This window comes from Rehaibacterium terrae (assembly GCF_014202935.1).
In the GTDB taxonomy this organism is placed as follows: domain Bacteria; phylum Pseudomonadota; class Gammaproteobacteria; order Xanthomonadales; family Xanthomonadaceae; genus Rehaibacterium; species Rehaibacterium terrae.
In genome coordinates, this window is sequence record NZ_JACHHX010000022.1 from 1 (window position 1) to 42,697 (window position 42,697).

At 69.5% G+C, this 42,697-nt stretch carries 43 protein-coding genes, 6 tRNA genes and 1 pseudogene; 37 read left to right on the forward strand and 13 right to left on the reverse strand.

Annotation, left to right across the window (positions count from 1 at the left end):
* Positions 1-444: 444 nt before the first annotated feature.
* From HNQ58_RS12155 to pip, 11 genes are all read left to right on the forward strand, one after another.
* A tRNA-Val gene (locus tag HNQ58_RS12155) sits at positions 445-519 on the forward strand.
* 332 nt (positions 520-851) lie between these two features.
* Positions 852-2,759 (forward strand): threonine--tRNA ligase, encoded by a 1,908-nt coding sequence (gene thrS, locus HNQ58_RS12160; protein WP_183949203.1) that lies wholly within the window; start codon positions 852-854, stop codon positions 2,757-2,759.
* Between the two features lie 36 nt (positions 2,760-2,795).
* Positions 2,796-3,314, forward strand: coding sequence for a translation initiation factor IF-3 (gene infC / locus HNQ58_RS12165; protein WP_183949242.1), 519 nt, complete (start codon positions 2,796-2,798; stop codon positions 3,312-3,314).
* 228 nt (positions 3,315-3,542) lie between these two features.
* Complete coding sequence (rpmI, locus tag HNQ58_RS12170) at positions 3,543-3,740, forward strand: 50S ribosomal protein L35 (protein WP_183949204.1); 198 nt, start codon at positions 3,543-3,545, stop codon at positions 3,738-3,740.
* 13 nt (positions 3,741-3,753) lie between these two features.
* The gene (rplT, locus tag HNQ58_RS12175; RefSeq protein WP_183949205.1) at positions 3,754-4,113 is read left to right on the forward strand and encodes a 50S ribosomal protein L20; all 360 of its coding nucleotides are present in this window, start codon (positions 3,754-3,756) and stop codon (positions 4,111-4,113) included.
* Positions 4,114-4,313: 200 nt separating this feature from the next.
* Complete coding sequence (pheS, locus tag HNQ58_RS12180; protein WP_183949206.1) at positions 4,314-5,309, forward strand: phenylalanine--tRNA ligase subunit alpha; 996 nt, start codon at positions 4,314-4,316, stop codon at positions 5,307-5,309.
* A gap of 128 nt (positions 5,310-5,437) precedes the next feature.
* Positions 5,438-7,813, forward strand: a complete 2,376-nt coding sequence (pheT, locus tag HNQ58_RS12185) for a phenylalanine--tRNA ligase subunit beta (protein ID WP_183949207.1) — start codon at positions 5,438-5,440, stop codon at positions 7,811-7,813.
* A gap of 1 nt (position 7,814) precedes the next feature.
* Positions 7,815-8,114: an integration host factor subunit alpha gene (locus tag HNQ58_RS12190; protein ID WP_183949208.1), complete on the forward strand. Its 300-nt coding sequence runs from the start codon at positions 7,815-7,817 to the stop codon at positions 8,112-8,114.
* On the forward strand, positions 8,095-8,451 hold the full coding sequence (locus tag HNQ58_RS12195; RefSeq protein WP_183949209.1) for a MerR family transcriptional regulator: 357 nt from the start codon (positions 8,095-8,097) through the stop codon (positions 8,449-8,451). Before HNQ58_RS12190 ends, HNQ58_RS12195 begins: the two co-directional genes overlap by 20 nt.
* Before the next feature lie 74 nt (positions 8,452-8,525).
* Positions 8,526-8,602, forward strand: a tRNA-Pro gene (locus HNQ58_RS12200).
* 150 nt (positions 8,603-8,752) lie between these two features.
* Complete coding sequence (gene pip, locus HNQ58_RS12205) at positions 8,753-9,694, forward strand: prolyl aminopeptidase (RefSeq protein ID WP_183949210.1); 942 nt, start codon at positions 8,753-8,755, stop codon at positions 9,692-9,694.
* Between the two features lie 85 nt (positions 9,695-9,779).
* On the opposite strand, the gene HNQ58_RS12210 is transcribed toward pip, so the two are convergent.
* The 3 genes from HNQ58_RS12210 to HNQ58_RS12220 all read right to left on the reverse strand — a co-directional run bounded on the left by HNQ58_RS12210 (position 9,780) and on the right by HNQ58_RS12220 (position 11,938).
* Positions 9,780-10,331 (reverse strand): NUDIX hydrolase, encoded by a 552-nt coding sequence (locus tag HNQ58_RS12210; protein WP_183949211.1) that lies wholly within the window; start codon positions 10,329-10,331, stop codon positions 9,780-9,782.
* A gap of 147 nt (positions 10,332-10,478) precedes the next feature.
* Positions 10,479-11,372: a 5'-3' exonuclease gene (locus tag HNQ58_RS12215; RefSeq protein WP_183949212.1), complete on the reverse strand. Its 894-nt coding sequence runs from the start codon at positions 11,370-11,372 to the stop codon at positions 10,479-10,481.
* Positions 11,369-11,938, reverse strand: a complete 570-nt coding sequence (locus tag HNQ58_RS12220) for a nitroreductase family protein (protein WP_183949213.1) — start codon at positions 11,936-11,938, stop codon at positions 11,369-11,371. Before HNQ58_RS12220 ends, HNQ58_RS12215 begins: the two co-directional genes overlap by 4 nt.
* A gap of 142 nt (positions 11,939-12,080) precedes the next feature.
* Here HNQ58_RS12220 and HNQ58_RS12225 point away from each other — a divergent pair, with 142 nt between their 5' ends.
* From HNQ58_RS12225 to HNQ58_RS12240, 4 genes are all read left to right on the forward strand, one after another.
* Positions 12,081-14,369, forward strand: coding sequence for a DUF1631 domain-containing protein (locus HNQ58_RS12225; protein ID WP_183949214.1), 2,289 nt, complete (start codon positions 12,081-12,083; stop codon positions 14,367-14,369).
* A gap of 285 nt (positions 14,370-14,654) precedes the next feature.
* The gene (locus HNQ58_RS12230; protein ID WP_183949215.1) at positions 14,655-15,785 is read left to right on the forward strand and encodes an NAD(P) transhydrogenase subunit alpha; all 1,131 of its coding nucleotides are present in this window, start codon (positions 14,655-14,657) and stop codon (positions 15,783-15,785) included.
* On the forward strand, positions 15,785-16,081 hold the full coding sequence (locus HNQ58_RS12235) for an NAD(P) transhydrogenase subunit alpha part 2 (protein ID WP_409617842.1): 297 nt from the start codon (positions 15,785-15,787) through the stop codon (positions 16,079-16,081). Before HNQ58_RS12230 ends, HNQ58_RS12235 begins: the two co-directional genes overlap by 1 nt.
* On the forward strand, positions 16,078-17,532 hold the full coding sequence (locus HNQ58_RS12240) for an NAD(P)(+) transhydrogenase (Re/Si-specific) subunit beta (RefSeq protein WP_183949216.1): 1,455 nt from the start codon (positions 16,078-16,080) through the stop codon (positions 17,530-17,532). The genes HNQ58_RS12235 and HNQ58_RS12240 overlap by 4 nt, the downstream gene beginning before the upstream one ends.
* A gap of 191 nt (positions 17,533-17,723) precedes the next feature.
* Here the strand turns inward: HNQ58_RS12240 and HNQ58_RS12245 are convergent, their stop codons facing one another.
* On the reverse strand, positions 17,724-18,131 hold the full coding sequence (locus tag HNQ58_RS12245) for a hypothetical protein (RefSeq protein WP_183949217.1): 408 nt from the start codon (positions 18,129-18,131) through the stop codon (positions 17,724-17,726).
* 63 nt (positions 18,132-18,194) lie between these two features.
* On the opposite strand from HNQ58_RS12245, the gene sufT reads away from it, so the two are divergent.
* The 4 genes and pseudogenes from sufT to HNQ58_RS12265 all read left to right on the forward strand — a co-directional run bounded on the left by sufT (position 18,195) and on the right by HNQ58_RS12265 (position 23,050).
* Positions 18,195-18,749, forward strand: a complete 555-nt coding sequence (gene sufT, locus HNQ58_RS12250; RefSeq protein WP_183949218.1) for a putative Fe-S cluster assembly protein SufT — start codon at positions 18,195-18,197, stop codon at positions 18,747-18,749.
* A gap of 26 nt (positions 18,750-18,775) precedes the next feature.
* On the forward strand, positions 18,776-19,180 hold the full coding sequence (locus HNQ58_RS12255) for a hypothetical protein (protein WP_183949219.1): 405 nt from the start codon (positions 18,776-18,778) through the stop codon (positions 19,178-19,180).
* A 396-nt stretch (positions 19,181-19,576) separates the two neighbouring features.
* A pseudogene (locus tag HNQ58_RS12260) lies at positions 19,577-21,274 on the forward strand (S8 family peptidase); the annotation flags it as partial.
* Between the two features lie 507 nt (positions 21,275-21,781).
* Entirely contained in the window at positions 21,782-23,050 is a 1,269-nt protein-coding gene (locus tag HNQ58_RS12265; protein ID WP_183949221.1) for a S8 family serine peptidase, read from the forward strand.
* Positions 23,051-23,156: 106 nt separating this feature from the next.
* Here HNQ58_RS12265 and HNQ58_RS12270 read toward each other — a convergent pair whose 3' ends face one another.
* Entirely contained in the window at positions 23,157-23,576 is a 420-nt protein-coding gene (locus HNQ58_RS12270; protein WP_183949222.1) for a hypothetical protein, read from the reverse strand.
* Positions 23,577-23,729: 153 nt separating this feature from the next.
* Between HNQ58_RS12270 and HNQ58_RS12275 the strand changes: the two genes are divergently transcribed.
* Both HNQ58_RS12275 and HNQ58_RS12280 read left to right on the forward strand, forming a co-directional pair.
* The gene (locus tag HNQ58_RS12275) at positions 23,730-24,206 is read left to right on the forward strand and encodes a hypothetical protein (protein WP_183949223.1); all 477 of its coding nucleotides are present in this window, start codon (positions 23,730-23,732) and stop codon (positions 24,204-24,206) included.
* A gap of 389 nt (positions 24,207-24,595) precedes the next feature.
* Positions 24,596-25,414, forward strand: a complete 819-nt coding sequence (locus HNQ58_RS12280; protein WP_183949224.1) for an enoyl-CoA hydratase-related protein — start codon at positions 24,596-24,598, stop codon at positions 25,412-25,414.
* 353 nt (positions 25,415-25,767) lie between these two features.
* On the opposite strand, the gene HNQ58_RS12285 is transcribed toward HNQ58_RS12280, so the two are convergent.
* The 4 genes from HNQ58_RS12285 to wrbA all read right to left on the reverse strand — a co-directional run bounded on the left by HNQ58_RS12285 (position 25,768) and on the right by wrbA (position 27,896).
* Complete coding sequence (locus HNQ58_RS12285; protein WP_183949225.1) at positions 25,768-25,962, reverse strand: YgaP family membrane protein; 195 nt, start codon at positions 25,960-25,962, stop codon at positions 25,768-25,770.
* Between the two features lie 366 nt (positions 25,963-26,328).
* Positions 26,329-26,817: an asparaginase domain-containing protein gene (locus HNQ58_RS12290; RefSeq protein WP_183949226.1), complete on the reverse strand. Its 489-nt coding sequence runs from the start codon at positions 26,815-26,817 to the stop codon at positions 26,329-26,331.
* A gap of 141 nt (positions 26,818-26,958) precedes the next feature.
* Positions 26,959-27,300, reverse strand: coding sequence for a DUF2069 domain-containing protein (locus HNQ58_RS12295; protein WP_183949227.1), 342 nt, complete (start codon positions 27,298-27,300; stop codon positions 26,959-26,961).
* Positions 27,297-27,896 (reverse strand): NAD(P)H:quinone oxidoreductase, encoded by a 600-nt coding sequence (gene wrbA / locus HNQ58_RS12300; protein ID WP_183949228.1) that lies wholly within the window; start codon positions 27,894-27,896, stop codon positions 27,297-27,299. Before wrbA ends, HNQ58_RS12295 begins: the two co-directional genes overlap by 4 nt.
* Positions 27,897-28,125: 229 nt before the next feature.
* Here wrbA and HNQ58_RS12305 point away from each other — a divergent pair, with 229 nt between their 5' ends.
* The 3 genes from HNQ58_RS12305 to HNQ58_RS12315 are packed head-to-tail and all read left to right on the forward strand — an operon-like array spanning position 28,126 to position 30,210.
* A complete protein-coding gene (locus HNQ58_RS12305) occupies positions 28,126-29,397 on the forward strand; it encodes a YihY family inner membrane protein (protein ID WP_183949229.1) in 1,272 nt (423 codons plus the stop codon).
* Positions 29,398-29,423: 26 nt separating this feature from the next.
* Positions 29,424-29,930, forward strand: coding sequence for a TlpA family protein disulfide reductase (locus tag HNQ58_RS12310; protein WP_246417333.1), 507 nt, complete (start codon positions 29,424-29,426; stop codon positions 29,928-29,930).
* A 13-nt stretch (positions 29,931-29,943) separates the two neighbouring features.
* Positions 29,944-30,210 carry an acylphosphatase gene (locus HNQ58_RS12315; RefSeq protein WP_183949231.1) on the forward strand — a complete coding sequence of 89 codons (267 nt, stop codon included), beginning with the start codon at positions 29,944-29,946 and terminating at the stop codon, positions 30,208-30,210.
* Between the two features lie 470 nt (positions 30,211-30,680).
* On the opposite strand, the gene ppk2 is transcribed toward HNQ58_RS12315, so the two are convergent.
* From ppk2 to hemA, 4 genes are read right to left on the reverse strand one after another with little or no spacing between them, the layout of a single operon-like run.
* Positions 30,681-31,448, reverse strand: a complete 768-nt coding sequence (gene ppk2 / locus HNQ58_RS12320; protein ID WP_183949232.1) for a polyphosphate kinase 2 — start codon at positions 31,446-31,448, stop codon at positions 30,681-30,683.
* Between the two features lie 21 nt (positions 31,449-31,469).
* Positions 31,470-31,991 carry a molybdenum cofactor biosynthesis protein B gene (gene moaB / locus HNQ58_RS12325; protein WP_183949233.1) on the reverse strand — a complete coding sequence of 174 codons (522 nt, stop codon included), beginning with the start codon at positions 31,989-31,991 and terminating at the stop codon, positions 31,470-31,472.
* A gap of 19 nt (positions 31,992-32,010) precedes the next feature.
* Entirely contained in the window at positions 32,011-33,096 is a 1,086-nt protein-coding gene (gene prfA, locus HNQ58_RS12330; protein ID WP_183949234.1) for a peptide chain release factor 1, read from the reverse strand.
* Positions 33,068-34,360, reverse strand: coding sequence for a glutamyl-tRNA reductase (gene hemA, locus HNQ58_RS12335; RefSeq protein WP_183949235.1), 1,293 nt, complete (start codon positions 34,358-34,360; stop codon positions 33,068-33,070). Before hemA ends, prfA begins: the two co-directional genes overlap by 29 nt.
* Before the next feature lie 80 nt (positions 34,361-34,440).
* On the opposite strand from hemA, the gene HNQ58_RS12340 reads away from it, so the two are divergent.
* The 13 genes from HNQ58_RS12340 to HNQ58_RS12400 all read left to right on the forward strand — a co-directional run.
* Positions 34,441-36,114 (forward strand): tetratricopeptide repeat protein, encoded by a 1,674-nt coding sequence (locus HNQ58_RS12340; RefSeq protein ID WP_183949236.1) that lies wholly within the window; start codon positions 34,441-34,443, stop codon positions 36,112-36,114.
* Entirely contained in the window at positions 36,111-36,731 is a 621-nt protein-coding gene (lolB, locus tag HNQ58_RS12345; RefSeq protein WP_343057307.1) for a lipoprotein insertase outer membrane protein LolB, read from the forward strand. Before HNQ58_RS12340 ends, lolB begins: the two co-directional genes overlap by 4 nt.
* Positions 36,728-37,630 (forward strand): 4-(cytidine 5'-diphospho)-2-C-methyl-D-erythritol kinase, encoded by a 903-nt coding sequence (gene ispE, locus HNQ58_RS12350; protein WP_183949237.1) that lies wholly within the window; start codon positions 36,728-36,730, stop codon positions 37,628-37,630. The genes lolB and ispE overlap by 4 nt, the downstream gene beginning before the upstream one ends.
* Positions 37,609-37,684 (forward strand) — tRNA-Gln (locus HNQ58_RS12355). Before ispE ends, HNQ58_RS12355 begins: the two co-directional genes overlap by 22 nt.
* On the forward strand, positions 37,653-38,699 hold the full coding sequence (locus tag HNQ58_RS12360) for a ribose-phosphate diphosphokinase (RefSeq protein WP_183949238.1): 1,047 nt from the start codon (positions 37,653-37,655) through the stop codon (positions 38,697-38,699). The genes HNQ58_RS12355 and HNQ58_RS12360 overlap by 32 nt, the downstream gene beginning before the upstream one ends.
* Before the next feature lie 90 nt (positions 38,700-38,789).
* On the forward strand, positions 38,790-39,446 hold the full coding sequence (locus HNQ58_RS12365; RefSeq protein ID WP_183949239.1) for a 50S ribosomal protein L25/general stress protein Ctc: 657 nt from the start codon (positions 38,790-38,792) through the stop codon (positions 39,444-39,446).
* A gap of 48 nt (positions 39,447-39,494) precedes the next feature.
* Positions 39,495-40,109 carry an aminoacyl-tRNA hydrolase gene (gene pth / locus HNQ58_RS12370; protein ID WP_183949240.1) on the forward strand — a complete coding sequence of 205 codons (615 nt, stop codon included), beginning with the start codon at positions 39,495-39,497 and terminating at the stop codon, positions 40,107-40,109.
* A 134-nt stretch (positions 40,110-40,243) separates the two neighbouring features.
* A complete protein-coding gene (gene ychF / locus HNQ58_RS12375; protein WP_183949241.1) occupies positions 40,244-41,335 on the forward strand; it encodes a redox-regulated ATPase YchF in 1,092 nt (363 codons plus the stop codon).
* A gap of 9 nt (positions 41,336-41,344) precedes the next feature.
* The gene (locus HNQ58_RS12380) at positions 41,345-42,187 is read left to right on the forward strand and encodes an ion transporter (RefSeq protein ID WP_221301292.1); all 843 of its coding nucleotides are present in this window, start codon (positions 41,345-41,347) and stop codon (positions 42,185-42,187) included.
* Between the two features lie 86 nt (positions 42,188-42,273).
* Positions 42,274-42,359: transfer RNA gene (locus HNQ58_RS12385), tRNA-Tyr, on the forward strand.
* 17 nt (positions 42,360-42,376) lie between these two features.
* Positions 42,377-42,450: transfer RNA gene (locus HNQ58_RS12390), tRNA-Gly, on the forward strand.
* Between the two features lie 35 nt (positions 42,451-42,485).
* Positions 42,486-42,561: transfer RNA gene (locus tag HNQ58_RS12395), tRNA-Thr, on the forward strand.
* 42 nt (positions 42,562-42,603) lie between these two features.
* Positions 42,604-42,697, forward strand: a 94-nt coding sequence (locus HNQ58_RS12400; RefSeq protein ID WP_005434227.1) for a GTP-binding protein, incomplete at its 3' end; no start/stop codon positions are given.

Here is a 42,697-nt window from a genome sequence, read left to right on the forward strand (position 1 = left end):
GGAGGGCGCGAGCACCTGGGGTGCCCTTCTCTTTGGTCACTTTCTCTTGGGCAAGCAAGAGAAAGTGACCCGGCCGCCGGCAGGCGGACGGAACCTCCGGCGCGCAGCGCCGGCCAGATCGCGACAAACCCGCAAGCGCACGGAACAACCGGCCTGAAAAGCCGGCCAGGTCGCGACGTACCCAACCCACACGCTGCAGGAACGGCAACCGTGGCCGCGAGCGCCGAGGAGTCAGTCAGCAGGAGTGAGGGACGAGGGAGGGCATCGACTGGCCGCTGCCTCGTCGTTCTCTCACTCCTCACGCCTCTTCACTCGCTTCTCGCCGCGGCGGTCGCGGCTGGACCGCCCCCCGCAATGTCCGGGCCCTACGGAGCGTTCGCGGGCGCCGAAGTGCCTGCCGTTGTTTCCCGCCCCCGGGCTCTGCTATAGTTCGCGCCCCTCGGGGGGCGGTTAGCTCAGCGGTAGAGCACTACCTTGACATGGTAGGGGTCACAGGTTCGAACCCTGTACCGCCCACCACCCGATACCACGGGACGGCGCAGCTCACCGGCTGCGCCGTTTTCGTTGGTGGCCGGGGCCATTGACAGGCCGGGGGCCGGCGCATAGGTTTGTCGTTGTTGCGCTGCGGCATGGGGCCGCGGCGGCGAAGCGAAAGGTGGCCGGCGGGCAACCGCGGGTCGAGTGTGCGACATGAAGACTACCACGCTCCGGTAAACGTCACGGCGCAGGGCCAGTCCGTTCGCATGCAGCGAGCACTTCGAAGGGCGCCCGGCGCCCTTTTTTGTTGCCTGCGACAGTCTTTCCCCCCGATTCTGAATGCCTCTCCGCGTGCGGAGAGGGGAGCGCCGCAAATGATCGTCATCACGCTACCCGACGGCAGCCGCCGCGAATTCGACCACCCCGTCACGGTGCAGGAACTGGCCGCCTCCATCGGTCCTGGCCTGGCCAAGGCCGCGCTGGCCGGCAAGGTCGATGGGCGGCTGGTCGACACCAGCCATCGCATCGAGCACGACGCCAGCGTCGAGATCGTCACCGACAAACACCCCGATGCGCTGGAGATCGTCCGCCACTCCACCGCGCACCTGCTGGCGCAGGCCACGCAGCGGCTGTTCCCGGACACCCAGGTCACCATCGGCCCGGTGGTGGACAACGGCTTCTATTACGACTTCGCGCGCAAGACGCCGTTCTCGCCGGAGGACCTGCAGAAGATCGAGGCGGAGATGAAGAAGATCGCCGCCGAGGGGCTGCCGGTGCGGCGCTCGCTGATGGCGCGCGACGAGGCGATCCGGTTCTTCCGCGACAAGGGCGAGCACTACAAGGCCGAGATCATCGAGTCGATCCCGGCCGATGAGACGCTGTCGCTGTATTCGCAGGGCGAGTTCATCGACCTGTGCCGTGGTCCGCACGTGCCCAGCACCGACAAGCTCAAGGCGTTCAAGCTGATGAAGGTGGCCGGCGCCTACTGGCGCGGCGACAGCAACAACGAGATGTTGCAGCGCATCTACGGCACCGCCTGGCTCAACGAGAAGGACCTCAAGGCCTATCTCACGCAGTTGGAGGAAGCCGAGAAGCGCGACCACCGCAAGCTCGGCAAGCAGCTGGAGCTGTTCCATCTGCAGGAGGAGGCGCCGGGGCTGGTGTTCTGGCACCCCAAGGGCTGGTCGGTGTGGCAGGTGGTCGAGCAGTACATGCGCAAGGTGTACCGCGACTCCGGCTATCAGGAGGTGCGCTGCCCGCAGATCCTCGATGTGAGCCTGTGGAAGCGCTCCGGCCACTGGGACAATTACCAGGAGAACATGTTCTTCACCGAGTCCGAGAAGCGGACTTACGCGGTGAAGCCGATGAACTGCCCGGGCCACGTGCAGATCTTCAACCACGGCCTGCACAGCTACCGCGACCTGCCGATCCGCTACGGTGAGTTCGGCTCCTGCCATCGCAACGAGCCTTCGGGCGCGCTGCACGGCATCCTGCGCGTGCGTGGCTTCACCCAGGACGACGGCCACATCTTCTGCACCGAGGACCAGATCGAATCCGAGGTGACGGCCTTCCACCGGCAGGCGCTGGAGGTGTACCGCACCTTCGGTTTCGGCGAGCCCGAGATCAAGATCGCCCTGCGGCCGGAGTCGCGGCTCGGCGACGACGCCACCTGGGACAAGGCCGAGAACGCCCTGCGCGCCGCGCTGTCGGCCTGCGGCGTGGCCTGGGAGGAACTGCCCGGCGAGGGCGCCTTCTACGGTCCGAAGATCGAGTACCACCTCAAGGACGCCATCGGCCGCACCTGGCAGCTCGGCACCATGCAGGTGGATTTCATGATGCCCGGCCGGCTCGGCGCCGAGTACGTCGACGAGCACTCGCAGCGTCGTCACCCGGTCATGCTGCACCGCGCCATCGTGGGCTCGATGGAGCGTTTCATCGGCATCCTGATCGAGAACTTCGCCGGCGCCTTCCCGGCCTGGCTGGCCCCGGTGCAGGCGGTGGTGATGAACATCACCGATGCCCAGGCCGAGTACGCGCGCTCGGTCGGAAAAGCCCTTTCAAATCAAGGTTTCCGGGTCCATTGCGATTTGCGGAACGAAAAAATCGGCTATAAAATCCGCGAACATACCCTGCAGAAAGTGCCGTATCTGCTCGTGGTCGGCGATCGCGAAAAGGAACACGGCGCTGTTGCGGTGCGCACGCGGTCGGGCGAGGATCTGGGGACGATGTCCCTGGACGACTTCATCGCCCGCCTGCGTGGCGAGTGTGGCCCGGCCGCTTGAGGCGGCCGGTGCGTTTCCCCTTCGGAGGATCGGCGAATCAGTACCGAGAAGCAGAATCGTAAGAACGGCGAGATCCGCGTGCCGCGCGTGCGCGTGATCGGCGATGACGGCGAAATGATCGGCGTGCTCTCGCGCGACGAGGCATTGCGCATGGCGGAGGATGCGGGCCTCGACCTGGTCGAGATCCAGCCCAACGCCGATCCGCCGGTCTGCCGGATCATGGATTACGGCAAGTTCCGTTTCGAGCAGCAGAAGAAGGCTCAGGCGGCCAAGAAGAAGCAGAAGCAGGTCGAGCTGAAGGAGCTCAAGTTCCGCCCGGTCACCGACGTGGGCGACTACGAGATCAAGATGCGCAACCTGCGCCGCTTCATCGCCGAGGGCGACAAGGTCAAGGTCAACATCCGCTTCCGTGGTCGCGAGATGGCTCACCAGGAGCTGGGTCTGGCGATGGCGAAGAAGATCGAGGATGACCTGGGCGACGAGGTGATCATCGAGCAGCGCCCCCGCCTGGAGGGCCGTCAGATGATCATGATGATCGCCCCGAAGAAGAAATGAGGCGCCGCCCCGTGAATGCGGGGCGCAGGCGGGCAAACCCCTTCATTTGCAAGGGGTTGCCTGCGCTGGCATAATGCGCGGCCCCTTCCGGCTCCGGCCGGCGGGGGTTTGGACCCGCCCGCGGCCTCGCATCGGCCGGCGGGCCTACAAGCCGGATCGGGCAGGACGGAAAGCGTGGCGCATGCCACCGCCCGGGCCAGTGACATAGACACCCTAAGGAAGATCGCCATGCCCAAGATCAAGACCAATCGGGCGGCGGCCAAGCGCTTCCGGAAGACCGCTTCCGGCAAGTACAAGTGCGGCCACGCCTTCAAGAGCCACATCCTCACCAAGAAGTCCACCGAGCGTAAGCGCAAGCTGCGCGGTGCGAACCACGTGCGCGCGGAAGACGCCGGCCGTCTCGACCGCATGCTGCCGTATCTCTGAGGAGGGCTGACCCATGGCACGAGTCAAGCGTGGCGTGACGGCGCGTCGTCGTCACAAGAAGATCCTGAAGCTCGCGAAGGGCTACTACAACGCCCGCCGCAAGGTTTTCCGCGTCGCCAAGCAGGCGGTCACCAAGGCGCAGCAGTACGCCTACATCGGCCGCAAGCAGCGCAAGCGCCAGTTCCGCGCCCTGTGGATCGTCCGCATCAACGCGGCGGCCCGCATGCACGGTCTGAGCTACTCCCGCCTGATGAACGGCCTGAAGAAGGCCAACATCACGCTGGACCGCAAGGCGCTGGCGGACATCGCCGTGCACGACCTGGCCGCGTTCGGCAAGATCGCCGAGCAGGCCAAGAACGCGCTCGCGGCCTGACGCGGGTCCTTCCGCAGAAGCCCGGCCATCCCTGGCCGGACTTTCCACAAAAGCTTTGTGTCGTCGACGGCTGCGGTCGTCGACCCGCGTGGGGAAGGGCGCAAGTCCTTCCCCACGTTCGTTTCCGGACCCTGCCACACGGTCACGCCGCCCCCGCCTTCGCGAGGATGCCGTGGCCTGGAGAAAGAATCGGTCTGCCCATGAGCGATCTCGACAGCCTTACCCGCGATGCCCTGGCCGGCATCGCCGCCGCCGACAGCCTCGACGCGCTGGACGCCCTGCGCGTGCAGCTGCTCGGCAAGCAGGGAACGATCACCGGGCAGCTCAAGCAGCTCGGCAGCTTGCCGCCGGAGCGGCGCAAGGCCGCCGGCGAGGCCGTCAACCGCGCCAAGGACGCGCTGGCCGAGGCCATCGCCACGCGCCGCGCCGCGCTGGAGCAGGCCGCGCTCGATGCGCGCCTGGCGGCCGAACGCATCGACGTCACCCTGCCGGGCCGGCGCGGCCAGACCGGTACGCTGCATCCGGTGACACGCGCCGCCGAGCGCATCGCCGAGATCTTCTCGCGCCTGGGCTACGAGCTGGCCGACGGCCCGGAAATCGAGGACGACTGGCACAACTTCGAGGCGCTGAATTTCCCGCCGCACCACCCGGCGCGGGCGATGCACGACACCTTCTACTTCCCCGACGGCCGCCTGCTGCGCACCCATACCTCGCCGGTGCAGGTGCGCTACATGCGCGATCGCAAGCCGCCGTTCCGCATGATCGCCATCGGCAAGGTCTACCGCAGCGACTCGGACCAGACCCACTCGCCGATGTTCCACCAGATGGAAGGCCTGCTGATCGACCAGACCAGCACCTTCGCCGACCTCAAGGGCACGCTCAAGCAGTTCGTCGACGCCTTCTTCGAGCGCGACTTCGCGATGCGTTTCCGGCCGAGCTATTTCCCGTTCACCGAGCCTTCCGCCGAGGTGGACATCCGCTGGGACCGCGAGGACGGCTCCGAGCGTTGGCTGGAGGTGCTCGGCTGCGGCATGGTGCACCCGAACGTGCTGCGCAACTGCGGCATCGACCCGGAGCACTACAGCGGCTTCGCCTTCGGCATCGGCATCGAGCGCTTCGCGATGCTGCGCTACGGTGTCGATGACCTGCGCAGCTTCTTCGAGAACGACGTGCGCTTCCTCAGGCAGTTCGCCTGAGGGCGGGAATCGGGAATCGGGAATCGTGGAAGCCTGGCAGCCCCACGCTTTGCCCCCTCCCCTTCAAGGGGAGGGCGGGAGTGGGGGTGGTGTTGGCGGATGCGCGATGGACAGATTGGAAACGGCACATGAAATTTCCTGAAAGCTGGCTGCGCGAACACGTCACCGTCGCCGCCTCGCGCGACGAACTCGCCGCGCGGCTGACCGCGATCGGCCTGGAGGTCGAGGAGGTCACCCCGTTGGGCGAGGGCCTCGACGGCGTGGTCGTCGCCGAGATCCTCGCCTGTGAGAAACACCCGGAGGCCGACCGCCTGCAGGTGTGCCGGGTGGACGCCGGGGGCGGGACGGTGCAGATCGTCTGCGGCGCGCCGAATGCGCGTCCCGGCCTGAAGGCGCCGCTGGCCACCATCGGCGCGACGTTGCCCGGCGGCATCGCCATCAAGGCGGCCAGGCTGCGCGGGGTGGAGTCGTTCGGCATGCTGTGCTCGGCGAAGGAGCTCGGCATCGATGCCGACGCTTCCGGCCTGATGGAGCTGCCGGCCGATGCGCCGGTGGGAGCCCCGCTGGCGACGTACCTGGGCCTGCCCGACGCCACCATCGAGCTCAAGCTCACGCCCAATCGGGCCGATTGCTTCTCGGTGCGCGGCATCGCCTTCGACGTGGCGGCGGCGCTGGGCGCGCAGGTGAACCCGCTGGACATCGCGCCGGCCGCGGTCGACAGTACCGATCGCGTCGAAGTGCGGCTGGATGCCGGTGCCGACTGCCCGCGCTACTGCGGCCGGGTCATCGAGGGCATCGACCCGTACGCCGTCTCGCCGCTGTGGCTGACCGAGCGCCTGAAGCGCTCCGGCCTGCGCCCGATCAGCCTGTTGGTGGATGTCACCAATTACGTGATGCTGGAGCTGGGCCAGCCGCTGCACGCGTTCGACCGCGACACCCTGCGCGGGCCGGTCGGCGTGCGTCGCGCCCGTGCCGGCGAGACGCTCAAGCTGCTCGACGAGCGCGAGGTGACGCTGGACGAGAACTTTCTGCTGATCACCGACGACGACCGCCCGGTGGCCTTGGCCGGCGTGATGGGCGGTTGGGATACCCGCGTCACCGCCGGCACGACGCGCGTCTTCCTCGAAAGCGCGCATTTCGCCCCGGCGGCGGTGATCGGCCGTGCCCGCAAGCTCGGCATGCACACCGATGCCTCGCATCGTTTCGAGCGCGGCGTCGACCCGACGCTGCCGCGCCAGGCGCTGGAGCGCGCCACCGCGCTGATCCTGGAGATTGCCGGCGGCAGGGCCGGCCCGGTCAGCGAAGCCGTGCTGACCGGGCACCTGCCGCAGCCGGCGCCGGTGCGGCTGCGTCGCGCCCGGCTGGCGCGCATCCTCGGCGTCAGCGTGGCCGACGCCGAGGTCGAGCGCATCCTGCGCGCGCTGGGCCTGGGCGTGGAGGTCGTCGCCGATGGCTGGTCGGTGACGCCGCCGCCGCGCCGCTTCGACATCGCCATCGAGGAAGACCTGATCGAGGAGGTCGTCCGCATCCACGGCTACGACGCGATTCCGACCAGCAAACCCGCCGGCGAACTGCCGCTGGCGGTGCCGAGCGAAACCCGGCTTGACGAAGGGGTGCTGCGCCGGCACCTGGCGACGCGCGACTTCCAGGAGGCGATCTGCTTCGCCTTCCTCGACCAGCGCGTGCTGGACACCTGGTCACTGCAGGCCGGCGCGGTCGCGCTGGCCAATCCGCTCAGTGCCGAGCTGGGCGTGATGCGCACCGCGCTGCTGCCCGGCCTGGTCGAGGCGTTGCGCCACAACCGCGCGCGCCAGCAGGCGAGGGTGCGGCTGTTCGAGCTGGGGCGTGTGTTCCATGCCGGCGATGCGGCGCCGGTCGAGACCCGCCGCATCGCCGCCGTGGCCTGCGGCACGGCCGCGGCCGAGCAGTGGGGCGAGGCGCGTCGCGAAATCGACTTCTACGACCTGAAGGGCGAGGTCGAGAGCCTGCTGGCGCTCGGCGGCCGTGCGGGCGGGGTGCGTTTCGTGCCGGCGTCCGAGCCCTGGCTGCATCCGGGCCGTGCGGCCGAGGTGCTGCGCGACGGGCATCGCATCGGCTGGGTCGGCCACCTGCACCCGGCCCTGCTCAAGGCGCTGGACCTGGACGGGGAGGTGGTCGGCTTCGAGCTCGACCTCGATCCAATCCAGGCGCGGCCACTGCCGCAGGCGCGGCCGCTGTCGCGCTTTCCGTCCGTGCGCCGGGATCTCGCGGTCGTCGTCCCCGAGGCCACCCCGTGGGAGGCGCTGGAAACCAGCCTGCGTGCCGCGCTGGGCGAACAGCTGCGCGAGGTGCTGGTGTTCGACCGCTATGTCGGCCCAGGTCTCGAAGCCGGGACAAAGAGTCTCGCTATGGGCTTGATTTTGCAGGATGTCTCACGCACGCTTACCGACCATGACGCCGACCGCGCCATGGCCGCCGCGGTGGCGGCCATGGAACGCGACTGCGGCGCCAGACTGAGAGGATGACATGGCGCTGACCAAGGCCGAGATGGCCGAACGCCTGTTCGAGGAAGTGGGTCTGAACAAGCGCGAGGCCAAGGAATTCGTCGACGCGTTCTTCGATGCGCTGCGCGAGGCGCTGGAGAACGGGCAGCAGGTCAAGCTGTCCGGCTTCGGCAACTTCGACCTGCGCCGGAAGAACCAGCGTCCGGGTCGCAACCCCAAGACCGGCGAGGAGATTCCGATCTCCGCCCGCACGGTGGTCACCTTCCGTCCCGGTCAGAAACTGAAGGAGCGCGTGGAAGCCTATGCTGGATCCGGGCAGTAATCGCGAACTTCCGCCGATCCCGGCGAAGCGCTACTTCACCATCGGTGAGGTCAGCGAACTGTGCGACGTCAAGCCGCACGTCCTGCGCTATTGGGAGACGGAGTTTCCCAGCCTCAAGCCGGTCAAGCGGCGCGGCAACCGGCGCTACTACCAGCGCCACGACGTGCTGATGATCCGCCAGATCCGTGGCCTGCTGTACGAGCAGGGCTACACCATCGGCGGCGCGCGCCAGCGCCTGGAAGGCGAGGCGGGCCGTTCGGAGGCCAGCATGTCCGCCCAGATCGTGCGGCAGGTGCGGATGGAGCTGGAGGAAGTGCTCCAGCTCCTCAAGCGGTGATGGCGCGCCCCACGCGCGGGCGAATGCGCGTATAATCCGCGTCCTTCCGGCGTCGGCCGGAAGCGGCAAGTCTTCGGGGCGTAGCGCAGCCTGGTAGCGCACCAGCATGGGGTGCTGGGGGTCGTGAGTTCGAATCTCACCGTCCCGACCAATTCGTGGAATGCACGGGAGCCGAAGCGGCGACGCTTCGGCTCTCTGCGTTTCTGGCGGGCTGCGCTCGTGCGCGGACACGACAGGACGAGTCGCCGAATCGGGCTGCTAAACTGCGCCTCCTTCTTCCCGAATGCCGAATCCGACCCCCATGCGCGAGCTGTATCCCGAGATCGAGCCCTTCGACAGCGGCATGCTGGCGGTCGACGATCGCCACACGATCTACTACGAACAGTGCGGCAATCCGGCTGGCAAGCCGGTGGTGATCCTGCACGGCGGGCCGGGGGCGGGTTGCAGCGCGAAGATGCGGCGCTTCCACGATCCCAGGGCCTACCGCATCGTGCTGTTCGACCAGCGCGGCGCGGGCCGCTCGACGCCGCATGCCGATCTGGTCGACAACACCACCTGGCACCTGGTCGCCGACATCGAGAAATTGCGCCAGCACCTCGGGATCGCGCGCTGGCAGGTGTTCGGCGGCAGTTGGGGCTCCACGCTGGCCCTGGCCTATGCGCAGTCGCATCCGAAAACCGTCACCGAACTGGTGCTGCGCGGCATCTTCATGCTGCGGCGCTGGGAGCTGGAGTGGTTCTACCAGGAGGGCGCCTCACGGCTGTTCCCGGACGCCTGGGAGCATTACCTGGCGCCGATCCCGGCGGTGGAGCGGCACGACCTGATCTCGGCCTACCACCGCCGCCTGACCTCGCCCGACGAGGCCACGCGGCTGAACGCGGCGCGCGCCTGGTCGGTGTGGGAGGCGGCGACCAGTTTCCTGCGTCAGGATCCGGGCTTCATGGCTTCGCACGAGGATCCGCATTTCGCACTCGCCTTCGCGCGCATCGAGTGCCACTACTTCGTCAACGGCGGCTTTTACGAGGTCGAGGACCAGCTGTTGCGCGACGCCCATCGCCTCCGTGACATCCCCGGCACGATCGTGCACGGCCGCTACGACGTGGTCTGCCCCCTGCAGAACGCCTGGGACCTGCACAAGGCCTGGCCCAGGTCGAAGCTGGAGATCTGTCCGGCCTCGGGCCACTCCGCCTTCGAGCCGGAAATCGCCGACGCGCTGGTCCGCGCCACCGACGGTTACCGGTGAAGCAGGCGTGAGTGGAGCGGAGCGAGGAGTGAGAAAAGGGCAGCAGCCCAGACACGCATTGCCTGCGCTGCGCTCTCACTACCCACTACTCACTCCTCGCCCTTGAGCCATCGGGGTTGTGGTCGATGAACCACAGCCCGGTCCACAGCTTGGGGTCGAGCGCGTAGCCCTCGGTCATCTTGCGGCACAGCCAGGCGGCGGCCTCGGCGCGCGGCACTTCGTGGACGATGATGTCCTCGGTCTCGTCGCCGCCGCCGGCGCTCATCCGCGTCAGGCCGTGGGCGCGGACGAAGGCGACCGTTTCGTTGCTCATGCCCGACGAGGTCGGGCCGGACATCAGCACCTCGACGCGCTCGGCGGACCAGCCGGTTTCCTCCAGCAATTCGCGCTTGGCGGCGGCTTCGAGGGTGTCGTCGGCATCGACGTCGCCGACCAGTCCGGCCGGCATCTCGATGGTCGGCGCGGCGATCGGGATGCGGTATTGCTCGACGAAGACGACCTTGTCCTCGGGCGTGACCGCGATGACGATCACCGCGCAGCCGGCGTTGGTGCGCTCGGCGTATTCCCAGCGCCCGCGCCGCACCAGCCGCAGGTAGCGGCCTTCGCACATCGTTTCGGGCGGGGGCAGGCTGTCCATGGCTACGATCCTACCTGTCCGTTGTGAAAAGCAAAATCACGCACGGAGAAGAGCAGGAGAAAACAGGAGAACGCGGAGGCTTGAAATCAATCAAGAATCCTCCGTGTCCTCCTGCTTTCTCCCAATCTCCGTGCGTGCTCTTGCCGTTCAGTGATCCGCCAGCGCCGCGATCCGGCGGCGGGTCATCGGGCCGATGCGCAGGCGGTCGAGCAGCGGCTCCAGCGCGTCGCGGTCGATGCCGCGGCGCTCGGCGCGGCCGAGGTCGGCCGGCAGCGGGGCGTCGCGGGCGATGGTGGCCAGCTCGCGCGACAGCAGGGCCTGTTCGCGGTGGGCGGCGATCCTCGCCGCGGCCTGCGCCGCGCCGCGCAGGCGCAGGTAGGGCACTTCGGCCAGCCGGTGCAGCAGCGCGTCGAGGCTGCCGAAGTGGCCGAGCAGGCTGGCGGCGGTCTTGGGGCCGATGCCGGGCACGCCGGGGATGTTGTCGACGGCATCGCCGGTCAGTCCGAGGTAATCGGCGATCTGGTGGGCGTGCACGCCGTAGCGGGCCTTGACGCCGTCGTGGCTCCAGCGCTGGTTGCGGGCGTAGTCCCATTGCTCGTCGCCGGCTTCCAGCAGCTGCGAGAGGTCCTTGTCGGCGGAGACGATCAGGCCACGGTGGCCGTGGGCGCGCAGCGCGTGCAGGGCGGTGCCGATCAGGTCGTCGGCCTCGTAACGGTCATCGACCAGCACCGGCAGGCCGAGCGCGCGGGCCATCGCCTGGCAGTGCGCGAATTGCCGCTTGAGCGCCTCGGGCGCCGGTTCGCGGTTGGCCTTGTAAGCGGGGTAGAGCGTGTTGCGGAAGCTCGACTCGAGCGCTTGGTCGAAGGCGACGACGATGTGCCGCGGGCGCTCGCGCTCCAGCAGCTCCAGCAGGAAGCGCGCGAAGCCGTGCACGGCGTTGATCGGCCAGCCGTCGGCATCGGTGAATTCGTCCGGCATCGAGTGCCAGGCCCGGAACACGTACAGGCTGGCATCGACCAGATACAGCGGCTGCCCGCTCATGCCGGCGTCCAGTCGGCGAGCAGCTCGCGCGGGTCCGGGCGCACCCGCTCGGGCGCCTCCTCGCGCGGCGTGCCGATATGGATGAAGCCGAGCACGCGCTCGTGCCCGGCCAGGCCGAGCAGGCCGGTGATGACCGGGTCGTAGGCGGCCCAGCCGGTCAGCCACTGCGCGCCGAAGCCCAGGCCCTGCGCCGCCTGCAGTAGCGCGAAGCAGACCGCGCCGCCGGACAGCAACTGTTCCTGCTCGGGGACCTTGTGGCCGGGCGTCAGGCGGGCGATCACCACGACGATCAGCGGTGCGTGGGAGAAGCGCTGGCGCTCTTTCTCGATCACCGCCTCGGTGGCGGTCGGGTCGCGTTCCAGCGCGCGCCGGGCCAGGGCGTCGCCGAGTGCATGACGCGCCTGGCCGGCGATGCGCAGGAAGCGCCAGGGCGTCAGCCGGCCGTGATCCGGGACACGCACGGCGGCGCGCAGCATCGCTTCGAGCTGGTCGGGGCTGGGGCCGGGCTCGCCGAGCAGGCGGGACGGGGTGGAGCGGCGGGTCTGGAGCAGGTCTAGCAGGGTCACGGATTGACGTTCCGGGTCAGTATTTTCGGTTCTTGCGCGGAAATTGGCGCAATTGGTCACGTTTTCGTGGGTGGGATCGGCCTAGTCTGACACCCCAACTGGAGCATCGGCCGGTCGGCCAACCCGCTCGAGGGCAAAGCCCATGGACAACACCCGGCCTCATCCGTACGGCCCGGACATCGAAGCTTCCGCTGCGACCGGCGGCGGCCGCGATCTGCTGGCGCAGCTCGCCGGCCAGTCCCTGCCCCCGCTCGTCCAGGCCCTGGCCAGTGTACTGGACCGGGTGGACGATGCCCTGTTCGATTTCATGCAGAAGTCGGTGCCGGCGCAGGATCAGCCGGTTTTCATGGATGCGATGCGTGTGCTGCGCCGGGAGCGCGCCGGCATCGAGCAGCGGTTCCGCGATCATCTGGCGGGCGCCTTCGCCGCGCTCGCGCGCCGCCAGCCGCAGCTGGCGGAAAGCGCCTACGCCAGCCAGTCCGATGGCCTGAGCCTGGTCTCGGAGGACGACCTTGACGTGCAGCTCTCGGCCAAGATGCTGGCCGGCTCGCTGCAGAAGGACTTCGGCGGCGTGCTGGCGCAGATCGAGCAGCGGCTGGGCTGGCTGGCCGGCAATGTCGAGCTCGACGGCGACAGCAATCCGGTCGGCGGCGCACATCTGGCCGCCGCCGTCTACGTGGCACTGCGGCCGTGCGAGGTCGAACTGGCGCCGCGCCTGATCCTGTTCAAGATCTGCGAGCGCGAGCTGCCGGCAGGGCTGGCGCCGGCCTACGACGGCCTCAATCGGACGCTGATCGAGGCCGGTGTGCTGCCGCAGCTCAGGCCGGTCAAGGCCCGCGATGCGGCGCCGGAGCAGGCGCCGGACGAAACACCGGCGGATGAGCCGTCGGCACCCGCCGCGGCGGCGCCGGCCAGCCTCGGTCCGGCACCGGCGAACGCCACGGCGTCGCGCGTCAGCAGCGAGCAGGAGCGGGCGCTGTTCTCGGCCCTGCACGAGCTGCTCAAGAACTACCGCCAGAACCATTACGGCGCCCCGGTCGCGCCGGATCCGTCGGCGCGCCTGCTCTCGGCGCGCGAGACGCTCACCGTGCTCGGCCTGCTGCAGGGCGAACTGCCGCCCGGCCTGCGCGAGGCGATCGAGGATCCTGGCCAGTCGCTGGTGCAGCGGATCAAGGCCGAACTGATCGCCAGCGCCGGTCGGATCGGCTGTGACCCCGCCACCACCCGGCTCACGCCGGCCGATGAAGATGCGGTCGATCTGGTCGGCATGCTGTTCGACGTGATCCTGGACGAGCGCGAGCTGCGCGCGCAGGTACGCAGCCTGATCGGCCGCCTGATCGTGCCCTTCATCAAGGTGGCGCTGCTCGACCGCCGCATGTTCCTGGAAAAGACCCATCCCGCGCGCCGCCTGCTCAATGCGCTGGCCGAAGCCTGCGAAGGCAACAGCGGCGAAACGCCGCAGGAGAAGCAGCTGCTGGGCAAGGTGCAGGAAGTCGTCGACCGGCTGGTCGCCGAGTTCAACGAGGATCTGGCGATCTTCCAGACGCTGGAGGAGGAGTTCCGTGCCTTTCTCGATCAGCACCGCAAGCGCGTGGAAGCGGCCGAGCGTCGCGCCGCCGAGGCGCAGCGTGGCCGCGAGCGGCTGGAACAGGCCCGTGCCCGCGCCGCGCTCGAACTGGCCGACCGCGTAGGCGACCGCGAACTCACGCCGACCCTGGATCTGCTGCTGCGTCGCTACTGGAGTCACCACCTGGCGGTCGTGCTGCTGCGCGAGGGCGAGAGCAGCGCGGCTTTCCGCAGTGCGCTGCATTGCGCCGACGAGCTGATCGCCGCGTTCGACAACGCGGCCCAGGGCGTCAACATCCTGCCCCGGCTGTCTTCCCTGCGTGGCGGGCTGGAGCCGGTGCTGCTGTCCTCCGGCTGCGCCGGCGACGCCGCCGCCGAGTGCCTGCGCGCGCTCAGCGAAGAGCTGCGCCGGCTGGCCCGCGGCGAGGAAGCCATCCAGGAAGCCGCGCCGATCGCGATCAGCGAGCCGCCGCCGGTACCGACATCCGCGGTCCCGGCCCGGGAGGAGCCCTCGACGCTGCTCAAGCTGGTCTCGAACCGCGATGCGCTCGACTACGACCCGGCCGATGCCGAGCGCATCCGTCAGCTCGCCGTCGGCACCTGGGTCGAGTTCGTCGGCGAGAACGGCGAGCCGCAGCCGGCGAAGTACTCCTGGGTGAGCCCGATCTCGGGCCGGCTGATGTTCGTCAACCGCCGTGGCGTGCGCGTCTGCGTGGCCTCCGCCGAGGAGCTGGCGGCGATGATGAAGCAGCGGCGGCTGCTGGTGCGGCCGGTCAATACCGCCTTCGAGCGCGCCATGCACCAGGTGCTCGGCCGCCTGCACACCCCGGCGCCGCAGCCGTCGTCGATGCGCGCCACCGCCTGAGCGTCACCGCCGCGCGAGTCCGCGCCTGCTCTCCTGGCAAGGGGCGGTCCGTTCCCCGTGGCCCGTCGTGGTCGAACCGGCCCGGGGCGGCCTTCAGGCCCTCCCTGCGGGAGCGGTCACGGTCATGGCCATGGCTGCGCAGGGGGGTGGCGTGCGGGTCTTGGCCGCCGTCGCGGCCCCGCAGGCAAGGCGGGGGGTTTGCGCTCGCGGACCACGTGCTAGCATCCGGGAGCTTGCCCATGCCGGCAGGGCGATGTCCTGCCGGTGCCTGCCCGGGGAGAACGCATGACGGTCGTAGTCGTTGCGCTGCAGGAGTCCGCGCCAGGGGAACGGCGCGTCGCCATCACGCCGGAGACCGCGAAAAAGCTGCGCGGCCTCGGCGCCACCGTCCGGCTCGGACGCGGGGCCGGGGACAGGGCCTATTTTCCCGATGCTGCCTATCCCGAGGTCGAGTTCGTCGATGACGCCACGGCGCTGGCCTCGGCCGACGTGCTGCTGTGCGTGCAGCCGCCGCCGCGCGAGCGCTTGGCCGCGCTGAAGGAAGGCGCGCTGGTGATCGGCCTGCTCGCCCCGCATGGCGACGACGAGCGGGTGAAGTTGTTGCGCGATCGCAGGCTCAGTGCCTTTTCCATGGAGCTGCTGCCGCGCACCACCCGCGCCCAGGCCATGGACGTGCTCAGTTCGCAGGCCGGCATGGCCGGCTACAAGGCGGTGCTGATCGCGGCACAGCAGGCGCCGCGATTCTTTCCGATGCTCACCACCGCCGCCGGCACCATCCGCCCGTCGCGGGTGCTGGTGATCGGCGCCGGCGTGGCGGGGCTGCAGGCCATCGCCACCGCACGCCGGCTCGGCGCGCAGGTCGAGGGCTTCGACGTGAGGCCGGAGACACGCGAGCAGATCGAGTCGCTGGGCGCGAAATTCCTCGACCTCGGCGTGAGCGCCGCGGGCGAGGGCGGCTACGCCCGCGAACTCACCGCCGAGGAACGCGCCGAACAACAGCGCCGCCTCGGCGAACACCTCAAGAACGTCGACGTGATCGTCACCACCGCCGCCGTGCCGGGCCGGCCGGCGCCGAAGATCGTCACCGCCGCGATGGTGGCCGGCATGAAGCCGGGCAGCGTGATCGTCGACCTGGCCGCCGAGACCGGCGGCAACTGCGAGCTCACCCGCCCGGGCGAGACGGTCGAGCACGGTGGCGTCGCCGTCGTCGGCCCGCTCAACCTCGCCAGCCTGGGCGCGCTGCATGCCAGCGAGATGTACGCCCGCAACCTGTTCAACTTCCTCGCGCTGATGCTCGGGGACGGCGCACTGAGCGTCGATTTCGACGACGACCTGGTCGCCGGCACCTGCCTCACCCATGCCGGCGTGATCCGCCACGCGCCCACCCGCCAGCGCATCGAAGGAGGAGCGGCCTGATGGACGGTTTCCTTGCGCTCTACATCTTCCTGCTGGCCGCGATCTGCGGCCACGTGATCATCTCGCGGGTGCCGGTGATCCTGCACACGCCGCTGATGTCCGGCTCCAACTTCATCCACGGCATCGTGCTGGTCGGCGCGATGATCGCGCTGGCGCACGCCGACACCACGCTGGAGCGCGCGATCGGCTTCGTCGCCGTGCTGCTGGGCGCCGGCAACGCGGTCGGCGGCTACGTGGTCACCGAGCGCATGCTGGAGATGTTCAAGTCCAGCCGCAAGCCGGGAGGCGCCGAATGAGTCTGCCCGTGCTGCTCGACTTCCTCGCCAAGGCCAGCTATTTCGTCGCCGCCTTCCTGTTCATCATCGGCCTGATGCAGATGGGCTCGCCGGTCACCGCCCGGCGCGGCATCCGCTGGGCCGGCGTGGGCATGGTGATCGCCGTCGTCGTCACCTTCTTCGCGCCGGCCACCTGGGGCGGGCCCGGCATCGACCCGCTCAACCTCGGCCTGATGGCGGTCGCCATCGCCATCAGCGGGGTGTTCTGGCTGTGGGGCAAGCGGGTGCCGATCACCGACATGCCGCAGATGGTCGCCATCTTCAACGGCATGGGCGGCGGTTCGGCCGCGGCCATCGGCGCGGTGGCGCTGCTCAATGCGGCCACCTTCAAAGGCGCCTGTACGGCCGAGGCGATGGCCGCGCACGCGTGCCTGGACACCACCAAGCTGGTGCTGGCGGTACTCGGCTCGCTGATCGGTGCGGTGGCCTTCTCCGGCTCGGTGATCGCCTGGGCCAAGCTCGACGGCCACCTGGACCGGACCTTCCGCTTCCCCGGCCAGCAGGCCGTCAATCTGCTGGTGTTCGTGGCGGCGCTGGGCTTGGGCGGGTTCCTCCTCTACCAGCTCGACGTGCCGGTGATCATCGCCTTCTTCCTGCTGGCGCTGGTGTTCGGCGTGCTGATGACGCTGCCGATCGGCGGCGCCGACATGCCGGTGGTGATCTCGCTGTACAACGCCTTCACCGGTCTGGCCGTGGCCTTCAAGGGCTACGTGCTCGGCAACGAGGCGTTGATCATTGCCGGCACCGTGGTCGGCGCGGCCGGCCTGCTGCTGACCCAGCTCATGGCCCGCGCCATGAACCGGCCGATCCGCAACGTGCTGTTCTCCCACTTCGGCGGCGGTGGCGCCGGCGCGCAGGAAATCGCCGGCAGCCAGAAGCCGATCGAGGCCGCCGATGCGGCGGCGATGATGGCCTACGCCGAGCGGGTGGTGATCGTGCCCGGTTACGGCATGGCGGTGGCGCAGGCCCAGCACAAGATCTGGGAGTTGAGCCGCCTGCTGATCGAGCGCGGCGTGAAGGTGAAGTTCGCCATCCACCCGGTGGCGGGGCGCATGCCCGGGCACATGAACGTGCTGCTGGCCGAGGCCGGCGTGCCCTACGACCTGATCGCCGACATGGACGACATCAATCCGGAATTCCCGAACACCGACGTGTCGCTGGTGATCGGCGCCAACGACGTGGTCAACCCGGTCGCCAAGACCGACCCGTCCAGCCCGATCTACGGCATGCCGATCCTCGACGTCGCCAGCTCGAAAAACATCATCGTCATCAAGCGTGGCAAGGGCACCGGTTTCGCCGGCATCGAGAACGCTCTGTTCTACGCCGACAACACGCGGATGCTGTACGGCGACGGCGCCGAGGTGGCCAACCGGCTGGTGGCCGAGCTCAAGGCGCTGGATGGCGGGCACTGACCCGCCGGGCATTCCGGCAGGCGCGACTTCAGCGCGACCGCGAGAGCCTAAGGAGTGAGTCAAGAGGAGTGAGAAACGAGGGAGAGCATCGATTGGCCGCAGCCTCGTCGTTCTCTCACTCCTCACTCCTCTTCACTCGTTTCTCGCCACTGCGGTCGCGGCTGAAGCCGCTGCAAGGGCGGGTGGGGCTTTCAGCGCCCCCACCACGCCGCCAGCGCCAGCGCCGCGAAGATCGCGGCCAGATCGAGGCCGCCGTTGGCCAGGACGGCCAGATACCAGGCCAGGTCCGGGCCGAGCCGCAGCGCCGAGGGCAGGGGGCGCAGGCCCATGGCGAGGCCGAGCTGGGTGGCGACGATGAACCAGTTCGCCAGCACGACGGTGGCGGCGGTCGCGGCCACGGCGACGCCGGCACGCGGCCAGCCGGGGCGGGTGCCGGCCAGCCGCAGCAGCAGCACGGCATCGACGGCGGCGACCAGGGCCATCCAGCCGACCGGTTTGCCGCTGACCACGGCCACCCCGGTCCAGATGGCGGCGATGCCGAGGATGCCGGCGAGGGTGGCGACGGTGGCCAGCGGCCAGATCAGGCGGGGGGAAGGCAATGCGCGGACTCGGCGGGGTGCTTGCCCGTAAAATAGCGGGTGCTCCCTCCCTGCGGAACTGCCGTGAGCTACCACCGCACCAGCGAACCGGTGAAATTCGAACGCGACTGCGACGCCGTCCTCGTTCCCCAGGGCGAGCGCGTCACCCTGCCTGCCGGCAGCGTCGGCTACATCACCCAGGCGCTCGGTGGCAGCTTCACCGTGTTCGTCGAGGGCAACCTGTTCCGCATCGCCGGCAGCGATGCCGACGCCATCGGCAAGGAGCCGGTGGCGGCGCCGGCGTTGCCCGAGAACGCCTCCGATGCCGACGTCGAGCATCTGGTCTGGCAGCAGCTGCGCACCTGCTTCGACCCGGAGATCCCGATCAACGTCGTGGACCTCGGGCTGGTCTACGAATGCGTGCTGGGGCGGACCGACGACGGCCGCCGCAAGGTCGAGGTCAAGATGACCCTGACCGCGCCCGGTTGCGGCATGGGCGAGATCCTGGTCGATGACGTGCGCAGCAAGCTGGAGCTGATCCCCACCATCGCCGAGGCGGACGTCGAGCTGGTCTTCGATCCGCCCTGGAACCAGAGCATGATGTCCGAAGCCGCGCGCCTGGAAACCGGCATGTTCTGAAGGTCGCGCGGGAAGGAGAGGGCGACGTGAGACGCTGGCTGCTTCCCGTGACATGGCTGCTTTTCTTCACGGCATTCGCCGCCTGTCTGGTGTTCTGGGGCGGCATCGCCCGCGTCCCCGCTTTCGGCGAGCAGGTCGAACGCGCCGCCGCTCGGCACGCCTTCCTCACCGCGACCTACATGGGCGTGGGCAAGCACGTGGTGCCGCTGCTCGGCGAGGAGAGGGCGGCGCAATGGGCGCGTGGGCAGCTGGCTTCGCATTGGGACGAGATCGCGTCCGCGCCGCCGGGGCTGCTGGTCGAGCGGATCATCGTGGCCATGCCGGTCTGGTTGCGCGCCGCGCATCACGGGGCCCCGCTGCTGTTGCTGCTCGGTCTGGTGCTGCATCTGTTCCGGCCCAGGCCGGTGAAGATCATCGGCGGACGTCGCTGAGGCCCCGCGTGCCAACGCGGAATGTTGCAATGCACGACGATCCGCAAACGGCGCACGGTGCAACCATCGCCGGGTAGAGAGGGATTTGCAGCTGCTCGCGCCGCTCCGGTTTGCTGCGACGCACAAAATTTCATTTGCGAATCAGGTGCTTCCCGTCCGCCTTCCCGTTGACGCCGGGGCCGTGACCGGCTAGCGTCGCCACGCTCCGCGCAAATCCTCCGGGATCGGGAGGAGTGGTCCGGGGACGCGCCATGCGCCGGGGTCGGCCCAGATTCACATAACGACAGGGCGGACCACGGGGCAGGGGACAGGGCGCGTCGAGGGAACCCGGAGCGGCATCCGTCGCGGCGCGCGCCGCGAACGGCACGGCAAACACTTTTGGGGACACACATCGACATGCGCAAATCCACCCGCACCCTGCGGCTGCAGTCGCTTGCGGCCGCCACCCTGTTCGCGTTTTCCGCGCTCGGCTTCGCCGGCGACGACGGCGCGAGGATTCATCTGGACGCCCTCGCCGAGGGCATTGCGTACGACCGTTTCATCGTCAAGTTCCGCGACGGAACCCCCGAACACGCCGAAGCCGGCGCACGCGAGCGGGTGCTGGCCGCCGCCGCCCGCGGACAAGGGCTCCAACTCGGCCACCTGCGCCGGTTGGCGATCGGGGCCGACCTGGTCGAGGTCTCCTCGAAGCTGCCGCCGCAGGCCGCCGAGGCCCTGATGCGCGCGCTGGCGCGCAATCCGAACGTCGAATACGTCGAGCCGGACGCGGTCATGCGTCCGCTGCTCACGCCGAACGACACCCGCTATCCCGACCAGTGGCATTACTTCGAGGCCACCGGCGGGGTGAATCTGCCGGCGGCCTGGGACCGCAGCACCGGCAGCGGCGTGGTGGTCGCCGTGCTCGATACCGGCAGCACCGCCCACAGCGACCTGGACGGCAACACGGTCGCCGGTTACGACTTCATCAGCAGTTCGACGACGGCGCGCGACGGCAACGGACGCGATTCCAACCCCCGCGACGAAGGCGACTGGGTCAGCGCCAACGAGTGCGGCTACACCCACCCGGCGCAGAACTCGAGCTGGCACGGCACCCACGTCGCCGGCACCATCGGCGCGGTCACCAACAACGCCAAGGGCGTGGCCGGCGTCGCTTTCGGGGCCAAGATCCAGCACGTGCGCGTGCTCGGTCGCTGCGGCGGCTCGCTGTCCGACATCGCCGACGCGATCGTGTGGGCCTCCGGCGGCAGCGTCAGCGGCGTGCCCGCCAACGCCACGCCGGCCGAGGTGATCAACATGAGTCTGGGCGGCAGCGGCAGCTGCGGCTCGACCTACCAGGCCGCCATCGATTCGGCGGTGAACCGCGGCAGCGTGGTGGTGGTCGCCGCCGGCAACGACAACGTCAACGTGTCCAACGCCCGTCCGGCCAACTGCAACAACGTGATCGCGGTGGCGGCCACCGACCGCAACGGCGCGCGCGCCAGCTTCTCCAACTACGGCAGCCTGATCGACGTCTCGGCGCCGGGCGTGGGCATCTGGTCGACGCTCAATTCGGGCACCACCACGCCGGGCAGCGAGAGCTACGCCGCCTACAACGGCACCTCGATGGCGACGCCGCACGTGGCCGGCATCGTGGCGCTGATGCAAAGCGTGGCGCCCAAGACCCCGGCCCAGGTCGAGCAGATCCTCAAGGACACCGCGCGCCCGCTGCCGGGCGCCTGTTCGGGCGGCTGCGGTGCCGGCATCGTCGATGCCCTGGCCGCGGTCAACGCGGCGATCGGCGGCGGTGGCAACAACCAGCTGCAGAACGGCGTCCCGGTGACCGGATTGGCGGCGAGCACCGGCAACTCGCTGAACTACACGATGCAGGTGCCGGCCGGCGCCACCAATCTGCAGTTCGCGATCAGCGGCGGCACCGGCGATGCCGACCTGTACGTGAAGTACGGCAGCGCACCGACCGACAGCAGCTACGACTGCCGTCCATACAAGTCGGGCAACAACGAGAGCTGCAGCTTCGCCACCCCCGCGGCCGGCACTTGGCATGTCCGGGTCAAGGCCTATTCCAGCTTCTCCGGCGTCAGCCTGACCGGCAGCTTCACCCCGCCGAGCAGCGCGCCGTGCACCGGCTGCACCAAGTACAGCGGCTCGCTCTCCGGCAGCGGCAGCTCGCAGATCCAGCCCGACGGCACCCACTACCAGTCGACCGTCTCCGGCGTCCACGAGGGCTGGCTCAAGGGCCCGGCCGGCAGCGACTTCGATCTGGAGCTGTACCGCTGGAACGGCAGCAGCTGGAGCCGGGTGGCGCGGGCGGCCAGCAGCAGTTCCGACGAGTACCTGAGCTACAGCGGCACCGCCGGTTACTACTACTGGCGGATCGTGTCCTACTCGGGCAGCGGCAGCTACGACTTCTGGCTGAAGCGGCCCTGAGTCCGGGCCGGTCGGTCACGACCCCCAGCGGGTCAGCGGGATACCGGGCGCGTCGGCAGCCGTCATGGGGGGCGCTGCCGATGCGACCCGGCCGGGCCGAAGGAACGGGCAGGCCCGGGTAAGGGACTGCGTCATGACATCCCTCACACCAATCATTCTTGGGGACACACAGTGGAAATGAAGAAGAGCATTCTGGCGTCGGCGGTCGTTCTCGGTCTCGCCATCGGCCCGGCGTTCGCGGCCAATGAGCGGTTCGTGGATGTGATCGTCAGCCTGAAGGACCATGCCGGGCCGGCAGCGGCGGCCAAGAACCATGCCCATGCCGCCGCCGTCGCGCGTGGTCACGGCGTGCAGGCGCGCTTCACCTACGGCACGGTGCTGACCGGCTTCGCGGCCAGCGTGCCCGAGGCGCGGCTGGCCGTGCTGCGCGCCGACCCGCGCGTGGCTTCGGTCGAGATCGACCAGCCGGTCCATCTCGCGGCCCCGCCGTTCGGCGGCGGCGGCGACAGCGCGACCTCGACCCAGACCACGCCCTGGGGCATCAGCCGCATCGGCGCCGACACCAACCCGAACACCGCCGCCGGCATCCGGGTGTATGTCCTCGACACCGGCATCGATCCGACCCACCGCGATCTCAACGTCAAGGGCGGCTATGCCGTCGAGACCTGCAAGGGCCGCTGCCCGGCGCCCTGGCACGACGACCAGGGCCACGGCACCCACGTCGCCGGCACGATCGGCGCGCTGGACAACGACGTCGACGTCGTCGGTGTCGCCCCCGGCGTGGATCTGTACGCGGTCAAGGTGCTGAACAAGAACGGCTCGGGCTCGCGCTCGGGCGTGATCAAGGGCGTGGACTGGGTCGCCGCGGAGGCGCAGAAGTACGGCAAGCCGGTCATTGCCAACATGAGCCTCGGCGGCTCGGGCTCCAAGACCGGCACCTGCACGGCGTCCGGCTTCAGCGGCTCGGACAGCTACCACCAGTCGATCTGCAACGCCACGCGCAGCGGCGTGGTGTTCGCGGTGGCGGCGGGCAACGACGGCGCCGACGCGGCGGGGGCGGTGCCGGCGGCCTACGACGATGCCGTGGTGACCGTCAGCGCGACCAGCAGCAGCGACAACTGGCCGAGCTGGTCCAACTGGGGCGACGATGCGGCGTCGTGGACGGTGAAGCTCTCGGCGCCGGTGGCCATTGCCGCGCCGGGCGTGAGCATTCTCTCCACCAGGACCGGTGGCGGCACCACCACCATGAGCGGGACCTCGATGGCATCGCCGCACGTGGCCGGCGCACTCGCGCTGCTGCTCAAGTCCAGTCCGCAGAGCGCCAACTACAGCGCCTTTGCGAACCTGCGCGCGATGCTGCTGAGCACGGCCGAATCGACGGTCGGCTTCAGCAACACCAGCGGCAAGCCGCACGACGAGGACTTCCTCGACGTCCGCGGTTACTGAGGTTGGCGCAAGTCGATTCCGGCCGCAGCAACGGGGCCCGGCGACGGGCCCCGTTCTTCTCCCTCACCGACTGCAGTGTCGCCAATGGGCGCGCCGGGCTGTGGCCTCAGCAGCCGCGCGACCGGAACCAGACGCTGGGCCGCCGCTCGCGGCCGTGGGCGGGAATCCAGCCGCCCGCCAGCGCCACGCCCTCGCCCGCCTGGCAATGCGGGGTGAGGATCTGGATCCGCCACCACGGCGCACCGGCGATTTGGCGTGCCTCCAGCACGCGCACGTCGCGCTGCGTGCCCGCGAAGCCACGGCAGTCGCCGGCAGCCGGCAGCTTGCGTGGCCGTGGTCTGCCCGCCAGGCTGGCAAAGGGCGTTTGAATTTCCTGTTTGAATTTTTTTTCCATACTTGAAGTGCGCCTGCTGTGCCGCAGGAGGTTTTTCCCAGGAGGTGTCACATGAGAGGTTTGCGACATACCTTCAAGGAAATGTTTGTTGTGAGTAGCGTCGTCGCGATGCTGGCATTCGGTGTCAGTCAAGACGCTTCGGCCAGCCAGGGCGCTCCGGCCCGTGCCAATGGCTCGCATACCCAGCTAGAGTCGCCCCAGCGTAGCGAGCCGCTTCCAAAACGACCTGCTGGCAAAAAGGTTGCTGTAGGTAGTCCGGCCGCCGAGCCCACCCTGAGCACGGACGTGGAGCGCCTCGAGCTGGGCCCGCTGGAGACCCAGACCCTGCGGGTGCGTATCCAGAACCTGAACGAGCCCGCCACCCTCAAGATAGAGGGGGAACGGGTGGTCCTCATGACCCCGCCCGAGGAAAGGATGGACCCACCCCGGGAGGAAGAGGAGCCCACCCCGGAGGCCCACCCCGACAAGATCATCGTCCTGATTGACCCGGCCCAGCTGGAGTCCAGAGCTCGCGGCATTGACAAGAAGGACATCCGGCGCGGGATCGTTTCGATAACCCCTCTGCAGAGGACTGACGGCTCCACTTCCGCGCTGGAGCCCCTGGATCTGGCGGTAACGGTTGCCGCAGGGAGCGACGTGCCGGAGGGCGACTACGTCCTGCGCTTCATCCTGGCGTCGTCGCCAAACGGCGACAGTGCGCCACGCAAGCCCGGGACGGGAAAGGAAATCAAGATTCCGGCAAAGGTTAGAGCGCACCCCTGATCAAGGAGTGTCTGAACAAGCCCATCCTGGGCTTGCCAGCCCACGCCGCGTCCGGCGCATGTCCGGACGCGGCTTTGGCGAATCAAGCACTTGCGTGCTTGATTCGCGAGCCGGTCATCCAAGGCCGGTGGGACCTCTGAATTGATCAGGGGTTCCATAAGGGTGAGGTCGAGGAGCGGCTGCTCTGCATCGTGCGCATGACGGTGCCCGGTGGCGTACTGCTGCGAAACGACAGGTGCGGACCCGCATGCAGGGGGATGTGGGAGGGGTGGTGCGAACAACGATTGCCTGATGGCACCCAAAAGCTCCGCGTAGCGCACGCCAGCGGCTGACCGCAGGCCGGAGTTCCCTCACACTGTGCCGACTGCAACCCCGACCACGAGGCCCTCATGTCCGACTACCGATCGCTCCGCATCGACCGCCCTGCCCCGCATATGGCCGAACTGGTGCTCATCGGCCCCGGCAAAGGCAATGCCATGGGGCCGGACCTGTGGCGCGAACTGCCGGATGCGGTGGCCACGCTCAATGCCGATGCCGAACTGCGCTGCCTGATCCTGCGCGGCGATGGCGGTCACTTCAGTTATGGCCTCGATCTGCCCGGCATGGGTGCCGAGATCGGCAGCGTGCTGGAGGACGGTGCCGCCGGACGCGCTGCGATCATCCAGCTGGCGCGGCGGATGGTGTCCGGCTTCGATGCACTGGCCCAGGGAAGGCTGCCTGTGGTCGCGGCCATCGAGGGCTGGTGCATCGGCGCCGGCGTCGAGCTGATTGCCGCCTGCGACATCCGCCTGGCTGCGCGCAGCGCGCGCTTTGCCCTGCGCGAGGTCAAGGTGGGCATGGTGCCCGACCTGGGCGGCTGCACCCGCCTGCCGCATCTGGTCGGCGAAGGCTGGGCGCGCGAACTGGCCCTGACCGGCGACGAGATCGATGCCGAGACGGCGGTGCGCATTGGTCTGATCAACCATCTGTGTGAGGATGCCGAGGCACTGCGCAGCCAGGCCTTGGCGCTGGCCTCGCGTATCGCCGTGAATCCACCCCTGGTGGTGGCCGGCATCAAGCAGGTGATGAACGCGCGCCTCGCGGCCGGCGTGGATCGCGGTAACCGCGAGGCCGCCACCCTGAACGGCCTGCTGATGCAGTCGGAGGATTTCGCCGAGGCCATGCGCGCCTTCATGGAAAAGCGCACGCCGGTCTTCCGCGGCCGCTGAACTCCGGGAACCTTGAAAACCACCCTCCTGGCGGCGGGTGGTTTTCGAGTCGAGCAGCCCACGCATGTCCGGACTCGCCTTCGCCGATCAGGCAGTTGTGTGCCCGGTCGCGAGCAAGCCATCCCTGGCTTGCGGACACCTCGAAGTTTTCGAGAGAGCCGCAGCAGCAGGTCGCGCACCGCCTGCACATGCCCGAGACGATCTGCCAGCCGCGTGAGCGAGGACGAAAACTCTACGACGCGATGCCGAAACCCCGCGCATGCACGTCCGGTGCGAGCCGCAACCGGCGAGCACGTCGCCGACGCCTGCCCGCCAACGCCCCGAAAGGGGCGTTCAAACTCCGATACGCCCGCTTACGACTTGTCGGACGAGCAGGTGCGGATACCGAAAATGGGATAGATCGGACAGAACTTGGTTACCCCGGTGAGCAGAGGAACGATGCCGATCCAGGCCCAGGCCGGTCCTCCCAGCGCGGCAGCCCACACGATCAGGGCCGAGCCCAGGGTGATACGCAAGATGCGGTCGATACCGCCAACGTTTGCCTTCATGCCAGCTCTCCTCGGTTGCCTGCCGCGCGACTACCGCGTGGCATGGTTGAAACGCTGGGCCAGCATACCGCGACATGCCGGTGACTGACTTCCTCGATCGCCCCAAGCGGCGCGCCGACAGGTCAGCTGCGCCAGGCGCTGCCGGCATGGCAGACGGTGTACAGCGAGCACTGCATGGTGGGCCGGCACGGCCACCGCAGCCCGGCGCAGGTGGGTGCGTCGGGATCACCGCGGCCTGATGCAGCGCATGGCGGTCGTGAATGACGCCCTCAGGCGTGTCCGGGAAACCGGGGGCGGTTCAGGCGTGAGCAGGCTGATCAGGCCGGCAGCAGGACGGCGGCGAGCAGCGCACCCGGACGCATAATGCTACTCGGCCGCCTCGAAACGGTTGGCGGCGACGTTCTTGCGCACCTTGCGCGGATCCCAGACGCGGCCGTTCATGGCGATGTACACGCCGGGTGGCAGCGACTGCACCGCGCCGACGGCGGTGCCGATGTTGAACTCGGCGTCCGAGCCGCGGAAGCGCGCCGGGTTGAGGGCGCCGGTGAGCACGATGGTCTTGTCCGGGATCTCGGCCAGCACGCGGGCGGTGTCCACCATGGTGTCGGTGCCGTGCGTCACCAGTACGTGTTTCGCCGGCTGGGCGGCGATGGTCTGCTTGATGAGCTGGCGGTCGGCCTCGCTGATGTGCAGCGAGTCCTTGCGCAGGATCGGGATCACCGTGAAGCGGAAAGCGACGCCAAGCTCCTCCAGGATGCGGCCGATCTGCGGCTCGCCGACCTGGTAATCGGACTTGTCGTCGAAATAGATCTTGTCGATCGTGCCGCCGGTGGTGACGATGCAGAGCTGATCCATGGCAGTGGGCGGGAGTCGGGGCGGGCGGATTATACGGCCGGCGTCAGGCCGGGTTGCGGCCCAACAGCCTGTCGAGGACAACCTGTCGGCCGAGCCAAGGGGGCTCGCATTGCGACTTGAAACGCACAGGCTGTGCGTTCTTCAACGGGCTGCGAAGCGGGCGCGCAGCCCGTCCCAGCTGGCGCCGCCGATGATCAGCAGGCTGAGGGCGACTTCGGTCAGCGCCAGATGGCGGACGGTCGGCTCGGTCCAGGCCTCCATCACGCCATGGCTGAACCAGAACAATGCGCCCAGGCTGGCCCAGAACGCCGCCTTGCGATGGCGCAGCGCAGCCAGTGCGAGGGCGGGCAGGCCCGGCGCCAGCATCACCGCGAGCACGAAGCCGGCCGGCAAGGTGCGTGCCGGTGCCAGCCAGCCATACCAGGCGAGCAGCAGCAGGAGGTTGGCGAGCAGCGCGAGCAGTGCGAGGCGGCGTGCGTTCATGCGCCGCCCTCCAGGCGGCGCGCGGTTTCGGCGAGGCGGCGGCCGAGCGCGCGCGCGAGGTGTTTTTCATCGTCGCTGAGCGGCAGGTCATCGTCGGCGCCGGCGACGTGGCTGGCGCCGTAAGGCGTGCCGCCGCTGCGGGTGGTGTTGAGCGGCGCCTCGGTGAAGGGGATGCCCACCAGCAGCATGCCGTGGTGCAGCAACGGGATCATCATCGACAGCAGGGTGGATTCCTGCCCCCCGTGCATGGTCGCGGTGGAGGTGAACACCGCCGCCGGCTTGCCGACCAGCACACCCGAGGCCCACTCGGCGCCGAGGGTGTCGATGAAGTGCTTGAGCGGCGCAGCCATGTTGCCGAACCGGGTCGGGCTGCCGAGCGCCAGGCCGGCGCACTCGGCCAGGTCGCGCTTCTCTACGTAGGGTGCGCCGTCCTCTGGCACCGGCGGCGCAGCGGTGGTGGTCACCGGCGCCACCGGCGGCACCGTGCGCAGGCGTGCCTGCATGCCGGGCACTTCCTCGACGCCGCGGGCGATGTGCCGCGCCAGCTGCGCCACCGAACCGCCGCGGCTGTAGTACAGGATCAGGATCTCGCTCATCGCCTAAAGGGTACGGGGACGGTGGCGGGCCGCCAACCGTCCGCCGCCGACAGCCTGTGAAACCCGGGCGAGAGATGCAAAGCACGGCACCCGAAGCACTACATCCAGAGCACGCACGGATCCGTGCGTGCTTTGGACTTGGCTTCAGGCTTTGGCTCTGGTGCCGGCTCCACGTGCAGCCGTCCACGCTCCTTCGCTCCAGCCCGCCCCGGACTGCTAGGCTTGTGCGATGCCGATCCGCGAGCAGGTCATCGACTGGTGGGGGCGCCAGAGCCGGGAGCGTTGGCGCGCGTTCGCGCGCTTCCTCTGGCAGCGCTTCCTCGACGACCGCTGCTTCGAGACCGCCGGCGCGCTCGCCTACACCACGGTGTTCGCATTGGTGCCGCTGACCGCGGTGGCCTTCGGCGTGCTCTCCGTGTCCCCGGTGTTCGAGCAGTGGACCGGGCAGCTCGGCGATTTCGTGTTCACCCACTTCGTGCCGGAGGCGGCACGCGCGGTCGAGGATTACCTGCTGCGTTTCGCCGAGGGTGCGAGCCGGCTGACGCTGGCCGGTGTGCTGGCGCTGATCGTCTCGGCGGCGCTGGTGCTGGCCGGCATCGAGAGCACCTTCAACCGCATCTGGCGCGTGGAGACGGCGCGGCCGCCGCTGACCCGCCTGCTGGTCTACTGGGCGGCGCTGACGCTGGGCGTGCTGCTGGCCGTGGCCGGGCTGGCCTTCACCTCCTATCTCTACGCCGGCTCGCTGGGTGCGGCGGCGGTGCCGCAGCCCGTCGACCGCCTGCTGCGGGCGGTGCCGGTCGGCATCGAGCTGGTCGTGTTCACCCTCGCCTACATGGTGATTCCCAACCGCACCGTCGCCTTCCGGCACGGGTTGGCCGGCGGCGCGCTGGCGACTGCGCTGTTCGAGGCGGCCAAGTACGCCTTCGCGCTGTACCTGCGCAGCGTGCCTTCCTACCAGGTGCTGTACGGTGCGCTGGCGGCGATCCCGATCTTCCTGCTCTGGGTCTACCTGAGCTGGGTGGTGGTGCTGCTGGGCGCCTCCTTCGCCGCCTCGCTCTCGGCCTTCCGCTTCCAGCCGGTGGCGATGCGGCTGCCGGCCGGCTACGAACTGTTCGGGCTGCTGCGTCTGCTCGGGCGCTTCCGCCAGGCGCACCGCCGCGGCGCGGTGCTGGACAGCGACACCCTGCACCGGCTGGAGCCGAGCCTGACCGACGATCTGATGCAGCGTATGCTGGGCGATCTGGCGCGTGCCGGCATCGTCCGGCGTGCCGAAGGCGGCGGCTGGCTGCTGGCGCGCGATCTCGACCAGGTGCCGCTGGCCGAGCTGTACGAAACTGCCCGGCTGCGGATCCCGGTGGCCGAGGCGCGCCTGCCCTGCCGCGACGATCCGCTGGGCTGCGCCGCCGCCGCGGCGCTGGACGAACTGCGGCTGCCGCTGCGGGCTGAACTCAAGCGCCCGGTCGGCAGTCTGTTGAGAGACATCGAGGACGATCACCCATGACGCAGCGACCTGCCTCCGCCCTTTTCATGCTCCTGCTGCTGGGCGGTTGTGCCGACCGCGCGGCCGACGATGCGACCGCCGCGCCGGTGGCCGAAGCCGCGGTCGCCGGAACCGAAGCGGGAGCGGGGCCGGCCTTGGCGATCGATACCCTGGATCACGGCCGCTTCGATCTCGCCGGGCACCGCGGCCAGTGGGTGGTGGTCAATTTCTGGGCGACCTGGTGCGCACCCTGCCTGAAGGAGATCCCGGACCTGTCCGCCTTTCACGACAGCCGCGAGGACGTGACGGTGATCGGCCTGGCCTACGAGGAGATCGAGCCGGACGACATGCGTGCCTTCCTGCGCAAGGTGCCGGCCAGCTATCCGATCGCCATCGTCGATGTCTACGACCCGCCGGCGGCCTTCGACACGCCGCGCGGGTTGCCGATGACCTATCTGATCGCGCCGGACGGCACGGTGGCCAGGCAGTTCCTCGGGCCGGTCACGTCCGCGGAGCTGGCCGAGGCCATTGCCGCCCATCCGGTGCGCGGCTGAGGGAGGACGAGCCATGCAGGCAGTGCGCTTCTATGTCACCGGGCGGGTGCAGGGTGTGTTTTTCCGCGCCTCGACCCGCGAGCAGGCCGAGCGTCTGGGCCTGAAGGGGTATGCGCGCAACCTGCCCGACGGGCGGGTGGAGGTGCTGGCCGTCGGTGACGACGGCGCCATCGCCGCCCTCGAGCGCTGGCTGTGGAAAGGGCCCGAGCGCGCCCATGTGGAGGACGTCGCCCGCGAGCCGGCCGAGGCCGAGGTGACCGAGGGCTTCCGCACCGCCTGAGGGCCGGAATGCGTTTGCGGTGAGCCGTGGCGAGGCTGCGCCGAGGTGCGCCACGCCGGGACGCCGGCCGGCTGACATGCCGCCTGCGCCGGTCCGCCACCGGCAGCCGCATGCTGCGGGTCGATGCGCAGACGGCACCCCGTCGCAGGTGCACCGCCGGCCATGGTCGGGGTGGCCACAGCGGTGGAACCCGAGTTCGCACCACAGCACTGGGCGCCGGGCAGCATGGTCAGCCGCGGGCGTCTGCAATCTGGCCAGAAGGTGGTCTGGCCTGCGCCGCTGGTGATGGCAAAGGTGAGCGCGCCACCTCAGCCGTCATACACATGGATGAGGGGCGTGCGATCCGCGGCACGCGGCGCTGGACTCCGTCGCCCGGAGCCAGCCCGGGTCATGCCCGCTGTGCGTTCGCTGCGCGTGGCCCCACCCCATTGGGAACGGCCGTGATCGAATGCGGTTTCCGGGGCCCGGCCTCAATACCGCGACCGGATCGGCTTCACCGGGCCGGTGAAGCGCTCGCGCGCCGGCTTGCCCGCGAGCGGCGGCAGCGTCACCGGCGACTCGGGCAGGCGCAGGTCGGGCAGGTGGTCGAGCAGGTGGCGAATCAGGGTCAGCCGGCCGCGCCGCTGGTCGTTGAAGTCGACCACGTACCACGGTGCATGACGGGTATGGGTGGCCTCGAACATCGCATCACGCGCCTGGCCATACTCGCGGTACTTTTCGCGCGCTGCGAGGTCGACCGGCGAGAGCTTCCAGCGCTTGAGCGGGTCGGCGGCGCGCTCGGCGAAGCGCGCCTCCTGCTGGGCCTGGTCCACGGCCAGCCAGTACTTGAACAGCAGGATGCCGTCCTCGACCAGCATCTTCTCGAATACCGGGGCCTGCTTCAGGAAGCGCGTGTACTCGCTCTCGCTGCAGAAGCCCATGACCCGCTCCACGCCGGCGCGGTTGTACCAGCTGCGATCGAACAGCGCGATCTCGCCGGCGGCGGGCAGATGCCCGACATAGCGCTGGAAGTACCATTGACCGCGCTCGCGCTCGGTCGGCTTGGCCAGTGCGACCACATGCACCTGGCGTGGATTGAGCGTGGCGGTGATGGCGTTGATGGTGCCGCCCTTGCCGGCGGTGTCGCGGCCCTCCAGCAGCACGACCAGCCGCTTGCCGGTGTGCTGCAGCCAGCGGGCGAGCTGATTGAGTTCGAGCTGCAGCGGTTCGAGGTGGGCTTCGTAGTCCTTCTTCTTCATCGCGCGGCTCCTCCGGGACGGTCAGCGCTCGCGCAGCCGCGGGCGCAGGCCGGCGAGATTGCAGGGGCGGGTGCGGGCGTCGAGCTGGGCGCGGATCAGTTTTTCCCAGCCGGTGCGGCAGGCCGAGGTCGAGCCGGGCAGGCAGAACACGAAGGTGCCGTTGGCGACGCCGGCGAAGGCGCGCGACTGCAGTGCGCTGGTGCCGATTTCGTCGACACTGATCGCGCGGAACAGTTCGCCGAAGCCGGGCATCGGCTTGTCCAGCAGCGGCAGCAGCGCCTCGGGCGTGGAGTCGCGGCCGGTGAAGCCGGTGCCGCCGGTGACCAGTACGCCGTCCACGCCCTCGTCGGCGATCCATTTCGAAACCAGCGCACGCAATCGGTAGATGTCGTCGGGCAGCAGCGCGCGCTCGACCAGCCGGTGGCCGGCCTCGCCCAGCGCGGCCACGAGGTAGTCGCCGGAGCTGTCGTTGTCCGCGGTACGGGTGTCGGAGACGGTCAGCACGCACAGGTTGAGCGGGATGAAGTCGGTGGTAGCGCTCATGAGGGGTGTCCTGTGCGGCTCAGGCCGCTTCGGTGAGCAGTTTGAGTTCGTCGGCCTGGTGCTCGACGGTGAGGCGGTCGATCAGTTCGTCGAGGTCGCCTTCCATCACCTCCGGCAGACGGTAGAGCGTGAGCCCTTCGACACGGTGGTCGGTGATGCGGCCCTGGGGAAAGTTGTAGGTGCGGATACGCTGGCTGCGGTCGCCGCTGCCGACCTGCAGGCGGCGCGAGGCGGCCTGGGCGGCGGTCTGCTTCGCCCGCTCCTCGTCGAGCAGTCGCGCCTTGAGCAGCGACAGGGCGCGGGCGCGGTTCTTGTGCTGGCTGCGCTCGTCCTGGCACTCGACCACGATGCCGGTCGGCAGGTGGGTGATGCGGATCGCCGAGTCGGTCTTGTTGACGTGCTGGCCGCCGGCGCCGGAGGCGCGGAAGGTGTCGATCTTGAGGTCGGCGTCACGGATCTCGATCTCGTCGATCTCGTCGAGCTCGGGCAGGATCGCCACCGTCGCCGCCGAGGTGTGGATGCGGCCCTGCGACTCGGTGGCCGGCACGCGCTGCACGCGGTGGGTGCCGGACTCGAACTTCAGCCGCGAGTAGGCGCCACGGCCCTCGATGCGGGCGATGATCTCCTTGTAGCCGCCGTGCTCGCCCTCGCTGGCCGAGAGCACTTCGACCTGCCAGCGCCGGCGTTCGGCATAGCGCGCGTACATGCGGAACAGGTCGCCGGCGAAGATCGCCGCCTCGTCGCCGCCGGTGCCGGCGCGGATTTCGAGAAACAGGTTGGCCTCGTCACGCGGGTCTTTCGGGATCAGCAGCAGGCCGAGTTCGCGTTCGAGCCTGTCCAGCCGTTCGCGGGCGACGGGGATTTCTTCCTCGGCCAGTTCGCGCATTTCCGGGTCGCGCAGCATGGCCTCGGCAGCGGCGAGGTCGCGCTGGGCCTGGTCGTAGGCCGTCAGCGCTTCGGCGAGCGGCTCGAGCTGGGCGTACTCGCGCGAGAGGTCGCGGTAGCGCTTGCCGTCGGCGAGGACGTCCGGCTCGGCCAACAGCCGCCCGACCTCCTCGCGGCGTTCGGCGAGGGCGTCAAGCTTGCGGCGGAGATTGGGCGTCATCGGGCGGGGTCGCGTCCTGGGTGTCGAACAGCCGCTCGGCGGCACGCAACAGGTCCAGGTCGCCGGACAGGGCGGCCTGGCGCAGCGCGCTGGTGGGTGCGTGCAGCAGCTTGTTGGTCAGCGTATGGGCGAGGAAATCCAGTACCGCATTCGGGTCGCGGCCCTGGGCGAGCTGCTGGCGGGCCTTGTCCAGCACCTCGGCGCGGACGAGTTCGCCGCGGGCACGCAGCTTCTTGAGCGTGTCCTGGCGGGCGGCGCCCTGCCACCAGGCCATGAAGTGCTCGACCTGCAGTTCGATGATGGCCTCGGCTTCGTCGGCGGCCTCGCGGCGCGAACGGCGGTTTTCCTCGATGACCTGTTCGAGGTCGTCGACGGTGTACAGGTAGACATCGCCGAGTTCGGCCACCGCCGGCTCGATGTCGCGCGGCACGGCCAGGTCGAGCATGAACATCGGCCGGTGCCTGCGCGCGGCCAGTGCCTGTTCGACCTGGGGCCGGTGCAGGACCGGTTCGCGGCTGGCGGTGGCCGAGATCACGATGTCGGCCTCGGCCAGGTGCTGCGGGAGGTCGCTGAGCGGCAGGGCGTAGCCGCCGAAGCGGCTGGCCAGCGCCTGGGCGTGCTCGAGGGTGCGGTTGGCGACCAGCAGCCGCCTGGCTTTGGCATCGACCAGATGGCGCGCGGCCAGCTCGATGGTGTCGCCGGCGCCGATCAGCATCACCGTGGCCTGGTCGAGTTCGGAGAACACCTGCTGGGCGAGACGCACGGCGGCGAAGGCCACCGACACCGGTGCGGCGCCGATGCGGGTGTCGGTGCGCACCCGCTTGGCCACCGAGAAGCAGTGCTGGAACAGCCGGTCGAGGGGCGTCTTGAGGGCGCCGGCCGCGCGCGCGGCCAGCCAGGCGTCCTTGACCTGGCCGAGGATCTGCGGTTCGCCGAGCACCAGCGAGTCAAGTCCGGTGGCGACGCGGAACAGATGACGCACGGCCTCGGCGTCGACGTGCCGGTACAGGTAGGTTTCCAGTGCGTCGCGGCCGAGGGCGTGATGGTCGGCCAGCCATTGCAGCGCGCGCGACTCGGCGCCGTCCTCGACGCTGGCGTAGAGCTCGGTGCGGTTGCAGGTGGACAGCAGCGCGGCCTCCTGCACGCCCGGCACCGACAGCAGCGAACGCAGCGCGTCCGGCATGGCGTCCGGCGCGAAGGCCACCCGCTCGCGCAGCGCGAGGGGGGCGGTCTGATGGTTGAGGCCGAGGCTGATCAGCGCCATGCGCGCAGGAAGGGATGCGGTAAGCTTCCCGAAGTGATGACTGTCCGGCACGGATTCTAGCCGGTGGCGCCCCCGGAGCCATGACTTTGCGCAAATTCAAGCGTTTGCTGCCGCTGTTCGCGGCCAGCCTGCTGACCTGCCTTGCGGTATCCGCCCAGCCGCCGGCCAAGGCCGATCCCGGGGTCGTGCTGGAGGGGGTTCTCGCCGGCGAGTTCGCACTGCAGGCCGGGCGTCTGTCGGAGGCGGCCGAGCGCTATCTCGTCGCGGCCACCGCGACCGGGGACGTGGCAGTGGCCGAGCGGGCCACCCAGGTGGCGCTGCTCGCCAACCGCGCCGAGCTGGCCGCGGCGGCGCTGGAGCGCTGGTTGGCGCTCGACCCGCAGTCGCAGGGTGCGCTGGCGGCCCGCGCCACCCTGGCATTGCGGCAGGGGCAGGCCGACCAGGCTTTCGAGGCGCTCAGGGGGCTCTACCGTCACCCGGGCGACGATGGCTGGCGGCGCGCCATGCAGGCGCTGGTCGCCGCCGGCGCCGCCGACACCGCGCACGGCGTGATGACCCGCCTGCTCGAAGCCGATGCTCTGCCCGACGAGCTGCAGGCCTGGCTGTCCTTCGGCGGTCTGGCGCAGCAGCTGGGCCACCGCGAGCTGTCGCTGCGGGTGGTCGAGCGGGTGGTGGCGCGCTTCCCGGACGAGCCGCGCGCCTGGCTGCTCAAGGCCGGCCAGCTTCGTCAGGCCGGCGACGACGAGGGGGCGCGGGCGGCGATCGGCCGCATCCTGCAGCACGCCGGCGAGGACACCGCGCTGCGGCTGGCCGCGGCCGGTGAGTTCGATCGCCTCGGCGACCCGCGCGCGGCCGCCGAGGCGCTGGCCCGCGGGCCGCAGGACGACCAGCTGTACGCTGCCCGCGCGGCCTACCTCGCGCGCGCCGGCGACAAGGAAGGGTTGGCTGCCCTGTATGCGGAGATCCAGGCGGCGGGCACGGAACGCCCCGATCCACTGCGGCGTCTGCTGCTCGGTCAGCTGGCCGAACATCTGGAGCGTCGCGACGAGGCCCTGCGCTGGTATCGCAGTGTGCCGGCCGGTCCGGCGCGCGGCCAGGCGCGGTTGCGGATCGCGCTGGTGCTGGAGTCGGCCGGCGACATCGACGGCGCCGTGCGCCAGCTGCGCGAGCTGCAGGTGTCCGAGGACGAGGACGGCGAACTGGTGCGCGACAGCTACCTGCTGGAGGCCGAGCTGCACACCCGCCGCGGCGAGTACCACGAGGCGCTGGCCGTCTATGGGCGCGGGCTGGCCATCTTCGAGGACGATCCGCGCCTGCTCTACGGCCGCGCACTCACCCACGAACGGCTCGACGACATCGCCGCCGCAGAGGCGGACCTGCGCGCCATCCTCGAATTCGACCCGGACAACACCGAAACGCTGAACGCCCTCGGCTACACCTTGGCCGACCGCACCGACCGCCATGAGGAGGCGCTGGGCTACATCGAGCGCGCCTATGCGGCCGATCCCGACAATCCGGCCATCATCGACAGCCTGGGCTGGGTGCTGTACCGGCTCGGCCGGGTCGAGGAGGCGCTGCGCCACCTGCGCCGCGCCTTCGAGATGATGCAGGACGCCGAAATCGCCGCCCATCTCGGCGAGGTGCTGTGGGTGACCGGCGAACACGAGGCCGCCCGCGCGATCTGGGAGCAGGGCAGGGCACTGGATCCGGACAACCGCGCCTTGCGCGAGACGCTGGAGCGCTTTCTGCCGTGATCCGCGCGTTCGCGACGCTCGCTCTGGCGGCGGCGCTGGTCGCTTGCGCTCCGACGCCGGCGCGGCGCGCGCCCGACGCCGCCCTGCTGGCCGCCCAGGCGGCCCGCGAGGCGACGCTGGCCGGGATGCCGGCCTGGGCGCTGACCGGCCGCATCGCCGTGTCCGACGGCCGCGACGGCGGCAGCGGGCGGATCGACTGGTTCCAGGATGGCGACGATTTCGACATCCGCCTGAGCGCGCCGGTGTCGCGGCAGAGCTGGCGGCTGCTGCGCCGGGGCGGCGTGGTGCGGCTGGAGGGCCTGGACGGCGGTCCGCGCGAGGGCGACGACCCGCAGCGGCTGCTGTGGGAGGCGACCGGCTGGCTGATCCCGGTCGAGGCCCTGGCCGCCTGGGTGCGTGGCGCGCGCGCGCCCGGTGCGGCGGCGCTGGAATTCGGGCCCGAGGGCTTGCCGGCCCTGCTGCTGCAGCACGACTGGCGGGTCGAATACCGGCTCTGGGATGCCGCCGCCGCGCCGCCGCGCCCGTTGCGTGTGTTCGCCAGCCGCGGCGATGCACGGGTGCGGCTGACCGTCGACCGCTGGGACTGGCCGGCCCCGGATGTCTCCGCCCGGCCATGAGCGGAGCCTGCGACATGGGCTGGAGCGACTGGCCGGCGCCGGCCAAGCTCAACCTGTTTCTGCGCATCACCGGCCGCCGCGACGATGGCTATCACCTGCTGCAGACGGTGTTCCGGCTGCTGGACTGGGGCGACACGGTGCGCCTGCGGGTGCGTGCCGACGGACGGATCCGCCGTCTGGCCGGACTGGCCGGCATCAGCGAGGATGCCGATCTGGCCGTGCGCGCCGCCCGCGCCCTGCAGGCGGCCAGCGGCACCACGCTCGGCGCCGACATCGAAGTGGTCAAGCGCATTCCCGCCGGTGGCGGCTTCGGCGGCGGCTCCTCGGATGCGGCCACGACGCTGCGCGCGCTGGATTGGCTGTGGGGCACGGCGCTGGGTCCGGACCGGCTGGCCGGCATCGGCCTGGCGCTGGGCGCCGATGTGCCGGTGTTCGTCCGTGGCGAGAACGCCTGGGCCGAAGGGGTGGGCGAGCGCCTGACCCCGATCGCGTTGCCGCCCGCCTGGTACCTGATCGTCGACCCGGGCGTGACGGTGCCGACCCGCGAGCTGTTCCAAGCGCCTGATTTGACGCGGGATGCGCCGCCGGCGACAATAACTGACTTTGTTTCCGGAGCCGAGCTCGGCAATGCCTTCGAGGCGGTGCTGCGTCGGCGCGAGCCGGCCGTGGATGCCGCGCTGTCGGCGCTTTCGCGCTTCGGCGCGGCGCGCCTGACCGGCACCGGCGCGGGCTGCTTCGTGGCCTTCGGGTCGCGGGCGCAGGCCGAAGCCGCGCTGGCGGCGCTGCCGGCGGGTCTGCGCGCCTGGCTAGCGGCCGGCGTGGAGCGCTCGCCGCTGCTCGACGCGCTGGCCGCGCGGCGCGCTCCGGAGGGTTACGCAGGGGCGTCGCCAAGCGGTTAAGGCACCGGGTTTTGATCCCGGCATGCGTAGGTTCGAATCCTACCGCCCCTGCCATCGGCGCACGGAACTCATCGACGGCAACCGGCCCTGCGGGGCGCGACAGGTGGATACAGTGAAAAACGACGGGCTGCTCGTCTTCACCGGCAACGCCAACCGCCCGCTGGCGCAGGCGGTCTGTCGCGAGCTCGGCATCCGCCTGGGCAAGGCCCTGGTCAGCCGTTTCTCCGACGGCGAGACCCAGGTCGAGATCGAGGAGAACGTGCGTCGGCAGGAAGTGTTCGTGATCCAGCCGACCTGCGCCCCGACCGCCGAGAACTTCATGGAGCTGCTGGTGCTGATCGACGCGCTCAAGCGCGCCAGCGTGGCCTCGGTGACCGCGGTGGTGCCGTACTTCGGTTACGCCCGCCAGGATCGCCGCCCACGCTCGGCGCGGGTGCCGATCACGGCCAAGGTGGCGGCCAAGATGTTCAGCGCGGTCGGCACCGACCGCGTGCTCACCGTCGACCTGCACGCGGACCAGATCCAGGGCTTCTTCGACATCCCGGTCGACAACGTCTACGCCTCGCCCCTGCTGCTGGCCGACATCTGGCGCAACCAGGACACCGGCAACCTGATCGTGGTCAGCCCCGATGTCGGCGGCGTGGTGCGCGCCCGGGCGATCGCCAAGCGGCTGGACGACGCCGAGCTGGCGATCATCGACAAGCGCCGGCCCAAGGCCAACGTCGCCACGGTGATGAACATCATCGGCGACGTTGCCGGCAAGACCTGCGTGCTGGTGGACGACATCGTCGACACCGCCGGCACGCTCTGCGCCGCGGCGGCAGCACTGAAGGAGAACGGTGCATGCAAGGTCGTCGCCTACTGCACCCACCCGGTGCTGTCGGGCGCGGCGATCAGCAACCTGACCAATTCGCAGCTCGACGAGCTGGTGGTGACCGACACCATCCCGCTGTCGGAGGCGGCCCGCGCCTGCGGCCGCATCCGCCAGCTCAGCGTCGCCGAGCTGCTGGCAGAGACGATCCGCCGGATCGCCTTCGGCGAGTCGGTGAGTTCGCTCTACGTGGATTGACCGGCGGGCGGAGTTCCGTCCGCCGGCAAGCACTCCCCTGGTCGCGGGGGAGCCCCGGCCGCAAGGCCACTTCAACGAAGGTAGAAACTCATGTCCGAACACAAGATCACCGCCACCGCCCGTGGCGACGAGGGGAAAGGTGCGAGCCGCCGCCTGCGTCGCGCGGGTTATGTGCCGGCCGTCGTCTACGGCGGGCACGCCGAGCCGCAGAGCATCCAGCTCGAGCACAACGCGCTGTGGCATATCAGCCAGAACGAATGGTTCTACTCGGCCATCCTCGACCTGGACGTCGACGGCAAGGTCCAGAAGGTGCTGCTGCGCGACATGCAGCGTCATCCGTACAAGGCGCAGATCATGCACCTGGACTTCATGCGCGTGAGCGAGAACGAGACCCTGCGCGTGAAGGTGCCGCTGCACTTCCTCAACCAGGAGAAGTCGCCGGCCGGCAAGGCGGCGGGCGTGGTCATCACCCACGAGCTCAACGAGATCGAGGTCAGCTGCCTGCCGAAGGACCTGCCGGAGTTCATCGAGCTCGACCTGTCCGACCTTCAGGTCGGCGATATCGTCCACCTGTCGCAGGTCAAGCTGCCGGCCGGCGTGACGATCCCTGAGCTCAAGCTCGGCAAGGAGCACGACGTGGCGGTGGTGGTCGCCAAGCATGCCCGCGTCGAGGCCGAGCCGGCCGCCGAGGGCGAGGTGTCGGCCGAGGTGCCGGCCACCAAGCAGCAGGCACCCGAGAAGAAGTAAGCCGAACCGCTCCCGGCCGCATCTGGCGGCCGGGACGGCTTCGCCGCGATGGCTGGATTGCGCCTCATCGTCGGGCTGGGCAACCCCGGCCCCGAATACGCCCGAACCCGGCACAACGCCGGGTTCTGGTTTCTGGACGCCCTGGCCGGGCAGGCCGGGGTGCGCTTCGGGCTGGATGCCAAGCTGCATGGCGAAAGCGGCAAGGCCGACATCGGCCGGCGGACGGTCTGGCTGCTCAAGCCGGCCACCTTCATGAACCGCAGCGGCCAGTCGGTCGCCGCCGCGCTGCGCTACTTCAAGATCGCTCCCGACGAGTGCCTGGTCGTCCACGACGAACTGGACCTGCCCGCCGGCGCGGCGCGGCTGAAGTTCGACGGTGGCCACGGCGGCCAGAACGGCCTGCGCGACATCATCCAGCACCTCGGCCACGGCAAGTTCCATCGGCTGCGCATCGGCATCGGCCATCCCGGCCACAAGGACAAGGTCACCCCCTGGGTGCTGGGGCGCCCGGGCAAGGACGACGAGGCCGCGATGCTGCGTGCCGTGGACGATGCCCTGGCGGTGCTGCCGCTGGCGGTGGCCGGTGACTTCAACGAGGCGATGAAGCGGCTGCATACCGCCGCCGGAGCCGGGGACCGGGGACCCGGGACCCGGGGCGGCTGAGTCTGGCGGTGCGACATGTCGTGTCGTGGTCTGCGGTCCTTCGCCATGCATCCCGCCATGAACCTGCACATGCTTTTGCCCGGGCCCCCGGTCCCGGGTCCCCGGTCCCGAAATCACGAACCCCGGAGCCCCTGATGGGAATCAAATGCGGCATCGTCGGACTCCCCAACGTGGGCAAGTCCACCCTGTTCAACGCCCTCACCAAGGCCGGCATCGCCGCGGCCAACTTCCCGTTCTGCACCATCGACCCGAACGTGGGCGTGGTGCCGGTGCCCGATCCGCGGCTGGGCCAGCTGGCCGAGATCGTCAAGCCGCAGAAGGTGATCCCGACCTCGGTCGAGTTCGTCGACATCGCCGGGCTGGTCGCCGGCGCCAGCAGGGGGGAGGGGCTGGGCAACAAGTTCCTGGCGCATATCCGCGAGGTCGACGCCATCGCCCACGTGGTGCGTTGCTTCGAGCACGCCGACATCGTGCACGTGTCCGGCCGGGTCGATCCGATCGCCGACATCGAGACCATCGACACCGAACTGGCCCTGGCCGACCTGGAGTCGGTGGAAAAAGCCTGGCAACGCGCCGAGAAGGCCGCCAAGGCCGGCGACAAGGAAGCCATCGCCCGCAAGGAGGTGCTGGCCCGTCTGCGTGAGGGGCTGGACCAGGGGCGGCCGGCCCGCGCACTGGGCCTGTCGGCGGAGGACAAGGCGCTGGTCCGCGACCTGTTCCTGCTCACCCTCAAGCCGGTCATGTATGTCGCCAACGTCCGTGAGGACGGCTTCGAGAACAACCCGCACTTGGATCGCGTCCGCGAGCGGGCGGCGGGCGAGGGCGCCGAGGTGGTGCCGGTGTGCGCCGCCATCGAGGAGGAGATGAGTCAGCTCGACGACGCCGACCGCGACGAGTTCCTGAAGGACCTGGGCCTCGACGAGCCGGGCCTGAACCGGGTGATCCGCGCCGCCTATGCCCTGCTGGGCCTGCAGACCTACTTCACCGCCGGCGTGAAGGAGGTCCGCGCCTGGACGGTGAAGAAGGGCGCCACCGCCCCGCAGGCGGCCGGCGTCATCCACAGTGACTTCGAGAAGGGCTTCATCCGCGCCGAGACCATCTCGTTCGAGGACTTCATCAGGTACCGCGGCGAGGCCGGGGCGAGGGAGGCCGGCCGCCTGCGCCTGGAGGGCAAGGACTACCTGGTCCAGGAGGGCGACGTGCTGCACTTCCGTTTCAACGTCTGAGGCCTGGACATGGACGGCATGCTCCGTGAATCCGGGGGCGGCTGGCGCGCGCGGCTGGCGGTGTGGGTGGATTCTCCGCCGGTGCAGCGGCTGGTGATCGCCCTGATCGTCCTCAACGCGATCACCCTCGGGCTGGAGACCTCGCCGGCGGTGGTGGCCGTCGCCGGCGGCTGGCTGCACGCCTTCGACCGCCTGGCGCTGTCCGTGTTCGTGGTCGAGCTGGGCCTGAAGCTGGTCGCCCGCGGTGGTGCTTTCTTCCGCAACCCCTGGAACGTGTTCGACCTGGTGGTGGTGGGCATCGCGCTGGTGCCCAGCGCCGGCCCGTTCGCCGTGCTGCGCGCCCTGCGCGTGCTGCGCGTGCTGCGGCTGGCCTCGATGATGCCGCAGCTACGCTTCGTGGTGGAGGCGCTGCTGCACGCCATTCCGGGCATCGCCGCGATCGCCGGCCTGCTCGGACTGCTCTACTACGTGTTCGGCGTGATCGCCACCAGCCTGTTCGGCGGCAGTTTCCCGGACTGGTTCGGCAGCCTGGGGGCTTCGCTGTACACGCTGTTCCAGGTGATGACGCTGGAGAGCTGGTCGATGGGCATCGCCCGGCCGGTCATGGAGGCCTATCCCTGGGCCTGGCTGTTCTTCGTGCCGTTCATCCTGGTCGCCACCTTCACCATGCTCAACCTGTTCATCGCGGTGATCGTCAACACCATGCAGACCCTGCAGGAGAGCCAGCAGGTCCGCACCGTGGAGGCGGTCAGGACCGTGACCCAGGAGGAGGCGGCTGCCCTGGAAGACGAAATCCGGGCGCTGCGGCGCGAGGTTTCCGAGCTGCGCGAGTGGCTGCGGCGGGGCGATTGAGCCTGGCCGGCCGCGCAGGGACGTTCCCGCTGCTACCAGCCGTTGACGTCGGCCCGCTACTCGGACAAAATAAGCGGCTCTTTTCCGGAGGGATACCCAAGCGGCCAACGGGGGCAGACTGTAAATCTGCTGGCTTACGCCTTCGGTGGTTCGAATCCACCTCCCTCCACCAGATGCACGCCTCCCGGCGCGGGAGTAGTTCAATGGTAGAACCTCAGCCTTCCAAGCTGATGGTGCGGGTTCGATTCCCGTCTCCCGCTCCATTGGGCCTTCTTCCATGCGGGGCGAACAATTCGGCGCTCACGTAGCTCAGTCGGTAGAGCACTTCCTTGGTAAGGAAGAGGTCGCTGGTTCGATTCCAGTCGTGAGCACCACCTCCCATCCCATCCACTCCAAATCACCGGACGTTTTTCGCCATGGCCAAGGGTAAATTCGAGCGCACCAAGCCGCACGTGAACGTGGGCACGATCGGTCACGTCGACCACGGCAAGACCACGCTGACTGCCGCGC

Excerpts from the sequence above, each read along its gene's own strand:
- thrS (WP_183949203.1), top strand. The coding sequence starts at position 852 with ATGATCGTCATCACGCTACCCGACGGCAGCCGCCGCGAATTCGACCAC.
- pth (WP_183949240.1), top strand. The coding sequence starts at position 39,495 with ATGGCTGGATTGCGCCTCATCGTCGGGCTGGGCAACCCCGGCCCCGAA.
- ispE (WP_183949237.1), top strand. The coding sequence starts at position 36,728 with ATGAGCGGAGCCTGCGACATGGGCTGGAGCGACTGGCCGGCGCCGGCC.
- hemA (WP_183949235.1), bottom strand. The coding sequence starts at position 34,360 with ATGGCGCTGATCAGCCTCGGCCTCAACCATCAGACCGCCCCCCTCGCG.
- HNQ58_RS12225 (WP_183949214.1), top strand. The coding sequence starts at position 12,081 with ATGGACAACACCCGGCCTCATCCGTACGGCCCGGACATCGAAGCTTCC.
- HNQ58_RS12210 (WP_183949211.1), bottom strand. The coding sequence starts at position 10,331 with ATGGACAGCCTGCCCCCGCCCGAAACGATGTGCGAAGGCCGCTACCTG.
- wrbA (WP_183949228.1), bottom strand. The coding sequence starts at position 27,896 with ATGAGCGAGATCCTGATCCTGTACTACAGCCGCGGCGGTTCGGTGGCG.
- HNQ58_RS12240 (WP_183949216.1), top strand. The coding sequence starts at position 16,078 with ATGAGTCTGCCCGTGCTGCTCGACTTCCTCGCCAAGGCCAGCTATTTC.
- ychF (WP_183949241.1), top strand. The coding sequence starts at position 40,244 with ATGGGAATCAAATGCGGCATCGTCGGACTCCCCAACGTGGGCAAGTCC.
- HNQ58_RS12340 (WP_183949236.1), top strand. The coding sequence starts at position 34,441 with ATGACTTTGCGCAAATTCAAGCGTTTGCTGCCGCTGTTCGCGGCCAGC.
- HNQ58_RS12215 (WP_183949212.1), bottom strand. The coding sequence starts at position 11,372 with ATGAGCGGGCAGCCGCTGTATCTGGTCGATGCCAGCCTGTACGTGTTC.
- HNQ58_RS12380 (WP_221301292.1), top strand. The coding sequence starts at position 41,345 with ATGGACGGCATGCTCCGTGAATCCGGGGGCGGCTGGCGCGCGCGGCTG.
- HNQ58_RS12190 (WP_183949208.1), top strand. The coding sequence starts at position 7,815 with ATGGCGCTGACCAAGGCCGAGATGGCCGAACGCCTGTTCGAGGAAGTG.
- HNQ58_RS12280 (WP_183949224.1), top strand. The coding sequence starts at position 24,596 with ATGTCCGACTACCGATCGCTCCGCATCGACCGCCCTGCCCCGCATATG.
- ppk2 (WP_183949232.1), bottom strand. The coding sequence starts at position 31,448 with ATGAAGAAGAAGGACTACGAAGCCCACCTCGAACCGCTGCAGCTCGAA.
- HNQ58_RS12295 (WP_183949227.1), bottom strand. The coding sequence starts at position 27,300 with ATGAACGCACGCCGCCTCGCACTGCTCGCGCTGCTCGCCAACCTCCTG.
- moaB (WP_183949233.1), bottom strand. The coding sequence starts at position 31,991 with ATGAGCGCTACCACCGACTTCATCCCGCTCAACCTGTGCGTGCTGACC.
- HNQ58_RS12315 (WP_183949231.1), top strand. The coding sequence starts at position 29,944 with ATGCAGGCAGTGCGCTTCTATGTCACCGGGCGGGTGCAGGGTGTGTTT.
- HNQ58_RS12195 (WP_183949209.1), top strand. The coding sequence starts at position 8,095 with ATGCTGGATCCGGGCAGTAATCGCGAACTTCCGCCGATCCCGGCGAAG.
- HNQ58_RS12290 (WP_183949226.1), bottom strand. The coding sequence starts at position 26,817 with ATGGATCAGCTCTGCATCGTCACCACCGGCGGCACGATCGACAAGATC.
- HNQ58_RS12310 (WP_246417333.1), top strand. The coding sequence starts at position 29,424 with ATGCTCCTGCTGCTGGGCGGTTGTGCCGACCGCGCGGCCGACGATGCG.
- HNQ58_RS12285 (WP_183949225.1), bottom strand. The coding sequence starts at position 25,962 with ATGAAGGCAAACGTTGGCGGTATCGACCGCATCTTGCGTATCACCCTG.
- HNQ58_RS12265 (WP_183949221.1), top strand. The coding sequence starts at position 21,782 with ATGAAGAAGAGCATTCTGGCGTCGGCGGTCGTTCTCGGTCTCGCCATC.
- HNQ58_RS12235 (WP_409617842.1), top strand. The coding sequence starts at position 15,785 with ATGGACGGTTTCCTTGCGCTCTACATCTTCCTGCTGGCCGCGATCTGC.
- HNQ58_RS12360 (WP_183949238.1), top strand. The coding sequence starts at position 37,653 with ATGCGTAGGTTCGAATCCTACCGCCCCTGCCATCGGCGCACGGAACTC.
- pheT (WP_183949207.1), top strand. The coding sequence starts at position 5,438 with ATGAAATTTCCTGAAAGCTGGCTGCGCGAACACGTCACCGTCGCCGCC.
- rpmI (WP_183949204.1), top strand. The coding sequence starts at position 3,543 with ATGCCCAAGATCAAGACCAATCGGGCGGCGGCCAAGCGCTTCCGGAAG.
- prfA (WP_183949234.1), bottom strand. The coding sequence starts at position 33,096 with ATGACGCCCAATCTCCGCCGCAAGCTTGACGCCCTCGCCGAACGCCGC.
- pheS (WP_183949206.1), top strand. The coding sequence starts at position 4,314 with ATGAGCGATCTCGACAGCCTTACCCGCGATGCCCTGGCCGGCATCGCC.
- rplT (WP_183949205.1), top strand. The coding sequence starts at position 3,754 with ATGGCACGAGTCAAGCGTGGCGTGACGGCGCGTCGTCGTCACAAGAAG.
- HNQ58_RS12230 (WP_183949215.1), top strand. The coding sequence starts at position 14,655 with ATGACGGTCGTAGTCGTTGCGCTGCAGGAGTCCGCGCCAGGGGAACGG.
- HNQ58_RS12305 (WP_183949229.1), top strand. The coding sequence starts at position 28,126 with ATGCCGATCCGCGAGCAGGTCATCGACTGGTGGGGGCGCCAGAGCCGG.
- pip (WP_183949210.1), top strand. The coding sequence starts at position 8,753 with ATGCGCGAGCTGTATCCCGAGATCGAGCCCTTCGACAGCGGCATGCTG.
- HNQ58_RS12365 (WP_183949239.1), top strand. The coding sequence starts at position 38,790 with ATGTCCGAACACAAGATCACCGCCACCGCCCGTGGCGACGAGGGGAAA.